Annotated in this window: 43 protein-coding genes (1 of these 43 cut by a window edge); 15 read left to right on the top strand and 28 right to left on the bottom strand. The window is 75.6% G+C overall.

The genetic code is table 11. The features are described from left to right. The coding region (locus tag ABTW95_RS15555; RefSeq protein ID WP_500226611.1) for a thiamine pyrophosphate-binding protein at positions 1-569 on the bottom strand (569 nt) is incomplete at its 3' end. After that, positions 566-1,339, bottom strand: coding sequence for a cyclase family protein (locus ABTW95_RS15550; protein ID WP_500226610.1), 774 nt, complete (start codon positions 1,337-1,339; stop codon positions 566-568). The genes ABTW95_RS15550 and ABTW95_RS15555, both read right to left, overlap by 4 nt. Before the next feature lie 217 nt (positions 1,340-1,556). On the opposite strand from ABTW95_RS15550, the gene ABTW95_RS15545 reads away from it, so the two are divergent. Next, positions 1,557-2,696, top strand: coding sequence for a serine hydrolase domain-containing protein (locus ABTW95_RS15545; protein ID WP_396446207.1), 1,140 nt, complete (start codon positions 1,557-1,559; stop codon positions 2,694-2,696). Between the two features lie 89 nt (positions 2,697-2,785). After that, on the top strand, positions 2,786-3,634 hold the full coding sequence (locus ABTW95_RS15540) for a siderophore-interacting protein (protein WP_500226609.1): 849 nt from the start codon (positions 2,786-2,788) through the stop codon (positions 3,632-3,634). Between the two features lie 32 nt (positions 3,635-3,666). Here the strand turns inward: ABTW95_RS15540 and ABTW95_RS15535 are convergent, their stop codons facing one another. Both ABTW95_RS15535 and ABTW95_RS15530 read right to left on the bottom strand, forming a co-directional pair. Beyond that, complete coding sequence (locus ABTW95_RS15535) at positions 3,667-5,028, bottom strand: ABC1 kinase family protein (RefSeq protein ID WP_500226608.1); 1,362 nt, start codon at positions 5,026-5,028, stop codon at positions 3,667-3,669. A gap of 91 nt (positions 5,029-5,119) precedes the next feature. After that, positions 5,120-5,746 (bottom strand): QsdR family transcriptional regulator, encoded by a 627-nt coding sequence (locus ABTW95_RS15530; RefSeq protein ID WP_396446210.1) that lies wholly within the window; start codon positions 5,744-5,746, stop codon positions 5,120-5,122. 93 nt (positions 5,747-5,839) lie between these two features. Here ABTW95_RS15530 and ABTW95_RS15525 point away from each other — a divergent pair, with 93 nt between their 5' ends. Together ABTW95_RS15525 and cphA are read left to right on the top strand one after the other, a co-directional pair. After that, the gene (locus ABTW95_RS15525) at positions 5,840-6,676 is read left to right on the top strand and encodes a cyanophycinase (RefSeq protein WP_396446211.1); all 837 of its coding nucleotides are present in this window, start codon (positions 5,840-5,842) and stop codon (positions 6,674-6,676) included. Between the two features lie 3 nt (positions 6,677-6,679). Then, positions 6,680-9,319 carry a cyanophycin synthetase gene (gene cphA, locus ABTW95_RS15520; RefSeq protein ID WP_500226607.1) on the top strand — a complete coding sequence of 880 codons (2,640 nt, stop codon included), beginning with the start codon at positions 6,680-6,682 and terminating at the stop codon, positions 9,317-9,319. Here the strand turns inward: cphA and ABTW95_RS15515 are convergent. The 10 genes from ABTW95_RS15515 to ABTW95_RS15470 form a co-directional block, all read right to left on the bottom strand. Continuing rightward, positions 9,316-10,119 carry a phosphatase PAP2 family protein gene (locus tag ABTW95_RS15515; RefSeq protein WP_396446213.1) on the bottom strand — a complete coding sequence of 268 codons (804 nt, stop codon included), beginning with the start codon at positions 10,117-10,119 and terminating at the stop codon, positions 9,316-9,318. The two genes, cphA and ABTW95_RS15515, sit on opposite strands and share 4 nt — an antisense overlap. A gap of 428 nt (positions 10,120-10,547) precedes the next feature. Continuing rightward, a complete protein-coding gene (locus tag ABTW95_RS15510; RefSeq protein ID WP_396446215.1) occupies positions 10,548-11,705 on the bottom strand; it encodes a 4-hydroxybenzoate 3-monooxygenase in 1,158 nt (385 codons plus the stop codon). A gap of 54 nt (positions 11,706-11,759) precedes the next feature. Continuing rightward, positions 11,760-12,560 carry an IclR family transcriptional regulator gene (locus tag ABTW95_RS15505; protein WP_500226606.1) on the bottom strand — a complete coding sequence of 267 codons (801 nt, stop codon included), beginning with the start codon at positions 12,558-12,560 and terminating at the stop codon, positions 11,760-11,762. Position 12,561: 1 nt separating this feature from the next. Beyond that, a complete protein-coding gene (gene pcaC / locus ABTW95_RS15500) occupies positions 12,562-12,972 on the bottom strand; it encodes a 4-carboxymuconolactone decarboxylase (RefSeq protein ID WP_396446217.1) in 411 nt (136 codons plus the stop codon). Beyond that, a complete protein-coding gene (pcaD, locus tag ABTW95_RS15495; protein WP_500226605.1) occupies positions 12,969-13,751 on the bottom strand; it encodes a 3-oxoadipate enol-lactonase in 783 nt (260 codons plus the stop codon). The genes pcaC and pcaD overlap by 4 nt, the downstream gene beginning before the upstream one ends. Then, a complete protein-coding gene (gene pcaB, locus ABTW95_RS15490) occupies positions 13,748-14,935 on the bottom strand; it encodes a 3-carboxy-cis,cis-muconate cycloisomerase (protein WP_500226604.1) in 1,188 nt (395 codons plus the stop codon). The genes pcaD and pcaB overlap by 4 nt, the downstream gene beginning before the upstream one ends. Then, positions 14,925-15,488 (bottom strand): protocatechuate 3,4-dioxygenase subunit alpha, encoded by a 564-nt coding sequence (gene pcaG / locus ABTW95_RS15485; RefSeq protein ID WP_396446220.1) that lies wholly within the window; start codon positions 15,486-15,488, stop codon positions 14,925-14,927. Before pcaG ends, pcaB begins: the two co-directional genes overlap by 11 nt. Then, entirely contained in the window at positions 15,488-16,153 is a 666-nt protein-coding gene (gene pcaH, locus ABTW95_RS15480; RefSeq protein WP_396446221.1) for a protocatechuate 3,4-dioxygenase subunit beta, read from the bottom strand. The genes pcaG and pcaH overlap by 1 nt, the downstream gene beginning before the upstream one ends. Before the next feature lie 106 nt (positions 16,154-16,259). Beyond that, a complete protein-coding gene (locus tag ABTW95_RS15475; protein WP_500226603.1) occupies positions 16,260-17,237 on the bottom strand; it encodes a sigma-70 family RNA polymerase sigma factor in 978 nt (325 codons plus the stop codon). A gap of 161 nt (positions 17,238-17,398) precedes the next feature. Next, positions 17,399-21,889 (bottom strand): tetratricopeptide repeat protein, encoded by a 4,491-nt coding sequence (locus ABTW95_RS15470; RefSeq protein WP_500226602.1) that lies wholly within the window; start codon positions 21,887-21,889, stop codon positions 17,399-17,401. Positions 21,890-22,172: 283 nt separating this feature from the next. Between ABTW95_RS15470 and ABTW95_RS15465 the strand changes: the two genes are divergently transcribed. After that, complete coding sequence (locus tag ABTW95_RS15465) at positions 22,173-25,886, top strand: WD40 repeat domain-containing protein (protein WP_500226601.1); 3,714 nt, start codon at positions 22,173-22,175, stop codon at positions 25,884-25,886. 35 nt (positions 25,887-25,921) lie between these two features. Here ABTW95_RS15465 and ABTW95_RS15460 read toward each other — a convergent pair whose 3' ends face one another. Both ABTW95_RS15460 and ABTW95_RS15455 read right to left on the bottom strand, forming a co-directional pair. Next, entirely contained in the window at positions 25,922-26,959 is a 1,038-nt protein-coding gene (locus ABTW95_RS15460; protein ID WP_500226600.1) for a zinc-dependent alcohol dehydrogenase family protein, read from the bottom strand. A 16-nt stretch (positions 26,960-26,975) separates the two neighbouring features. After that, complete coding sequence (locus ABTW95_RS15455; RefSeq protein ID WP_396446226.1) at positions 26,976-27,473, bottom strand: XdhC family protein; 498 nt, start codon at positions 27,471-27,473, stop codon at positions 26,976-26,978. Between the two features lie 153 nt (positions 27,474-27,626). Between ABTW95_RS15455 and ABTW95_RS15450 the strand changes: the two genes are divergently transcribed. The 3 genes from ABTW95_RS15450 to ABTW95_RS15440 are packed head-to-tail and all read left to right on the top strand — an operon-like array spanning position 27,627 to position 29,700. Next, positions 27,627-28,181 carry a universal stress protein gene (locus tag ABTW95_RS15450; protein WP_396446227.1) on the top strand — a complete coding sequence of 185 codons (555 nt, stop codon included), beginning with the start codon at positions 27,627-27,629 and terminating at the stop codon, positions 28,179-28,181. A gap of 24 nt (positions 28,182-28,205) precedes the next feature. Beyond that, positions 28,206-28,850, top strand: a complete 645-nt coding sequence (locus ABTW95_RS15445; RefSeq protein ID WP_500226599.1) for an adenylate kinase family protein — start codon at positions 28,206-28,208, stop codon at positions 28,848-28,850. Positions 28,851-28,860: 10 nt separating this feature from the next. Beyond that, positions 28,861-29,700 carry a 1-aminocyclopropane-1-carboxylate deaminase/D-cysteine desulfhydrase gene (locus ABTW95_RS15440; protein ID WP_500226598.1) on the top strand — a complete coding sequence of 280 codons (840 nt, stop codon included), beginning with the start codon at positions 28,861-28,863 and terminating at the stop codon, positions 29,698-29,700. Positions 29,701-29,738: 38 nt separating this feature from the next. Here the strand turns inward: ABTW95_RS15440 and ABTW95_RS15435 are convergent, their stop codons facing one another. The 4 genes from ABTW95_RS15435 to ABTW95_RS15420 form a co-directional block, all read right to left on the bottom strand. Next, positions 29,739-30,809: an acyl-CoA dehydrogenase family protein gene (locus ABTW95_RS15435; RefSeq protein WP_500226597.1), complete on the bottom strand. Its 1,071-nt coding sequence runs from the start codon at positions 30,807-30,809 to the stop codon at positions 29,739-29,741. Next, positions 30,806-31,999: an acyl-CoA dehydrogenase family protein gene (locus ABTW95_RS15430; protein WP_500226596.1), complete on the bottom strand. Its 1,194-nt coding sequence runs from the start codon at positions 31,997-31,999 to the stop codon at positions 30,806-30,808. Before ABTW95_RS15430 ends, ABTW95_RS15435 begins: the two co-directional genes overlap by 4 nt. 142 nt (positions 32,000-32,141) lie before the next feature. After that, positions 32,142-32,561 carry a nuclear transport factor 2 family protein gene (locus ABTW95_RS15425; RefSeq protein ID WP_500226595.1) on the bottom strand — a complete coding sequence of 140 codons (420 nt, stop codon included), beginning with the start codon at positions 32,559-32,561 and terminating at the stop codon, positions 32,142-32,144. Further along, positions 32,558-32,956, bottom strand: a complete 399-nt coding sequence (locus tag ABTW95_RS15420) for a nuclear transport factor 2 family protein (protein ID WP_396446233.1) — start codon at positions 32,954-32,956, stop codon at positions 32,558-32,560. Before ABTW95_RS15420 ends, ABTW95_RS15425 begins: the two co-directional genes overlap by 4 nt. A gap of 81 nt (positions 32,957-33,037) precedes the next feature. On the opposite strand from ABTW95_RS15420, the gene ABTW95_RS15415 reads away from it, so the two are divergent. The 3 genes from ABTW95_RS15415 to ABTW95_RS15405 all read left to right on the top strand — a co-directional run bounded on the left by ABTW95_RS15415 (position 33,038) and on the right by ABTW95_RS15405 (position 35,675). After that, entirely contained in the window at positions 33,038-33,682 is a 645-nt protein-coding gene (locus ABTW95_RS15415; protein WP_500226594.1) for a TetR/AcrR family transcriptional regulator, read from the top strand. A gap of 263 nt (positions 33,683-33,945) precedes the next feature. Beyond that, positions 33,946-34,740, top strand: a complete 795-nt coding sequence (locus tag ABTW95_RS15410; protein WP_396446235.1) for an SDR family NAD(P)-dependent oxidoreductase — start codon at positions 33,946-33,948, stop codon at positions 34,738-34,740. Between the two features lie 80 nt (positions 34,741-34,820). Continuing rightward, positions 34,821-35,675 carry an ATP-binding cassette domain-containing protein gene (locus tag ABTW95_RS15405; protein WP_500226593.1) on the top strand — a complete coding sequence of 285 codons (855 nt, stop codon included), beginning with the start codon at positions 34,821-34,823 and terminating at the stop codon, positions 35,673-35,675. Here the strand turns inward: ABTW95_RS15405 and ABTW95_RS15400 are convergent. The 5 genes from ABTW95_RS15400 to ABTW95_RS15380 form a co-directional block, all read right to left on the bottom strand. Then, positions 35,608-38,820, bottom strand: a complete 3,213-nt coding sequence (locus ABTW95_RS15400) for an acetyl-CoA carboxylase family protein (protein ID WP_500226592.1) — start codon at positions 38,818-38,820, stop codon at positions 35,608-35,610. The two genes, ABTW95_RS15405 and ABTW95_RS15400, sit on opposite strands and share 68 nt — an antisense overlap. A 78-nt stretch (positions 38,821-38,898) precedes the next feature. Further along, positions 38,899-40,272, bottom strand: coding sequence for a GH1 family beta-glucosidase (locus tag ABTW95_RS15395; protein ID WP_500226591.1), 1,374 nt, complete (start codon positions 40,270-40,272; stop codon positions 38,899-38,901). Between the two features lie 28 nt (positions 40,273-40,300). Beyond that, positions 40,301-41,173: a carbohydrate ABC transporter permease gene (locus ABTW95_RS15390; protein WP_396446239.1), complete on the bottom strand. Its 873-nt coding sequence runs from the start codon at positions 41,171-41,173 to the stop codon at positions 40,301-40,303. After that, positions 41,166-42,170 (bottom strand): carbohydrate ABC transporter permease, encoded by a 1,005-nt coding sequence (locus ABTW95_RS15385; protein WP_500226590.1) that lies wholly within the window; start codon positions 42,168-42,170, stop codon positions 41,166-41,168. The genes ABTW95_RS15390 and ABTW95_RS15385 overlap by 8 nt, the downstream gene beginning before the upstream one ends. 4 nt (positions 42,171-42,174) lie before the next feature. Continuing rightward, a complete protein-coding gene (locus ABTW95_RS15380; RefSeq protein ID WP_500226589.1) occupies positions 42,175-43,491 on the bottom strand; it encodes an ABC transporter substrate-binding protein in 1,317 nt (438 codons plus the stop codon). A 157-nt stretch (positions 43,492-43,648) separates the two neighbouring features. On the opposite strand from ABTW95_RS15380, the gene ABTW95_RS15375 reads away from it, so the two are divergent. Together ABTW95_RS15375 and ABTW95_RS15370 are read left to right on the top strand one after the other, a co-directional pair. Further along, positions 43,649-44,839, top strand: coding sequence for an ROK family transcriptional regulator (locus tag ABTW95_RS15375; RefSeq protein ID WP_500226588.1), 1,191 nt, complete (start codon positions 43,649-43,651; stop codon positions 44,837-44,839). A gap of 86 nt (positions 44,840-44,925) precedes the next feature. After that, a complete protein-coding gene (locus ABTW95_RS15370; RefSeq protein WP_396446243.1) occupies positions 44,926-45,495 on the top strand; it encodes a TetR/AcrR family transcriptional regulator in 570 nt (189 codons plus the stop codon). Between the two features lie 57 nt (positions 45,496-45,552). Here the strand turns inward: ABTW95_RS15370 and ABTW95_RS15365 are convergent, their stop codons facing one another. After that, entirely contained in the window at positions 45,553-46,986 is a 1,434-nt protein-coding gene (locus ABTW95_RS15365) for an aldehyde dehydrogenase family protein (RefSeq protein WP_500226587.1), read from the bottom strand. Positions 46,987-47,118: 132 nt separating this feature from the next. On the opposite strand from ABTW95_RS15365, the gene ABTW95_RS15360 reads away from it, so the two are divergent. Both ABTW95_RS15360 and ABTW95_RS15355 read left to right on the top strand, forming a co-directional pair. Continuing rightward, on the top strand, positions 47,119-48,300 hold the full coding sequence (locus ABTW95_RS15360; RefSeq protein ID WP_396446245.1) for an acyl-CoA dehydrogenase family protein: 1,182 nt from the start codon (positions 47,119-47,121) through the stop codon (positions 48,298-48,300). Positions 48,301-48,464: 164 nt separating this feature from the next. Next, a complete protein-coding gene (locus tag ABTW95_RS15355; protein ID WP_500226586.1) occupies positions 48,465-48,899 on the top strand; it encodes an SRPBCC family protein in 435 nt (144 codons plus the stop codon). A gap of 7 nt (positions 48,900-48,906) precedes the next feature. Here ABTW95_RS15355 and ABTW95_RS15350 read toward each other — a convergent pair whose 3' ends face one another. Both ABTW95_RS15350 and ABTW95_RS15345 read right to left on the bottom strand, forming a co-directional pair. Further along, complete coding sequence (locus ABTW95_RS15350) at positions 48,907-49,863, bottom strand: alpha/beta hydrolase (RefSeq protein WP_396446247.1); 957 nt, start codon at positions 49,861-49,863, stop codon at positions 48,907-48,909. A 72-nt stretch (positions 49,864-49,935) separates the two neighbouring features. After that, on the bottom strand, positions 49,936-50,001 hold the final stretch of the coding sequence (locus ABTW95_RS15345) for a gamma-glutamyl-gamma-aminobutyrate hydrolase family protein (RefSeq protein ID WP_396446248.1). 684 nt of this gene lie beyond the right edge of the window; the window shows 66 of its 750 coding nt (coding positions 685-750); the start codon falls outside the window, past its right edge; it ends in the stop codon at positions 49,936-49,938.

Below are 50,001 nucleotides of genomic sequence, written 5' to 3'. Positions count from 1 at the left end.
GCCGCCGGCGGCACCGGCAGCGGCGGGATCTCGGACCGGCCCCGCCGCGGCGCGGCGGACCGGCGCTCGGCCTCGTCCGGCAGCGCGGCGCCCTGCACGTCCAGCGGCAGCCCGAGCAGCACCGTGCGGCGCTCGGCGACCGCGGTCCTGCAGGCGCGCGCCACGTCGTCGAGCGCGGTCTGCGGCGAGTGGACCCGCTCGGGGACGGCGCCGACCGCCGCGGCGATCGCCGCCTGGTCGATCCGGAAGTTGGAGCGGACCGCGGCGGCGGCCACCTCGCCCGCGACGACCAGCAGCGGCGTGCGGCTCTTGGCGGCCTCGGCGATGCCGGTGACGGCGTTGGTGAGGCCGGGCCCCTGGTGGACGGTGAGGACGCCGAGGCCGCCGCTCACCCGCGCGTAGGCGTCCGCCATCGTCGCGGCGCCGCCCTCGTGCCGGGCGGCGACGAACCGGGCGCCGTTGGCGATCATCGCGTTCGTGACGTGGAAGTTGCCGCTGCCGACGACCCCGAAGACGGTGCCGGCGCCGAGCCGGGCGAGGGCCTCCCCCACGGCCTCCGCGACGTTCATCGCTCGATCAGCGCGAGGACGCGGGCGGGGCTGCCGGATCCGCCGACGATCGGCAGCGGCGAGGCGAGCAGCACGGCGCCGCGGACCGGCAGCCGCTCCAGGTTCTGCAGCTGGGTGAGGCCGTACTTGCCGGCGCCGAGGAAGTAGGAGTGGCAGGGGAACGGCGGGTCGAACGCGTGCGCGCCGCCCGCGTCGGTGCCGACGGTCTCCACGCCGAGGCCGATGACGGGGGTCTCCTCGGCGAGCCACCGGGCGCACTCGGCGGAGATCCCCGGCGTGTGGGGGCCGTTCTCGTCGGCGTTGAGGAAGCTCTCCTGGTCGCCGGACCGGGCGTCCCAGCCCGTCCGGTAGAGCAGCCAGCCGCCGTCCGGGAGCGGGCCGTGCCTGTTCTCCCATGCCCGGACGTGGTCGATCTCCAGCAGGAAGTCGGGATCGCCGGCGGCGCGCTCGGACGCGTCCAGCACCACCGCCGGGGCGAGGAGCCGGCCGGGCGGGACCTGCGAGACGTCCTCGCCGTCGCGGCCGGTGGCCCAGTGCACGGGCGCGTCGAAGTGCGTGCCGACGTGCTCGCCGGTCTCGATGTCGTTCCAGTACCACGCGGGGCCGCGGTCGTCGTACCGGCTGATCTCCTTGAGCCGGAACGGCACGGTGTTGGCGAACGGCTCCGGCAGCCGCAGGATCGGAGTCCGCTCCGAGAGGGGCGCGGTCAGGTCGACGATCTCCACCGAGCCGTCGGCGACGGCGGTGAGCAACTGGGCGAGAACGGACATCGTTCCTCCGGGCGCGGGCTGCTGTGGGGGTCGCGGGGGCTCCCCGAACGTACCGCAGATGCCCCTGTTCGGAGGGTCACCCGCCCCAGGCCGCCGGACCGTTCACCCATCCGCACGCCCGGCCGCGGATTTTCGTCGCCGGGCCCATGGACGAGCGCCGGAGGCGCGCTCACCATCGGGGCGGAACCCCGGCCGCCCCGCCCCCCACGGAGGTCCGATGCGCCGCCGACGCTGGACGCTCACCCTCGCACTCGCCACCGCCGCCGCCCTCACCGCTCCCCCGGCGCTCGCCGCCTCCCCGGCGCGGACCCCGGCGGAGGCCCCGCCGCCCGCGCCGCCGACCGCGCCGCCGACCGCGGTCACCGGGAACGCCGCCGGCTTCGACCCGCTGCTCCCCTCGTCGCACCCGGTGGAACTGCGCGAGGCGCCCCGGCCGCTGTCGGTCACCTACACCTACGAAGGGCAGAAGCACACGCTCGACGACTACCTCGCCCGGACGGGGACGCAGGGCTTCGTCGTCCTGGACGGGAACGACATCGTCCTCGAGCGCTACGTCACCGCCGACCGCGACACGCTGTTCCAGTCCTGGTCGATGGCGAAGTCGTTCACCTCGGCCGCGGTCGGCATCGCCCTCGGCGAGGGCTTCATCGACTCGATGGACGACCCGGTCACGAAGTACGTCCCGGAGCTCAGGGGATCGGGATACGACGGCGTCTCCCTGCGGGACCTGCTGCGGATGTCGTCGGGCATCGAGTGGACGGAGACCCGCGACGTCCCGTTCGTGCACGTCGCCGCCAGCCTCGGATACCCGCTGACCGAACTGGCGAAGCAGCGGAGGCGCGGCTGGGAGCCCGGGACGAGGTTCGAGTACACCAGCATGAACTCGTTCGTGCTCTCCTGGGTGGTGGCCGAGGCGACCGGGACGCCCTACCACTCCTACGTCCAGAAGAAGATCTGGGGGCCGGCGGGGATGGCGTCCAAGGCGTACCTCGGCAACGACTCCAACGGCAACAGCATGGGCTACTGCTGCTACTACGCCACCGACCGCGACTTCGCGCGGTTCGGCCTGCTCTACCTGAACGGCGGGAAGGCGAACGGGCGCCGGGTCGTCCCCGCCTCGTGGGTGGCCGAGTCCACGCGCCCGTCCGCCCCCTTCAACCAGGGCTACGGCCTGCAGTGGTGGCTCGGCGCGGACGGCGCGTTCTCCGCCAACGGGCTCGGCGGACAGCTCATCTGGGCGTCGCCCCGCCACCGCGTCGTCATCGTCAAGTCGACGCTCGCCACCCTGTTCGCCGGCGAGGAGACCGACGCCGCGTTCGAGGCGGTCGCCGCCGAGGTCGCCCGGACGCGCGGCTGACCGGCGGATCCCCCGGGCCTGGAACAAATCCGGCGTCCCCGAAGGTTAGGGTCCCCTAAGTACTGTGATCCGCATCATCGGAGGACCGCATGGCGACGGGACCGGCCCGCAGGGGACGCACGCTCCACCGGGGGACGGTGCTGCGCACCGAGCGCCTCACCCCGCACATGATCCGCGTGGTCCTCGGCGGCGCCGGGCTCGCGCAGTTCCGCGCGGGCGAGTTCACCGACCACTACGTGAAGCTGCTGTTCCCGCGGCCGGGCGTCGCCTACCCCGAGCCGTTCGACATGGAGCGGGTGCGCGCCGAGATGCCGCGCGACCAGTGGCCCGGCACCCGCACCTACACCGTCCGGGCGTGGGACGCGGAGGCGCGCGAGCTGACGATCGACTTCGTCCACCACGGCGACAAGGGGCTCGCGGGCCCCTGGGCGGCCGGCGCCCGGCCGGGCGATGAGATCCACTTCAACGGCCCCGGCGGCGCCTACGCGCCGAGCGCGGGCGCCGGCTGGCACCTGCTGGCCGGCGACGAGAGCGCCCTCCCCGCGATCGCCGCGTCCCTGGAGCGCATCCCGGACGGCGCCGCCGCCCGGGTCTTCATCGAGGTCGCGGGTCCCGAGGAGGAGCAGAATCTCCGGGCGCCCGCCGGCGCGCAGATCACCTGGCTGCACCGCGGGGCCGGCCAGGTCGGCGACCTGGTCGCCGAGGCCGTCCGGAAGCTGGACTTCCCGGACGGCGAGGTGCACGCCTTCGTCCACGGCGAGGCGGACTTCGTCAAGGTGCTCCGCCGCCATCTCCGCGTCGAGCGCGGCCTGCCCATGGCGCAGCTGTCCATCTCCGGCTACTGGCGCCGGGGCCGCGACGAGGACGGCTGGCAGTCGAGCAAGCGGGAGTGGAACCGCCGGGTCGAGCAGGAGGAGGCCGCGGCCCTCCAGAACTAGCCGGTGCCCCTCGCCCAGGCGCCGGCCCCGTACTAGGCGGTGGCCTGCGCCTGGTCGTCGAGGTCCTCGGGGCCGTCGTCGTCGGCGAAGCCGGGGAGCCAGCGTTCGGCCTCGGCGCGGAAGGGGCCCTCGGTCTCCAGCTGGCAGAGGACGCCGCCGCAGCCGGACAGGGCGCGGCTGACCGCGAGGTACTGCGGCGGGAGGCGGAAGGCGCGGGCGAGCGCGCCGGGCCGCATGTCGGAGGCGAGGCCGAGGCCGCGGGCGGTCTGCTCGCGGAGCCATTCGCGGGAGTAACGGAAGCGCTCCACGGCGAACGGGGCCGCGTGCGGGGCGACCAGGGCGGCGATCTCGTCCGGGTCGACCTCGGCCTCGGGGACGAGGAAGCCCTCCTCGCAGAGGGCGTCGACGATCTCGTCGGGGTCGCCGAGGGTGCCGATGCGCAGCAGCCGGCCGATCGACCACTGGAGTTCCGCGGGGACGCGGGCGGCGCCGCCGAAGTCCAGGACGCCGAGGCGGCCGTCGTCCAGCAGGCGGAAGTTGCCCGGGTGCGGATCGATGTGGATCATCTCGCAGCGGGCCGGGCCGGACAGCAGGAAGCGGAACAGCAGGAGCCCCGCCCGGTCGCGGGCCTCCTGGCCGCCCTCGGCGATGACCTTGGCGAGCGGGGTGCCGTCCAGCCACTCGGTGACCAGCACGTTGCCGGACTGGGCGACGACGGCGGGGACGGCGAAGTCGGGGTCGCCGGCGTAGGCGTCGTGGAAGGCGGTCTGGGCGCGGGCCTCGTCGACGTAGTCGAGCTCCTTCTCCAGGCGGCGCTTGAGGTCGGCGACGACCGGCTTGACCTCGACGCCGGGGAACAGCGGCGTGAACAGCCGGCTGAGCCGGGAGATCTGGTTGAAGTCGCTCATCAGGGCCTGCGCGGCGCCGGGGTACTGGACCTTGACCGCGACGGTGCGCCCGTCGTGCCAGACGGCCTTGTGGACCTGCCCGATGGACGCGGCCGCGGCCGGGCGGTCGTCGAACTCGGCGAAGAGGCCGCGCCAGTCGCCGCCGAGGCCCTCGGCGAGGACCTGGTGGGTCGTTGCGGCGGGCATCGGGGGCGCCGCCTCCTGGAGGCGGGTGAGGCTGGCGCGGAACGGCCCGGCGATCTCCTCGGGCAGCCCGGCCTCGAAGATCGACAGCAGCTGGCCGACCTTCATCGCGCCGCCCTTCAGCTCGCCGAGCACGGCGAACAGCTGCTCGGCGGTGCGGCGCTGGACCTCCAGCGCGACGGCCTCGGCGGGGCGGCCGAGGGTCCGCTTGCCGAACCCGAGGGCGGTGCGCCCGGCGAAGCCCAGCGGGAGGGTCGCCAGCTTGGCGGTGCGCGTCACCGCGCGGCGGGGGATGTCACTCACGGCCCTGCCGTCCCTCTTTCGACGATGCGTCCAATGACTAAGCCTCTCATGGCGAGCGCATGCCACAAAGCGGTCATCACTCGTCCAATGTTCAGCGTCCGGCCGGGGCGGAAGATTCCCCCGCGCCGGGCCCGCAGGGGCGCAGCAGCAGCTCGACGACCTCCATGGCCTGCTCGATCTCCGGCCGGTTCCCGCCCAGGTAGTGGGCGTACATGAACGAGTCGGCGACCCGGACGATCGCCTGCGCCAGCGTCCGGGTCGGCAGCGGGAGGCGCAGCGCGCCGCGGTCGATCTCCGCCTGCAGCTCGCGGGTCAGCAGCTCGGTCGCGCGGTCCTCGATGGTGCCGGGCATGGTGGCCAGCCGGATGAACAGCCGCGGCTCGCGCTCGGTGAACGCCTTCAGCGGGGCCGCGTTCACGACCGCGCGCATGAAGCGCTCCAGGACGGTGAGGATCCGCTCCGCGCCGCTGCCGCCCACGCCCTTGACCGCCACCTCGTAGGTGCGCTCGGTCATCTCCGCCAGGACCCAGCCGAGGAGCTGCTCGCGGCTGCCGACCCACCGGTAGAGGGTCGCGCGGCCGACGCCGAGCTCGGCGGCCAGCGCGGACATGTCGATCGGCTCGCCCCGCAGGTAGTGCTCGGACGCGGCGGCGAGCGCGGCGGACGGCCCGGTCGGTGGCCGGCCCGGGACGTCCGGGGGAACGGGGCTGCCGCTCATCCGCACAGCATGGCACAGCGCCGGGACCGGACCGGACGGGAGCTCCTCGCGATCGCGCGACTACCCGGGGTGATCAAGGGGTAGTTCGCTGGTGTGAAGGACAAACATGGGAGTGCCGGACGCAAGGGCCGGCTGCTGATCATCGGTGGGGCGGAGAACCGGACCTGCGGGTCGGGCCCGCTGGAGACGTTCGTCGAGCTGTCCGGGGCCGAGGACGCGCGGATCGTGGTCGTGACGACGGCGACGGAGGTGCCCGAGGAGGTCGCCGAGGAGTACACGGCGGTTTTCGGGCGGCTCGGCGTGCCGTCGGTCCGGGAGCTGCGGCTGCTCGGCCGGGCCGCGGCCGACGACCCGGCGACGCTGCGGGCGCTGGAGGCGGCGACGGGCGTGCTGTTCAGCGGCGGCGACCAGTCGCGGATCCGGACCCTGGTCGGATCGAGGACCAACGAGCTGCTGAAACGCCGGCTGGACCAGGAGGGCCTGGTCATCGCCGGGACGAGCGCGGGCGCGACCGCGATGGGCCACTGGATGATCCTGGGCGGGCACGGCCACGAGGTCGCCGCGTCCAGCGTGAAGGTGGGCCCGGGGCTGGGGCTGCTCGACAACGTGCTGATCGACATGCATTTCAACGAGCGCGGCCGGCTGCCGCGGCTGATGAGCGGCATAGCGCTGGACACCCGCCTGCTCGGCGTGGGGATCGACGAGGACACCGCGATCGTGGTGGGCGACGGCCAGTTCGAGGTCGTCGGGACGGGCGTGGTCACGGTCGTGGACGCCGGGCAGTCCACCATCGCCTACGCCGCCTCCGACGACGAGCCGATGGCGATGTTCGACGTGTCGCTGCACCTGCTGCCGGCCGGCTGCACGTTCCAGATGAACGACAAGCTGCCGGCCATCGGCAACATGCGCGGCCCGGACGAGGAGGACTGAACCGTGCGGCTCGACCATGTGCGCCGCCTGAGCGGCCCGAACGTCTACCTGTCCCGTCCCGTCGCGATCGCGCGCCTCGACCTGCAGGGCCTGGCCGGGCACGAGACGACCGACCATCCCGGCTTCGCCGAGCGGCTGGTGGCGGCGCTGCCCGGCCTGGCGGAGCACCACTGCTCGGCGGGCCGGCCCGGCGGGCTGCTGGACGCGATGGCGCGCGGCACCTATTTCGGCCATGTCACCGAGCACGTCACGCTGGAGCTGTCCGGGCTGATCGGCCGGGAGGTGTTCTTCGGGCGCACCGTCCGGGCGGGCGGCCCCGCCGAGTACGACGTGATCCTGGAGTGCCCCCGGGACGAGCCCGCGAGCAGCGCGGTGGTGGAGCGGCTGATCGCGCTCGCCCTGCGGATCGTGACCGGCGCGCTCGCCGGCGCGGTGCCCGACGCGTCCGGCGACCTCGCCGAGGTGGCCGCCGCGCACGAGGGCGAGCGCCTCGGGGTGAGCACGGCGGCGCTGGCGCGGGCGGCGCGGGAGCGGGGCGTGCCGGTCCGCCGCGTCGGCGACCTCAACCTGCTGCGGCTCGGGTACGGGCGGTACCGGCGGACGGTGTGGGCGGCGATGACGGACGCCACGTCCGCGATCGGGATGGAGGTCGCGGGCGACAAGCGGCTCGCGCACCGGGTGCTCGCCGACGCGGGCCTGCCCGTCCCGGAGGGCCGGGTCGCGGCGTCGGCGGCGGAGGCCCTGGAGGCGCTGCGCGACATCGGCGGGCCGGTGGTGGTCAAGCCGCTCGCCGGGCACCAGGGCGAGAACGTCCACATCGAGCTGACCGAGCCGCCCGAGGTGGTGGCCGCGTACGCGGCCGCGGCCGGCGACGAGGGCGAGGTGCTCGTCGAGTCCTACATCCCGGGCAAGGACTACCGGGTCCTCGTGGTCGGCGGCCGGGTCTCGGCGGCGGCCGAGCTGACCGCCGCGTGCGTCACCGGCGACGGGGAGGCGACGGTCGAGGCGCTGGTGGAGCGGGTCAACGCCGACCCGGCGCGCGGCGAGGGCCACGACCGGCCGCTGACCCGGCTGGCGCTCGGCCCGACCGAGCTGGCGCTGCTGGCCCGGCAGGGGCACGGCCCCGGCTCGGTGCCCGGCGGCGGGGAGCGGGTGTGGCTGCGCCGGAACGCGAACCTGTCCACGGGCGGCACCAGCCGGGACGTGACCGAAGAGGTGCACCCCGACCTCGCCGCCATGTGCGTGCGGGCCGCGGCGGCCGTCGGCATGGACGTGTGCGGCATCGACCTGCGGCTCCCCGACATCGGCTCGCCGCCGCCCGCCGAGCGCGGCGCCGCCGGGATCCTGGAGGTCAACGCCGCGCCGGGGCTGCGCATGCACCTGGCGCCGCACGAGGGGGCGGGCCGCGACGTCGCCGGCGACGTCCTCGACCTGATGTACCCGGCGGGCACGCCGTCCCGGGTCCCGGTCGTGTCGGTGACGGGCACCAACGGCAAGACGACGACCGTCCGGATGATCGCGCACATGCTGGAGCTGGACGGTCGGCGCACCGGCATGACCAGCACCGAGGGCGTGCACGTGGGCGGGCGGCTCGTCCACCTGTCGGACGCGTCCGGGCCGCGGTCCGCGGAGATGGTGCTCGGCGACCGGTCGGTGGAGGCGGCCGTGCTGGAGACCGCGCGGGGCGGCATCGTCCGGCGCGGCCTCGGCTACGAGCGCGCCGACGTCGCGGTGGTCACCAACGTCACCCGCGACCACCTCGGCACGGACGACACCGAGTCGGTGGACGACCTGCTCGACATCAAGGCGCTGGTCGCCGAGGAGATCCGGCGCGGCGGGCACCTCGTGCTGAACGCCGAGGACGAGGCGTCGGCGAGCCTGGCGGTGCGGCCCGCGGTCCGGCGCCGCGACCCGGTGCTCCGCCTCTTCTCGCTGTCGCCGGACGCGCCCGCCCTCGCGGCGCACCTGCGCGGCGGCGGCCTCGGCTACTGCGTGGCGGACGGCTGGCTGACCGAGGCGCGCGGCGACCGCCGCACCCGGATCCTGCCGGCGGGCGAGGTGGCCGGCGCGTTCGGCGGGCACGCCGCGCACGTCCTCGCCAACGCGCTGGCCGCGTCCGCCGCCGCCCGCGCCCTCGGCGTCCCGGTGGACGTGCTGGCGCGCGCGCTGCGCTCGTTCGACCCGCACACCCGCAACCCCGGCCGGGGCTGCGTGTACCAGGTCGGCGCCAACCCCGTCCTGGTCGACTACGCGCACAACCCGGCGGCGGTCGGGGCGATGGGCGCGTTCGTCGAGCGGCGCTGGGGCGCCGGCGGGGTCGCCGCGGTCACGCTGCCGGGCGACCGGTCCGACGAGCTCGTCGGCGAGACGGCGCGCGCCCTGGCCGGGACGTTCGGCCGCGTCGTCGTCTACGAGGACGAGGACCTGCGCGGCCGCCGCTCGGGCGAGATGACCCGGCTGATCGTCCAGGGGCTGCGGGAGGCGCGCCCGGACGTGCGCCACCACCCGGCGGGCGACCTGAAGGGGGCGCTGACCTCGGCGCTGGACCTGGCCGAGCCGGGCGAGCCGGTGCTGCTGCTGTACGAGAAGCTGGAGCCGGTGACCGAGCTGCTGGAGACCCTGGGCGCCGAGCCGGCCGGCTAGCCGGGCGGGGCCGGCTCCGCGGCGGGCGGGCGCAGCAGGAGGACGCCGGCGGCCAGCAGCACGAGCACCACGATGCCGTCCAGCCAGTAGTGGTTGGCGGTGCCGACCACGACCGCGATCGTCACCGCCGGGTGCAGCAGCCACAGCCAGCGCCACCGCGTCCGGGACGTGACGATGAGCCCGAGCGCGATGACCGCCGCCCAGCCGATGTGCAGGGACGGCATGGCCGCGTACTGGTTGGCGACCGTGTCGGTCTGCGGCGGCCCGTACACGGCCGGGCCGAACTGCGCCGCGGTGTCGATCAGCCCGGTCGCGGGCAGCATCCGCGGCGGGGCGAGCGGCACGAGCAGGTGCAGGACGAGCGCGACGGCGGTCAGGGCCACCATGACGCGGCGGACCCACCGATAGTGCAGGGGCCGCCGCAGGTAGATCCATAGCAGGAACGCGATCGCCGCCGGGAAGTGCACGTACGCGTAGTAGGAGTTGGCCGCGTGCACGAGGAGCGGGCTCTGCAGCAGGCCGTGCTGGACGCCGGTCTCGCTCGGCAGGAGGACGAGGCGCTCCAGGTGCCACACGCGGTGGGCGTTGTCGAACGCCTCCGCGACCCGGCCGTTCGCCAGCAGCCGGCCGAGCTTGTAGACCGTGAACAGCACGGTGATCAGCAGCAGCTCCCCGACGGCGTGCGGGCGCCCGCCGGGCCGCCCGCCGCCGGGCGGGTCCGCGGCGGCGGGCCGGAGCGCGGGCCGGCGCAGCCGCGCGAGCGCGCCGGCCGGCCGGGACGGGCGGTCGAGGAGGCTCACGTCGGTGTCCTTCTGTGGGTGGCCGGGCCGGTTCCGGGCCGGGGCGGGTTCCGGCCGGGCGGCCGCCCGCCGGAGTCGGCGAGCGGACTCCGTAGCCTCTCACCTTCCACGTCCGCGGTGGGAACCGCCGCCCGTTCCGGAGGCCACCGCGCGGCGCGGCCGCCTAGCGCCGTCACCGCGCCGGCCGGAAGGACGGCCGTCATGCCGGGAGCCCGGTGCACGGCAGGGCGACGAGTACACGCCGGCGGAACGAGAACCGGCCCGGCCGGTACGGCGGCGTGGCCAACGGGACCCCCAGTCGGTCGTGAAACGCGGACATCTCACCCGTGATCGTCCACGCTAGACCGAACTTGCCCAGACGGTAAAAGTTCAGACGCTGCCAAATCGCGTGACGTACGTCTCACCGCACCGCCGGGACGGGACGGCCCCTAGAAGATCGGAAGGCCGGTGTAGTTCTCCGCCAGGGACGCCTTGGCCGCCTCCGACGAGGCCACGTAGTCCAGGTGGGACCGCTGGAGGCGCCGCTCGAACTCGCTCGCGGCCGGGTCCACGTGCAGCAGCGTCGTCATCCAGTAGGAGAAGTGCTCGGCCCGCCAGACCCGCCGCAGGCACAGGTCGGAGTAGCCGTCCAGCAGGGTCTCCGAGCCCGAGGCGTACCGCTCGGTGAGCGCCCGCGCCAGGATGATCACGTCGGACACGGCGAGGTTGAGGCCCTTCGCCCCCGTCGGGGGGACGATGTGCCCGGCGTCCCCGGCGAGGAACAGCCGGTCGTGGCGCAGCGGCTCGGCCACGAAGCTGCGCATCGGCGTGACCGACTTGTCGGTGATGGGCCCCTCGTGGAGCTTCCAGCCGTCGTCGGTGGCGAACCGCGTCGCCAGCTCGTCCCAGATCCTGGCGTCGGACCACTCCGCGAGGTCCTCGTCCGGCGAGACCTGCAGGTACAGGCGGCTGACGTACGGGGAGCGCAGGCTGTGCAGCGCGAAGCCGCGGTCGTGGTTGGCGTAGATGAGCTCCTCGGTGGACGGCGGGACGTCGGCGAGGATGCCGAGCCAGGCGAACGGGTACTCCCGCTCGAACGTCCGCAGGCCGGGCACCGCCGGGCGGCTGACGCCGTGGAACCCGTCGCAGCCGGCGATGTAGTCACAGTCGAGGGTGTGCGTCGCCCCGCCGCTGCGGAACGTGACGCTCGGCGCGGACGGGTCCAGGCTCACGGCCTCGGCCTCGAAGCGCACGTCGCCGCCGTCCGCGAGCCGCCGCGCGACGAGGTCCTTGACGATCTCGGTCTGCGCGTAGACGGTGACCGTCCGGCCGGTCAGGTCGGTCAGCGGCACGCGGTGCCCCGCGCCGCCGAACCGCAGCTCCAGCCCGTGGTGGACGAGGCCCTCGCGGTCGAGCCGCTCGCCGACGCCGCTCTCGCGCAGGATGTCGGTCGTGCCCTGCTCCAGCATCCCGGCCCGCTGCCGATGCTCCACGTAGTCGCGGTCCCGGCTCTCCAGGACCACCGAGTCGATCCCCTGCAGGTGCAGCAGGTGGGACAGCAGCAGTCCGGCGGGGCCGCCGCCGATGATCGCGACCTGGGTACGCATCGAGCCTCCTCGTCGTCGGTTCACCCGGCGATGCTGGCGTGCATCGCCGCAGGTTCAAGCACCGGTCTTCCGCTCACCGGAAAAGAAGTCCGGATCGCCGCGCCAGTGCGCGGCGACGTCCCGGGACAGGGCGCGCGCCGCCGTCTTCAGCGGCGGCAGCAGCCGCCGCAGGTCCGCGCCGCGCGTGCCCGCGACCAGCGAGAGCGCCGCGACCACCTCGCCCGCGCCGTCCCGCACCGGCGCGCCGACCGACGAGGCGCCCAGCGTCATCTCGTCCCGGGTGAGCGCGTAGCCGGTGCGGCGGACCTGCTCCAGGTCGCGGCGCAGGTTCTCCGGGTCGGTGATGGACCGCACCGCGTACCGGGCCAGCTCCCCGGCCAGGACCTGCTCCCGCACGTCCGGCGGCGCGTACGCCAGCAGCACCTTGCCGACGCCGGTGGTGTGCAGCGGCAGCATCGCGCCGACCTGCGTGACGACCGGCACCGAGCGGGTCCCGCGCAGCCGCTCGACGATCAGCACGCGGTCCTCGCGCAGCACGCCGAGCTGCACGTTGTCGTGCGTGGCCTCGTACAGGTCCTCCATGTGCGGCAGCGCCAGCTCCCGCAGCCCGGTGACGGCCGGGGCCTGGCTGCCGATGCGCCACAGCCGGGTGCCGATGCGGTACGTGCCGTCCGGGACCCGCTCCAGGAACCCGCCCGCGGCCAGCTCGCCGACGAGCCGGTGCCCGGTCGCCAGCGGCAGCCCGGAGCGGCGGCAGATCTCGCTGAGGTTGAGGCGGACGCCGCCCTGAGCGAAGGCGTTCAAGATGGCCATCACCTTGCCCGCCACGCTCACCGGCCGCGCGCGCTCCGCCATGTCACTCTGTCACTCCGGGTCCGTCCAGCTCGCCTAGTACCCGCTGGGCGACGGCGAAGGCCGAGTTCGCCGCGGGGACTCCACAATAGATCGCCGTCTGCAGGAGCACCTCTTTGATCTCCTCGTGCGTCAGCCCGTTGCGGACGGCGGCGCGCACGTGCATCGCGAGCTCCTCCAGGTGGCCGCCGGCGACCATCGCGGTGAGCGTGATGCAGCTGCGGGTCCTGCGGTCGAGGCCGGGCCGGCTCCAGATCTCGCCCCACGCGTACCGGGTGATCATGTCCTGGAAGTCGGCGGTGAAGCCGTCCTTGCGGGCCTCGGCGCGGTCGACGTGGGCGTCGCCGAGCACCTCGCGGCGCGTCCGCATGCCCTGCGCGTGCCGCTCCCCGTCGGTCATGCGCTCGGCGCTCATCTGCCGTGTCCCTTCCACGTGCGGTCGAGGTGCGCGGTGATCTCCCTGGTCACCGCGACGGGCCGCTCGACGTTGGCCAGGTGCCCGGCGCCCTCGACGACGGTCAGCCGGGCGCCGGGGATGCCTTCGGCCAGCCGGTCGGCGTGGCCCCGCGGCGGCGTGGGACCGTCCTGCGCCCCGGCGATCACCAGGGTCGGCGCGGAGATCGCGCCGAGCCGCGCGGTGGCGTCGAATCCGGCGAGGGCGTCGCAGCAGGCCGCGTAGCCCTCCGGGTCGGTCGCGCGGAGCATCGCGGTGTAGGTCTCCGCGCGGGTGAAGGCGGGGGTGAACCAGCGGCCCGCGGCCGAGTCGGCCACCGGGCCGACGCCCTCGCGGCGGACGAGCGCGGCGCGCTCCCGCCACGCCCCCGGGTCGCCGAAGCGGGGGGACGTGCAGCACAGGACCAGGCTGGCGACGCGGTCCGGGGCGCGCAGGGCGAGCGCGGTGCCGATCGCGCCGCCGAGCGACACTCCGGCGTAGGCGGCGCGCTCGGCGCCGAGGCCGTCCAGCAGGGCGGCGACGCCGCCGGCGAGGTCGTCGACGGTGAACGGGCCGTCGGGCACCGGCGCGCCGCCGTGGCCGGGCAGGTCGAAGCGCAGGACGCGCCAGGCGCGGGTCAGCGCGGGCAGCTGCGGCAGCCACAGGTCCGCGGACGTGCCGAGGGACGGGCCGAGGACGACGAGCGGCGCGTCCTCGGGGCCGTCGAGCCGGTACCGCGGCGTGATGTCCGTCCGTGTCACCGCCGGCTCCTCCGGTAGGCGTCCAGGGCCCGGTCCACCAGGACGGCGGCGTTGCCCGGCCCCGGGTCGCCGCCGAGCACGTCCAGCAGGTCGCCGAGGCCGGCGCGCATCGACTCGGTGGAGACCTCCAGGCCCTCCAGCAGCTCGGCGGCCGTCTCGGCGGCGCCGCCGGTGAGGCGCAGGCACTCGCGCAGCGGCTGCCACTCGGCGTGCCACTCCCCCGCCGGCCGCTCCTGCGGCGCGGCCTGCGCGGCGAGGATCACCTGCGTCTGCGCCGGGACCTGCAGCGCGGCCGAGCGGATCAGGGCGGACAGCGCCGGGTTGCGCTTGTGCGGCATCGACGACGAGCCGCCCCGGCCGGGGCCCGCGGCCTCGGCGGCCTCGCCCACCTCGCTCTGCGACAGCAGCCACACGTCCGTGGCGATCTTGCCCAGCGCGCCGGCGGTGACGGCCAGCGCCGCCGCGAGGCCGGCGACGGGCGCCCGGCGGGTGTGCCAGGGCAGGACCGGGCGGTCCAGGCCCGTCTCCTCGGCGTAGGCGGCGACGAGGTCGAGGGCCCGGTCGCCGAAGGCGTCCAGCGTCCCGGCGGGGCCGCCGAGCTGCACCGGCAGCGGCACGGCGGCCAGGCCCGCGCGGGCGTCCAGGCAGCCCATCAGCCAGTTCGCGGCCTTGGCGCCGAACGTCGTCGGCAGCGCCTGCCGGCCGAGCGTGCGGGCCGCCGTGGGGGTGTCGCGGTACCGCTCCGCGAGCCCGGCCAGGGCGTCCAGCGCCCGGTCGAGGTGGGCGAGCACGACGCGCCTGGCCCGCGCCGCGACGAGCATCGCGCCGGTGTCGGCGATGTCCTGGCTGGTGGCGCCCCTGTGCACGTGCTCACCGGCGGCTCCGGCGAGGGCGCGCAGGTCGGCCACCAGCGGCACGACCGGAGTGCCGGAGCCGCGGGCCCGGCGGGCGACCGCGACGAGGTCGAACCGGCCGGGGACGGCGGCGGCCGTGATCGCCTCGGCCGCCGCCGCCGGGATGATCCCCAGGCGGGCCTGCGCGCGGGCGAGCGCCGCCTCGGCGTCCAGCATCGCGGTCAGGTAGGCGGGGTCGCCCGTGGCGGCCTCCGCCTCCGTCCCGGCCCGGACCGGCGACAGCAGGCCCGCGTCGGGGCCCGGCCCGCCGCAGGGCTCGTCAGTAGGCAAGGAAGACCGTCTCTCCTTCCCCTTGCAGCCGGATGTCGAAACGGTACTCGCGCTCGCCCGCCCGCTCGGCGACCAGGGTCGCGCGGCGGCCCTCCGGGACCTCCGCGAGCAGCGGGTCGGCGGCGTGCACCGCCTCGTCCTCGGGGAAGTACAGCCGGGTGAAGACGGGCTTGAGCAGGCCGCGGGCGAAGACGAGCACGGCGATGTAGGGGGCGCCGGCGCCGGACGCGCCCGGCTTGACGGTGCTGAACCAGTAGCCGCCGTCGGCGTCGGTGCCGCACCGGCCGAAGCCGGAGAACCCGTGCCCGGCCCGGACCAGGCCGCCCGGGCGCCGCGGGATCGCGCCGTCCCCGTCGGGCTGCCAGATCTCCAGGAGCGCGTCGGGCACCGGCTCGCCCGCGCCGTCGAGGACCCGCCCGCGCACCTGGATCGCGTCCGGCCGCCAGGGCGGCACGACCTCCGGGCCCGCCGCGTAGGGCAGCGCGAAGCCGAAGAACGGGCCGACCGTCTGGGACGGCGTGGCGGGTGACGGGGTGAGTGAGGGAGTGCTCATCAGGTCTCCATCGGGGTGTCGCCGAGAACGATGTCCCACTGGTATCCGAGCGCCCATTCCGGCTTGGTGATCTCCATGTCGAACCGGGAGATCAGCTTCTGCCGGTCCTTCTCGTCCGGGATCGACTGGAAGATCGGGTCGTAGGCGAACAGCGGGTCGTCGGGGAAGTACATCTGCGTGACGAGCCGCTGGGTGAACGCGGTGCCGAACACCGAGAAGTGGATGTGCGCGGGCCGCCACGCGTTGTGGTGGTTGCCCCACGGGTAGGCGCCCGGCTTGATCGTGATGAACCGGTAGCGGCCGTCGTCGTCGGTGAGGCAGCGCCCGGCGCCGGTGAAGTTCGGGTCGAGCGGCGCCGGGTGGATGTCGCCGAGGTGGTTGTACCGGCCGGCCGCGTTGGCCTGCCAGATCTCCACGAGCGCGCCCCGCACCGGCCGGCCGCCGCTGTCCAGCACCCGCCCGGTCACGATGATCCGCTGCCCCTGGGGCTCCCCGGAGTGCTGGACGGTGAGGTCCTCGTCCAGCCGGCCGAGCTCCTGGTGCCCGAAGACCGGCGAGGTCAGCTCGACGCTGTCCGGGCCGAGTTTCGGCATGATCAGTTCCTGCTTCGGGGCTCTGAGCACGGTGCTCTTGTAGCCCGGGTACAGGTACGGGGGGTGGGTCATGCGCTCATCCCTCATTCCCACGTCGCGGACACTCCCCACCACCCTGGCAGGCCATGCCGGAGGAGCCGCAGGCGGGTTTCCGCTCACTGGAAGAGCGGGAGGCCGATCAGAGGTGTTCGGCCAGCCCGAACAGCGGGAACAGGCTGGTGTCGAAGAACACCGAGACGTGCGAGACGCCCTCCGGGGTGACGCTCAGGACCTGCAGCTGGAACGCGCGGAGCACGCCCTCCTCGTCGCGCTTGTAGAGCCCGAACGCCGGCTGCCCGTTGGCGGCCGCCGGGACCATCCGGATGTCGCCCGGGCCGGGCCGGCACTGGGCGATGATGAGCCGCACGACGTGCTCGGCGCCGACGAACCACTCGGGGAACGGCGGCATCTCCCAGACGACGTCCTTCTTGAACAGCTCGATGAGGCCGGTGATGTCGGCGTCCTCGAACGCCTTGGCGTACCGCTCCAGGAGGTCGCGCTGCTCGGGGTCGGTGGGCTCGACCAGCTCGTCCCGCATGGGGGCGTCCTGCTCCAGCTGCGCCCGCGCCCGCTGCAGCGCGCTGTTGACCGCCGCCGTCGAGGTGCCGAGCAGCTCGGCGACCTCGGCGGCGCGCCACTTGAGGACGTCCCGCAGGATCAGCACCACGCGCTGCTTGGCGGGCAGGTGCTGCAGCGCCGCGACGAACGCCAGCCGGGTGCTCTCCCGGGCGGCGACGATCGTGGCGGGGTCGGCGGCGTCGGCGCCGAGGACGGCGTCGGGCGCCGGCTCCAGCCACGGCACCTCCGGCGAGGCCACCACGGGCCGCTCCGGGTCGTCGCTCGGCGCGCCCAGCCCGGACGGCATCGGCCGCCTGCCGCGCTGGTCGATCGCGGTCAGGCACACGTTCGTGGCGATCCGGTACAGCCACGTCCGCAGCGACGACCGGCCCTCGAAGTCGCCGTAGGAGCGCCACGCCCGCAGGTAGGTCTCCTGCACCAGGTCCTCGGCGTCGTGGATGGACCCGAGCATCCGGTAGCAGTGCGCCAGCAGCTCCCGACGGTAGGGATCGGCGAGTTCCTGGAAGTCGCGGTCTGAATCGATCGTGGTGTTCGCCATGGTGATCGTCACCTTCGTTCGGCGGCATCGCTCCGTCGGCGCGGCCGGCGGGCCCCGTCGCCCCCGACCGTAGGAGACCCCACCGACAGAACGCGTGCATTCCGGATCCTACGCGCCCGCCTCACCGGTGTCCCCGCTCGCGGCCCCGCCGCGGGCGGGGCTCACCCGAGCAGGGAGGCGAGCAGGCCGCGGGCGTCGTCCGCGGACTCCCGGTCCCCGGTCCTGGCGCAGACGGCGGCCGCCCGCGCCAGGTGCGCGCGCGCCTCGCCGGGGCGGCCGAGCGCGAGCTGGATCCGGCCGGCCAGCAGCAGGCTGCGGCCGCGCCCCCACCGGTCGCCGATGGCGACCTGGATCTCCAGCGCGTCGAGCGCGTGCCGCAGGGCCTGCTCGTGCTCACCCGCCTGGGCGTGGACGCGGGCGATGTTGTCGAGGGTGTCGGCGGTGCCGCGGCGGTCGTCGATCTCATACCGGATGGCCAGCGCCCGGCGGCCCTGGTCGAGCGCCTCGGCGGTATCGCCGAGCCGCCGCATGAGGCGCGACAGGGTGTTCAGGCTGTCGCCCTCGCCGCGCCGGTCGCCGATCTCCCGGCGCAGCGCGAGGGCCTGCGTGACGAGCTCCAGCGCGTCGGCGAAGCGCCCGGCGTTGCGGTGCACGCGGGCGAGCAGGTCGAGGATCTCGCCCTCCCCGTGCCGGTCGGCGTTCTCCCGGTGGAGCCGCAGCGCGTCCAGCCCGGCGGCGAGCGCGGCGGCCTCGTCGCCGAGCCGCCACCGCGCGTGCGCGAGGGTGCCGAGGCTGTCGGCCTCGCCGCGCCGGTCGCCGATCTCCCGGTACAGGGCCAGCGCCCGCTCGGCGAGGCCCACGGCGACCTCGTTGCGGCCGAGCCTGCGGTGGTTGCGCGACAGGGTGGCCAGGCTCTCGGCCTGGCCGTGCCGGTCGTCGGTCTCGGTGCGGATGCGCAGCGCGGCGCCGGCGTGCCGCAGCGCCTTGCGGTAGCGGGCCATGCAGTAGCAGACGCGCGCGAGGCCGTCGCGGGCCGCGCTCTCGCCGTCGAGGTCGCCGATCTCCCGCAGGATCGCGATGGCCTTGCGGGAGTGCCGGACGGCGGCGCGGAACGCGGCCTGGTGGCAGCACACGTCCGCGAGCAGCGTCCGGGTCCGGCCCTCCGCGGCGAGGTCGCCGATCTCCCGCTCGATGCGCAGCGCCTCCTTGAGGACGCGCCGGGCCGCCGGGTACTGCGCCAGCCGGCGGCGGACCCGGCCGATCGCCTCCAGCGTCTCCGCCTCCCCGTAGCGGTCGCCGGTCGCCCGCTGCAGCCGCAGGGCCTCGGCGAGGTGCGCGAGCGCCGCGTCGTGCCGGCCCAGCTCGCCCTGCAGCCGGCCGATGAGCGTGAGCGCCTCCGCCTCGCCCGTCCGGTCGTCCATCTCCCGCTTGGCCTCCAGGACCTCCAGGGCGGTCCGCAGCGCCCGGCCGTACCGCGCCTGCCTGCGGTCGATGTGCGCGAGGGTGAGCAGGTCGTCGGTCTCTCCGTGCCGGTCCCCGGTGCGCCGGCAGATCTCCAGTGACTCCTGGGCGCACTCCCGGGCCCGCGCGTAGCGGGCGGTGCGCGCGTGGATGCGGGCGAGGACGTACAGCGCGCCGCTGGCCCCGGCGAGGTCGCCGATCTCCCGCTGGATCGCCAGGGCCTCCCGCGCGCGGCAGAGGGCCTCGTCGTAGCGGCTCTGGTGCCAGCGGACGAGCGCCAGCTTGGCGATGCTCTCGGCGACGCCGCGCCGGTCGCCGATCTCGCGGCGGATCCGCAGCGACTCCTCGGCGTGCCGGGCGGCCTCCGGGTACCGGCTCGTGCGGATGCCGAGGCGGGCGAGGACGTCCAGCGTCACGCTCTGGCCCGGCCGGTCGCCGGTCTCGCACTGGAGGCGCATCGCGGCGGTGGCGTGCCGCAGCGCGGCCCCGTGGTCGCCCATCCGGCACTGGATCCTGGCGATGGTGGCGAGGCTCGCGCCCTGGGCGATCCGCTCGCCGCCGCCGACGCCGGCCCGGGCGTGGTTGGCGAGGGCGGCGAAGGCGTGGCCGAGGGCCTCGCCGTACCGGCCGGCGCTGCGCTCGATCTCGGCGAGGTTGGTCAGCGTCTTGCCGAGGCCGTACCCGGCCTTCATCCTGCGCTGGAGGGCGAGGGCCCGCTCCACGTCGCGGCGGGCGTCGGCGTGCCGGCCGAGCCGCCGCTCCACCAGGGCGACGAGGTTGAGCGCCGACGCGACGCCGTGCTCGTCCCGGATCCGCCTCCGGATGGCCAGGGCGGCCCGCGCGTGCCGGATGGCCAGCTCGTACCGCCCGGAGTCGTGGTGGAACTGGGCGATGGTGCACAGCGCCTCGGCCTCCCCGTACTGGTCGCCGACGTCCCGGCAGATGCGCAGCGCGCGGGTCGCGTCCTCGAAGGCGGCCGGGCGGTCCCCCAGGTTCTCGCGGACGCGCGCCCGGCTGATCAGGCTGGCGGCGACGCCGGTGAGGTCGCCGACGTCCTCCCGGATGCGCACCGCGTCGTCGGCGCGGGCGAGCGCCTCGGCGAGCCGGCCGCTGCGCCGCAGCGTGCGGGACATGCCGTCCAGGACCTCGCCCTGGCCGCGCCGGTCGCCGAGCCGCTCGCGGACGGCGAGCGCCCGCCGGGCGTAGCGCAGGGCCAGGTCGACGCGGCCGAGGCGGCGCAGGATCCGGGAGATCAGCTCCAGCGCCTCGGACTCGCCGGCGCCGGCCCGCAGCTCCCGGTGCAGGCGCAGCGACTCGCGGGCGTGGCGCAGCGCGGTGCGGTAGTGCGCGAGCCTCCAGTGCACCTGCGCGATCTGCGCCAGCGCCTGCCCGGCGCCGTGCCGGTCGCCCTCCCGGGTCAGGATCTCCAGCGCGCGCTCGCCGAAGCCGAGGGCCTCCTCGTTGCGGCAGCACAGCCGCTCCGCGCGCGAGCGCGTGTTGAGCGCCCAGCCCGCCCGGCGGTGGTCGCCGAGCTCGGTGAAGATCTCGTACGCCGCCTTGGCGTCCGCACCGGCCTCGGCGTGGTTGCCGCGGTCGCAGTGCACGACGGCGAGCTGGTCGAGCATCAGCGCCTCGGAGTGCCGGTCCCCGGCGGCCCGCGCCGCGGCGAGGCCGAGCCGGTGCACCTCCAGGTTGTCGGCGCCGTGCTTGTCCCGGCGCAGCAGGTGGAACAGCGCGTCGGCGAACCGCCAGGCGAGCGCGGGCTCGCCGCGCTCGGCCGCCCGCCGCGCCATCGCCACGACGGCGGCCCGCTCCGCCTCGAACCAGGCGAGGGCCCGCTCGGCGGCGGCCGGGGACAGCGGCTCCGCCGCGCACGCGGGGCCGGTCGCCGACGGCGCGATCGCCGCCGCGGCCTCGCGGACGCGGGTCAGGTACCAGCCGAGCAGCCGCCGGGCCGCGGGGCCGGCCGCCGCGCCGTCCTCGCGGGCGAGCCGCTCGGCCGCGTACTCGCTGAGCAGCTCGTGCAGGCGGAACCGGCCGACGGTCCCGGGCTCGACGAGGTGGCGGCGGACGAGGCCGCGCAGCAGCCGGCGGGCCTCCGGGACGGGCACGCCGAGCAGCGCGGCGAGGCTCTCGGCGCCGAAGTCGTAGCCGTGCAGGAGGCCGAGCATCCGGAAGACGCCCTGCTCGCGGGGGGTCAGGCCGTCGTAGGACAGGTCGAAGGCGGGCCGGATGGCGAGGCCCGCGTCGCCGTCGAGGGCGAGCACGTCGAGCCGGCCGCCGCAGGTCAGCTCGTCCACCACGGCGGCGACCGAGTCGAACGGCCCGGCGGCGAGCCCGACCACCGCGATGCGGATGGCGAGCGGCAGCCGGCCGCACGAGTCGGCGAGGTCGGCGACCGCGTCCGGCTCCCGCTCCCCGCGGTCGCCGCCGAGCAGCCGGGCGACGAGCTCGCACGACTCGTCCGTGGTGAGCGGGGCGACCGGGACCGACACGGCGCCGAACCGGGCGTCGAGGCCCTCCAGCCGGGTGCGGCCGGTCACCACGACCAGGCAGCCGGGGCCGCCCGGCACCAGCGGGACGATCTGGCCGGCGTCCGCGGCGTTGTCGAGCACCACGAGGACGCGGCGCTCGGCGACCAGGGAGCGGAACAGCGCGGCCCGGCGCGCCTCGTCCGCCGGGATGTCGCCGGCCGCGACGCCGAGGTCGCAGAGCAGCCGGAACAGCGCCCGGGCGGGCGTCGCCGCGGTCCGCCGGGACAGCCCGTGCAGGTCGAGGAAGATGTGCTCGTCGAAGCGGCCCGCGTTGCGGTGCGCCCAGTGCAGCACCAGCGACGTCTTGCCGACGCCGGCCATGCCGTGGATGTGCACCACGGTCGCCGAGCCGCGGCCGCCGGACGAGGCGAGCGCCTCGTCCATCGCGGCGAGCTCCCGCTCGCGGCCGACGAAGTCGCGGGGCGCCGCGGGCAGCTGCCGGACGGGCGGCGCGAACCGGGGCGCCGCCTGGTGGACGATCTTGTCTCCGGCGACGATGTCGCCGTCGGCGTGCACGGTGTCGTGGAAGTGCGCCGCCGCCCCGTCCGCCGGGGGGCGCCGGCGCCGCGCGAGGCCCGCCGCGCCGCCGCCCCCGTCCGGGCCGCCGGACGCTCCCCCGCCGAACCCCTCGCCGTCGAATGCGTGCTCTCTCGTCATGGCCGGGTGCCGCCTTCACCTGTCATGATCGGGGTCGTTTCCAGGAGAACCCCCGGGCGCGGCCCGCACAACGCCTCGTCCAATGCCCGTACAAGGCCGTACGCGGCCGGGCACGGCGCCCGGTCCCGCTGCGGCGCGGCGCCGCGACGGACGGTGAGGAACCCCGGGAAAACCCGGAAATCGAACTAAATGTCCGCATTTATGTCATTTGACCTTTTCTGCGGCGGCGCCGGGTGTCTGACTCGGAGCGTCAGACGGACCCGGACCCGCCGCGGAGGTTCAGATGGCCCACAGCGCACCGTCCGGCGACGGCGCGGAGGCGCCGGACCCGCGCCGGATCGTCACGCGGCAGGACTTCGCGCGGGAGCTGACGCTGCTGCGGGAGCGCGCGGGCCTGACCGTGCGGCAGGTCGCGCGGAACGCCGGGATGCCGGACGCGAGCGCCGGCGGCTACTTCTCCGGCCGGCATCTGCCGCCGCTGCGGCCGCCGCGGCTGCCCCAGCTGCTGCGCGCGTGCGGGGTCGCCGACGCCGGGACGGTCGGGCTGTGGCTGGACGCGCTGCGCCGGGTCCGCCGGAGCCCGGGGCGCCGCCCGGCCGTCGTCCCGTACCGGGGGCTGGCCCGCTTCGAGCAGGAGGACGCCGCCTGGTACTTCGGCCGGGAGGAGCTGACCGCGACGCTGGCCGCCCGCGTGCGGGCCCTCGGGGGCCGCGGCGCGCTGGTGGTCGCGGGGCCGTCCGGGGCGGGCAAGTCGTCGCTGCTGCGCGCCGGCCTCGTCCCCGCGCTGCGCGGGGAGGCCGCGATCGTGCTCCGCACGGCCGGCGAGCTGAAGGCCGCCGAGGTCCCCGGGCTCTGCGGCGCGGGGCCCGCGGTCGTGCTCGTCGACCAGTTCGAGGAGGTCTTCACGGGCCGGTCCGAGGCGGACGCCGAGGAGCTCATCGGCGCGCTGCTGGACCTGCCCGCCGCCGTGGTCCTGGCCCTGCGCGCCGACTTCTACGCGCGGGCGCTGCGGCATCCGGGGCTCGCCGGGGTGCTGCAGGCGGGCCAGGTCGTCGTCACCCCCATGAACGAGGACGAGCTGCGCCGCGCGATCGTCGCGCCCGCGCAGCGGGCGGGGCTGGAGCTGGAGCCCGGCCTGGCCGACCTGCTGCTGCGGGAGATGAGCCCGGCGCCGGGCGCGCGGGCCGGCGCCGCCCACGAGACGGGCACGCTGCCGCTGCTGTCGCACGCGCTGCTGTCGACGTGGGAGCGGCAGCGGCAGGGGATGCTCACCATCGCCGGCTACCGGGAGAGCGGCGGGATCGAGGGCGCGGTGCGCGCCACCGCCGAGGAGGTCTACCGCGGGCTGGACGAGGAGGAGCGCCTCGTCGCGCGGCGGCTGTTCGGGCGGCTCGTGCACATCGCCGACGACACCGGCGTGACCCGGCGCCGGGTGGCGGAGCGCGAGCTCGGCGACGAGGTACGGGAGGTGCTCGACCTGTTCGTCGCGCAGCGCCTCGTCACGGCCCGCGCCGACGGCGTGGAGATCGCCCACGAGGCGCTGCTGTTCGCCTGGCCGCGGCTGCGCGCGTGGCTGGACGCCGACCGGGCGGACCTGCGCACCCACCGGCGGCTCACCGCGGGCGCCGAGGCGTGGGAGGAGTCGGGCCGCGACCCGGGGACCCTGCTGCGCGGCGGGTGGCTGGCCGAGGCCGAGGAGCTGGCCGCCGACCCGCGGCGCGGCGCCGCCCTCAACGAGCGGGAGCGGCGGTTCCTGGACGCGTCGGTGCGCCAGCGGGACGCGGAGGCGCGGGCGACGCGGCGGCTGGTCCGGCGCGGCCGGCGGCTGATCGCCGTCCTGTCGGCGGTGTCCCTGCTGGCGCTCGGCCTGGCGGCGGTCACGCTGCGCCAGCGGCACGCCGCCGACGCGCAGCGCGACATCGCGGTGTCGCGGCAGGTGGCGATCGAGTCGGGCAGGCTGCGCGGCAAGGACCCCGCGCTCGCCGGGCAGACCGCGCTGGCCGCGTACCGGGTGGCGCGCACCCCCGAGGCCCGCGCCGGCCTGCTGGAGGCCTACTCCGGCCCCGCCGCGACCCGCGTCGTGAGCGGCCCGCGTCTGCTGCAGTCGGTCGCCGTGAGCCGGGACGGCCGCATGCTCGCGACCGGCGGCGCAGACCGGGCCGTGCGGCTCTGGAACGTCGCCGACCGCGGCCGCCCCGCGCCGGCCGGGGAACCGGTGCGCGGCTTCCCCGACACCGTGTACAGCGTGGCGTTCGGCCCGGACGGGCGGACGCTCGCGGCCGGGAGCGGCGGGGGCACGGTGCTCACGTGGCGGCCGGGCGGGGCGCCGCGCGCGCTCACCGGGCCGGAGAGCACCGTCTACGCGGTGGCGTTCAGCCCCGACGGCCGGACGCTCGTCGCGGCGAGCGCCGACCGCACGGTCCGGTACTGGGACACCGCCTCCCCGCGACCGGACGGCCGGGTGCTGTTCGAGGGCGAGGCCCCCGCGCACAGCGTCGCGTTCAGCCCGGACGGCTCGACGCTGGCCGCGGGCTTCGCCGATGGAACGGTCCAGTTCGTGGACGTCCCCCGCCGCGCGCGGCTCGGCCGCCCCCTCGCGGCCGGGACGCGCACCGTCTTCTCGGTGGCGTTCAGCCCGGACGGCCGGATGCTCGCGGCGGGCAGCGCCGACGGAAGCGTCCGGCTCTTCCGGACCTCCGACCGGTCCCCGGCCGGCAAGCCGCTGACCGGGCCGAAGAGCTGGGTGAACGGGACGGCCTTCGCGCCCGGCGGCGAGTCGGTCGCGGCGGCGAGCTCCGACGGCAGGGCCTGGGTGTGGGACACCCGGACGCGCGCGCTCATCGCGACCCTGCCGCATCCGGGGCCGGTCACGTCGGTGGCGTTCCCCCGCCCGGGGACGGTGGCGACCGCCGCGTCCGACGGCGCCGCGCGGCTGTGGGACCTCCCGGGGCCGGTCATCGAGGGTCCGGGCGGCGACGTGTTCGCCGTGGGGCTGAGCCGCGACGGCCGGGTCCTCGCGCTGGCGGGCAACGGCGGCGCCGCGCGGCTGTGGTCGGTGGCCGACCCGCGCCGCCCGTACCCGCTCGGCCCGGTGATCGAGCGGGCGGCGGGCCCCGCCGCGGCGTCGGGGGCCGCCGCGCTCAGCCCGGACGCCGCGACGCTGGCGATCGGCGCCACCGACGGCTCGACGCAGCTGTGGGACGTCCGCTCCCCCGGCCGTCCCGCCGCGATCCCCGCCAGGCTCACCGGCCCCGGCGACATCGTGCAGGGCCTCACGTTCAGCCCGGACGGCCGCCTTCTCGCCGTGGCGGGCAACGACACGAAGGTCTGGCTGTGGGACGTGAGCGACCCGTACCGGCCGGAGCGCCTCGCCGAGCTCGCGGGCGCGGGCAACTACACCTACCAGGCCGCGTTCAGCCCCGACGGCCGGACGCTCGCCTACGGCACCGCGGACCGGACCGTCCTGCTGTGGGACGTCGCCGATCCCCGGCACCCGGTCAGGCTCGGCGGCGCCCTGACCGCCCACGGCGGCTACGTCTTCGCCGCGGTGTTCAGCGCGGACGGCGGGACGCTGGCCACCGCGGGCGCCGACAACACGGTGATCCTGTGGGACGTCCGGGACCGGGCGCGCCCGCGCCCGCTCCCCCGCCGCCTGCGGGGCCCGGCCAACTACATCTACTCGCTCGCCTACGGCCCCGGCGGCGTCCTCGCGGCGACCGGGGGCGACGGGACCGTCTGGCTGTGGGACGCGTCCGAACCGTCCGATCCGCGCCATCTGGCGACCCTCACGGCGTCCACCGAGGCCCTCTACATCGACATGGCGGTCCCGAGCCGCCCCCTTCTGGTCACCGCCGGGGCCGGCCGCGAGGTCAGGCTGTGGAACCTGGACCCGGAGGAGGTGGCCGCGCACATCTGCGCCACGGCGGGCACCGCGATCACGCGGGCCGAATGGCGGCGCTACCTGCCGTCCGCCCCGTTCGCCCCGCCCTGCCGGTGAGGCTCCCGCCGGGGAGCCTGCGGCGGGCGGGGCTCCTACCGGTGGGGTTCGATCATGGTGATGCCGGGGCCGGTCATCTCCGTGAGGGCGGCGGGCGCGTCGTCCAGGGCGAGGACGCGGCTCACCAGCAGCTCGGGGCGCAGCGTGCCGGCGCGGACGAGCTCCATCATCGGGCCGTAGGCGTGCGCGGCCATCCCGTGGCTGCCGGCGATCTCCAGCTCCCACGCGATGACCCGGTCCATCGGGAGGGAGGCGCGGCCCGCGCCGGGCGGCAGCAGGCCGACCTGGACGTGCCGGCCGCGGCGGCGCAGCGACTCGATGGACGCGCGGGCGGTCGCCGGGCTGCCGAGCGCGTCGAGGGAGACGTGCGCGCCGCCGCCCGCGGCGTCGCGGACGGCCGCGGCGGGGTCGTCGCGGCCGGAGGCGTCGACGACCGCGGACGCGCCGCAGCGGCGCGCCAGCTCCAGGGCCCCCGGCGAGACGTCGACGGCGACGACGCGGGCGCCCGCCGCCGCGGCGATCATGACGGCGGACAGGCCGACGCCGCCGCAGCCGTGCACGGCGACCCACTGCCCGGCGGCCACGCCGCCCTGCGCCGTGACGGCCCGGAACGCGGTGGCGAACCGGCAGCCCAGCCCGGCGGCGGTCGTGTACGACATCTCATCGGGTATCGGGACGAGGTTCACGTCCGCGTTCTCGATCGCGACGTAGTGGGCGAACGAGCCCCAATGCGTGAAGCCCGGCTGGGTCTGGGCCTCGCACACCTGCTGGTCCCCCGCCGCGCAGGACGGGCAGCGGCCGCAGGCGCACACGAACGGGACGGTCACCCGGTCGCCGGGGCGGTGCCGGGCGACGCCGGCGCCGGTCTCGGCGACCGTGCCGGCCAGCTCGTGGCCGGGGACGTGCGGGAAGGCGCGGATGTCGGGGTCGTGGCCCCGCCAGCCGTGCCAGTCGCTGCGGCACACGCCGGTGGCCTCGACGCGGATGACCGCGCCGCCCGCCGGGACGGGCGGGTCGGGCAGCTCGCGGACGGACGGCGGCGCGGCGAAGGCGTCGTAGGCGACCGCCCGCACTAGGAGCCGGACCGCACTAGAACTCGAAGCCGCCGGGGCGGCCGTTGCGGTCGGCGATCAGCCCGGCGAGGGTGGCGATGGCGATCTCCGCCGGGGACCTGGAGCCGATGTTCAGCCCGATCGGGCGGTGCACCCGGGCGATGTCGCTCGCGGGGACGCCGAGTTCGGTGAGCGCCGGGATGTGCGGCGCCGGGTGCCGCGGGTTGCCCATGACGCCGACCCACCGGACGGGCTGGGTCAGCACGTCGCGCAGGACCGGCCCCAGCTCGGGGCGGTGGTGGTCGGTGACGACGACGTCGGCGGTGCCGTCGAGGGGCGGCAGGTCGGCGGCGCCCTCGCGGTCCTTGTCGGGGTCGACGAGGAACGTCCGGTAGCCGAGGTCGGCGCCGTAGCGCAGCAGGTGGTCGGCGACCTGGCCGGCGAACACCGCGACCAGCGTGCGCTCCGCCGCGGGCGGCGGGGCGTCGCCGTGCGCGACGGCGCAGGCCGGGTCGGTCTCGTGCGGTGTGCCCATACCCGAAGTGTGCCGCGTGCGGCGGCGGCCGGTCCAGGGGGCGCGCCTTCATCGGAGACCCGTTCATCGGAAACCCGCGTTTCCCGAACGTGGCACTCCCCCCTCGGAGCGGGTACGCCTAAACTACCTGGCACCCGGCGCACAGGAGGGATCGTGATCGCGAGACCGGAGGGCGGCCCCCGTGTCGTGGTGGGGGTGGACGACTCCGCGGGCGCCCGCTGCGCGCTCTCCTGGGCGATCGGCGCGGCGCGGCTGCGCAGGCTCCCGCTGCTGGTCGTGCACGCGGCGCCGCTGCCGCCGCACGTGTCGGCGGCCGGGCAGCTCGGCTGCGGCATCACCGAGGCGCTGCGCGGCTCCGGCGCCGAGCTCATCGCGCGGCTGCTCACCGAGGTGTCGGGCGGGCCGCCGGAGGGCGTGGAGCTGACCGCGCTGGCGCTGGTCGGGGAGCCGGGCGCCACGCTGGTGCGGCTGGCGGGCGACGACGACATCCTGGTCGTGGGGCACGGGTCCCGCGGCCCGGTCTCCCGGCTGCTGCGGCCGTCGGTGCGGCTGCACTGCGCGCGGCGCGCCCGCGCGACGCTGGTGTGCGTCCGGCAGCCCTCGTTCGAGACCCTGATGGAGGGGCTGGCCGTGTCGGACGAGTCGCCCGAGCACGTCCAGGATTCGCGTTTCCGCAGGCTGGGGCGGCGGCTGCGGCTGCCGCTCTGACCGCCCCGCCCTAGGCTGGAGCCCATGCGCAAGTACGTCATCATCGGGGCCATCGGCAGCGGCAAGGGTACCCAGTCGGGACTGCTCGCGCGGGATCTGGACATCGTGCACATCAGCGTCGGGGACATCTTCCGCTGGCACGTCAAGAACCACACCAAGCTGGGCGCGCAGGTGCGCCGGATCATGGCGGCCGGCGAGCTGGTCGGCGACGACCTGGCGGAGAACGTCGTCCGGGAGCGGCTCGGCCAGCACGACTGGAACTACGGGTTCGTGATCGACGGCTTCCCGCGCAGCCGGCGGCAGACCGAGTTCTTCCTGGAGAGCTACGACATCGACGGGGTGATCCACCTCGACCTGCCGGACGCGGAGGTGCGCCGCCGGGTCCTGGCGCGGCGGCTGTGCTCCCGGTGCGGGATGGACTACAACCTGATCGCGGACCGCCCCACCGAGGAGGGGCGCTGCGACGTGTGCGGCGGCGAGCTGGTGACCCGCGAGGACGACACCGAGGAGGCGCTCGCCGAGCGGCTGCGCCAGTACCACGAGAAGACCGACCCCATCCTGGAGCTGTTCGGCCGCAAGGAGTACGTCGTCACCGTGGACGCCCGGCCGGGCATCGACGAGGTGCAGCGGACGCTCCGCGAGAGGCTCCGGCTGCCGATGCCGGGATGACGCCGCCGCGATGACCTCCCCCGTCGCCGAACTGGCCGACGACCGCGCGGAGCGGCGGGGCCTGCGGCTGTTCCTCAAACGGGACGACCTGGTCCATCCGGAGCTGCCCGGCAACAAGTGGCGCAAGCTCAAGCACAACCTCGGACCGGCCCGCGCGCACGGGACGCTCCTGACGTTCGGCGGCGCCTACTCCAACCACATCCGCGCGGCGGCGGCCGCCGGGAGGCTGTACGGGTTCCGGACGATCGGCGTGATCAGGGGCGAGGAGCACCTGCCGCTGAACGACTCGCTGGCCTGCGCCGAGCGGATGGGCATGCGCCTCGCCTACATGGACCGCACCACCTACCGGCGCAAGCACGAGCCGGACGTCGTCGCCGCGCTGCGCGAGCGGTGGGGCGACTTCTACCTGCTCCCGGAGGGCGGCAGCAACGCGCCGGCCGTCCGGGGGTGCGCGGAACTCGGCGCGGAGGTGCCGGGCTTCGACGTGGTGTGCTGCCCCTGCGGGACGGGCGGGACGCTCGCCGGCCTGGCGGCGGGCCTGGCCACGCACCAGCGGGCCATCGGTTTCTCCGTGCTCAAGGGCGGCTTCATGGACGGCGAGGTGGAGCGACTCCAGCGCGAGACCTACGGCGAGCGACGGGGGAACTGGCGCGTTGAGCACGGCTTCCATTTCGGCGGCTACGCCAAGCGCACCCCCGAGCTGGACGCCTTCGTCGACGACTTCGCCGACCGGCACGGCCTGGTCCTCGACCGCGTCTACACGGCCAAGATGATGTTCGGCGTCCTCGCCCTGGCCGAGCGCGGCGCCTTCCCTCGCGGGACGCGGATATTGGCCGTCATCACCGGCTGACCCGGGCGGCCCCGCGTCCGGGGCCGCCCGGGCGGGCGTCAGGCCGGGGGCAGGTCGACCAGGGCCGCGAGCGCCGCCCGGTGCCGGTCGGGCGTGCCGAGCGCGATCGAGTCGGCCTTGGCCCGCTTCAGGAACAGGTGCGCGGGGTGCTCCCAGGTGAAGCCGATCCCGCCGTGCATCTGCACGCACTCCTCGGCGGCCTTGACCGCGACGGCCGAGCAGTGCGCCTGGGCGACGGCCGCCGCGACCGGCGCGTCGCCGTCGCCGGCGGCCGCGCAGGACGCGGCGTGCCTGGCCACCGCGCGGGCCTGGGTGATCGACGTCCACAGGTCGGCGAGGCGGTGCTTGAGCCCCTGGTAGGAGCCGACCGGCCGGCCGAACTGGTAGCGCGTCTTCACGTAGGCGACGGTGTCGTCGAGGCAGCGCTGAGCGAGCCCGAGCTGCTCGGACGCCAGCATCGCCGCGCCGGTCAGCAGCGCGGCGCGCACGGCGCCGACGTCCCCGACGCGCCGGGCGGGCGCCGCGGAGAAGGCCGCGTCGGCGAGCCGCCGGGTCATGTCGAGCGAGGTCACCGCGGTCCGGCGGGCGTCGGCGGCGTCCACCGCGTACAGGGCGCCGGACGCCGGGACGAGGAACACGTCCGCGGCCATGCCGTCGGCGACGCTGGTGACCTCGCCGGTCAGCGTCCCGTCCGCCGCCTGCACGGCGGGGACCCCGTCCCCGGGGGCGGTGCTGAACGGCACGGCCAGGACCGCGATCCTGCTCCCGGCGGCCAGCTCGGCGAGCAGGTCGCGCTCCCCGGCGGCCAGCAGCGCGGCCGTCGCGATGACCGAGCTGGTCAGGAACGGGACGGGCGCGGCGGTCCGGCCCAGCTCCTCCATGACCACGGCGGTCTCCCGCCAGGTGGCGCCGGCGCCGCCGAGGTCCTCGGGCACGGGCAGGCCCGCGCAGCCGAGCTGGGCGGCGAGGGCGCGCCACAGCCCGGCGTCGTAGGGCTCGTCCTTCTCGGTGCCCGCCAGCACCGAGCTCCAGGGCGCCTTGTCGTCGAGCAGCTCGCGGACGCCGGCGCGCAGGTCGTTCTCGATCTCGGAGTACAGCAGGTCGCTCACTTGGGCAGGTCCTTCCACGCCACGTCCTTGTCGACGCGGATCTCGCCGGGCAGGCCGAGGACGCGCTCGGCGATGATGTTGCGCAGGATCTCCGAGGTGCCGCCCTCGATGGAGTTGCCCTTGGCGCGCAGGTAGCGGTAGCCGGGCGAGCGGCGGGTGAAGTCGACCCCGGTGGGGCGGCGCATCGTCCAGTCGTCGTAGCGCAGGCCGTCCTCGCCGAGCATCTCCAGCTCCAGGCCGGAGACCTCCTGGTTGAGCTTGGCGAAGGCCAGCTTGGCGCCCGAGCCCTCGGGGCCGGGCTGCCCGGCGGCGAGCTGCTGGCGCAGCCGCGCCCCGGTGAGCCGGGCCGCCTCGGTCTCCACCCAGGCGCGCATGAGCGCGTCGTGCAGGCCGGGGGTGCGCAGCTCGGGCCGGTCCCGCCACAGCGCGGCGACCACGCCGATCATGCCGCTCTCGCGCGGGGCGGCGTTGCCGCCGATCGCGACCCGCTCGTTCATCAGCGTCGTGGTGGCGACCCGCCAGCCCTCCCCGACCTCGCCGAGCCGGTGCTCGTCGGGGATGCGCACGTCGGTGAGGAACACCTCGTTGAACTCGGCTTCGCCGGTGATCTGCCGCAGCGGCCTGACCTCGACGCCGGGCGCGGTCATGTCGCACACGAAGTAGGTCATCCCGCGGTGCTTGGGGACGTCGGGGTCGGTGCGGGTGACGAGGATCGCCCAGCGCGCCTCGTGGGCCAAGGACGTCCAGACCTTCTGGCCGTTGACCGTCCAGGCATCGCCGTCGCGGACGGCGCGGGTGGCGAGCGCGGCGAGGTCGGAGCCGGCGCCGGGCTCGCTGAACAGCTGGCACCACACCTCCTCGCCGGTCCACAGCGGGCGCAGGAAGCGGCGCTTCTGCTCCTCGGTGCCGAACGCGAGGATCGTCGGCGCGGCCATGCCGAGTCCGATGCTGTTGCGCTCGGGATGGTTGGCCGGCGCACCGGCCTCGGCGAACGCCCGGTCGACGGCGGGCTGCAGGTGCCGCGGGGCGCCGAGCCCGCCGAGCCCCTCGGGGTAGTGGACCCAGGCGAGCCCGGCGTCGAAGCGGGCGCGCAGGAACTCCAGGGGTTCCATGGCCAAGGGGTCGTGTGCGGCGAGGAACTCGCCGACCCGCCTGCTCAGCTCGTCGGCGTCGGGCGGTGCTGTGCTCACAGGGCGGACCTCCGCGAGGGGTCGGCGGACGGCGGCCGGGCCGCCCGCTCCGGACATACCAACCGGTCGGTATGGCAGGTCCACCCTAGAAACCCGAGGGACGCCGAGTCAACCGGGACGCCGAGTCAACCGGGACGCCGAGTCAACCGCCCCGCACCGCGCGCGCCAGCCTCCGGTGGTCGTGGTAGTCGCGCGTCTCCACGATCAGGCCGTCCCGGACCCGCAGCACCTGGATGTTCGCGACGCGGAACGTCCGCCCCGTGGCGGTGACGCGGCCGTCGTAGTCGAACTCGGCGACGACGACCTCCGGGTCGGCGGTGTCGTGCACCACCGCGTTGCGGGCCCGCAGTTCGAGGGGGCCCCGGGCGGCGGCGCGGAAGTGCCGGTCGATCGCGGCGCGGCCCTCCAGGCGCGAGGGCGCCGGCGGCGGCGCGAACGGCTGGTCGACCACCGCGTCCTCGGCGTACAGGGCGCCGAGCTCGTCCCAGCGGCCGGCCGAGATGCCCGCGCTGAGCCGCCCGAACACCTCGCGCGGCGTGCCGCCGCCCGGGGCGGACGTCATGCCATCGCCTCGTCGAAGGCGCGGTGGTGGGCGTAGTCGCGGGACTCCACGATGTGCCCGTCGCGGACGCGCAGCACGAAGATGTTGGGCACGACGAACTCGCGCCCGGTCTCGGTGTTGCGGCCCTCGTACTCGAACTCCGCGATGATCACCTCCGGGTCGGCGGTCTGGTGGACGACGACGTTGCGGGCCTTCAGCTCCATCGGAAGGGTCCGCAACCGGGCGAAGTGCCCGCGCAGCGCCTCGCGGCCCTCCAGGCGCGAGGCGGGATCGGCGAACGGGTGCACGACCACGGCGTCCGCGGCGTACAGCCGCGGCAGGTCGTCGGGCCGCCGCGCGGTGATCCCGTCGATGAGCCGCTGGAAGACGGCCCGGGGGCTGGCGAACTCGGACATGACTCTCCCCTACAATCGGAGTCCGTGCTCCGTATGAGAAAATACGGAGTCAAGACTCCGTATGTCAACGGAAAGGCCGCGATGACCTCACCCGCGTCCGGCAGGCCCCTGCGCGCCGACGCCCTCCGCAACCGCGCCAGGGTCCTCGCCGCGGCCGAGGAGGTCTTCGCCGTCCAGGGGACCGCCGCCTCCACCGAGGAGGTCGCGCGGAAGGCGGGCGTCGGCATCGGCACGGTGTTCCGGCACTTCCCGACCAAGGAGTCGCTGCTGGAGGCCGTCCTCGTCACCCTGCTGGAGCGGCTGGCCGGCGAGGCGGAGGAGCTGCGGTCGGCCGCGGACCCGGGCCGGGCGTTCTTCGGGTTCTTCGCCCGGGTGGTCGCGCAGGCGGCGACGAAGCACGCCGTCACCGAGGCGCTGGCCGAGGCCGGCGTCGACGCCCGCGAGGCCACGGGGAGGGCCGGGCCGGGCCTGCGGGCCGCCCTCGGCGTCCTGCTGGAACGGGCGCAGCAGGCCGGAGCCGTCCGCGCGGACGTCGGCGCGGCCGAGGTCATGGCGCTGCTGGCCGGCATGTCCTACGCGGCCGGACGCGCCGGAGCCCGCGAGGACGTCCTGCGCATCGCCTTCGACGGCCTGCGCCCGCAGCCGTGCCGCGACGAGCCGGCCGCGGGCCGGCCACGGCTCCGCCAGTCCGGCGGGGAGGCCGGACCGGTGCAGGACGGTCAGTGACGTGACGGCGCGGGTCGGCGCGACGTAGAGGCGGGCGAGGCCGCGCGCCGGCGCAGGGCGGCGCGGGACTCGGCGAGGTGGGCGCGTTCGGCGGCGAGTGTCTCCGGTCCGCCGGTGCCGGCGGGCATGCGTGCGGACCTCCGTGGTGAGAGGGGCGGTGAGCGGCGGGGTGTGAGCGGAACCCGCCGTGTTACCCGCCGATGCGGAGGGTCGGCGGCGCTTCGCCTTGCCCGGCCGGAGGGGCGTGTGTGACGTTGTGCGGCATGGTGTCTTTGACGGGACGGTCCGCGTTGGTCACGGGAGCATCGTCCGGCATCGGCGCGGTCGTGGCGGAGGCGCTCGCCGCGGCCGGCGCCCGCGTCGGGCTGGTGGCGCGGCGCAAGGACAGGCTGGAGCAGGTCCTCGCCCGGTGCCGCGAGCACTCCCCCGGCTCGGCGATGTGGACGGCCGACCTCGGCGACCTCGACGGGATCGGCGAGCTGGCGGCGGCGGTGGAGCGCGAGTTCGGCGGCGTGGACGTGCTGGTCAACAACGCGGGGGCGCCGAAGCGCCGCCGCGTGCAGGACCTGTCCCCCGCCGAGGCCGAGGACGTGATGCGGCTGAACTACGCCTCCCCGGTGCGGCTCACGCTCGCGCTGCTGCCCGGCATGATCGCGCGCGGGCGCGGCCACCTGGTGGCGATCGGGTCGGTCGCGGCGCGGCTCGGCCCGCCGCACGAGGGCGCCTACGGCGCGTCCAAGGCGGCGCTGACGGCGTTCTGGGAGAGCATGGCCGTCGACCTGGACGGCACCGGCGTGCAGGCCCACGTCGTCCAGCCCGCGCTCATCGCGGGCACCGAGCTGTTCACGCTGCCCGGCAACGAGCCGCCGCTGAGCGACCTGTCCGACGCGCTGCCGCCGCGGGAGGTCGCCGACGCCGTCCTGGAGGTGCTGGACAGCGGGAGGTTCGAGCGGTACGTGCCGGCCTGGTTCGACGAGATGGCCTCCGGCAAGGCCGCCGACGTGGACGCGTTCATCGCCGGCGTCAAGGAGTGGACCCGCGACCGCCTGGCCCCCTGACGGGAGGCGTTGCCGCCGCCCCGGCGCGTCTATAGGGTGTGGGTCCACAGTGATCCACATCACAGTGAGCCGAGGTGCGGATGACCGCCGCAGAAGGTCTTCGGGTCCGCGACGTGACGGTCCGGTTCGGCCGGCTGACGGCCGTCGACGGGGCCGCGCTCACCGCGCCGCCCGGCACGGTGACCGGGCTGGTCGGCCCGGACGGCGCGGGCAAGACGACGCTGTGCGACGTGATCGCCGGGCTGCGCCGCCCCGCGGCGGGCACCGTCCACCTCGGCGGCGCCGACCTGACCGGCAGCGCGGCGCGCGAGCGGGCCCGGCGCGGCATCGCCCGCGCGGCCCCCGCGCCGGCCGGTTCCCGCACCGTGCGGGAGGCGGTGCGGGCCGCCGCCGCGCGGCACGCGCTCACCCGCGAGCAGCCGGGCCGGACGGCCCGCGACCGGTGGCGGCGCCGCCTGGACGCCCGGCGGGACGCCGGGCCGCGCGCCGACGAGATCATCGCCCGGCTCGGCATGGAGGAGTACGCGGACCGCTGCGCGCGCACCGCGCCGCCGGGCATCGCGCTGCTGACCGGCCTGGCGCGGGCCCTCGCCGCCGACCCGGCCGTGCTGCTGCTGGACGAGCCGTGGGCGGGCCTCCCGGAGCGGCGCGCCCGCGCCCTGGAGGTGCTGCTGCGCGACCTGGCCGCCGGCGGGCTCGCGGTGCTGGTCGTCGAGCGGGAGCTGGAGCCGGTGCTCGGGGTGTGCGACGTCCTGCACGTGCTGGACGGCGGCCGGATGATCGCGGCCGGCGCGCCCGCGGAGGTCCGCGCCGACCCCCGGGTACGGGACGCCTACCGGGACGCCTACCGGGACGCCGGCCGGGGCGTCACCACGTGTCGATCCACCGCCGGGGCCGGTCCTGCGCGGGCGGGGCTCCGGCGAACACCGTCGTGATCCAGCGGCGCGTGTCGGCGGGGTCGATGACGTCGTCCAGCTCGAACACCGTGGCCGCGTTCAGCGCCTTGCCGTACTCGTAGGCGGCGGCGACCATCTGCTCGAACAGCGCCTCCGGGTCCTCGGCGGCGGCCAGCTCCTTGCGGTACCCGAGCCGCACGGCGCCCTCCAGCCCCATCCCGCCGATCTCTCCGGTCGGCCACGCGACGGTCGCGAGCGGCGCCTTGAACCCGCCGCCCGCCATGGCCTGCGCGCCGAGCCCGTAGCCCTTGCGCAGCACGATCGCGGCGATCGGGACGCGCAGGTTCGCGCCGATGACGAACAGCCGGCTGAAATGCCGGACGGTCGCGGTGCGCTCGGCGTCGGGGCCGACCATGAAGCCCGGGGTGTCGCACAGGGACACGACGGGCAGGCCGTGGGCGTCGCACAGCTGCAGGAACCGGGCGGCCTTGTCGGCGGCGTCGCGGTCGATGGCGCCGCCGAGGTGCGCGGGGTTGCTGGCGATGAGGCCCATCGGGCGGCCCTCGATCCGCACCAGCGCGGTGATGATCCCGACGCCGAACGCGCGGCGCAGCTCCAGCACCGACCCGGTGTCGGCGAGGTGGCGGACGGCGCGGCGGACGTCGTAGGCGCGCTTGCGGTTCTCCGGGACGACGTGCCGCAGGACGCGCTGGTCGTCGCACGCCCACTCGTCCCGCGGCCCCTGGAAGTAGGAGAGGTAGCGGCGGGCGGCGGCGACGGCCTCCGCCTCGTCGTCCACGACGATGTCGACGACGCCGTTGGGCTCCTGGTCGGCGATCGGGCCGATCTCCTCGGGGGCGAACACGCCGAGGCCGCCGCCCTCGATCATCGCGGGGCCGCCCATGCCGATGTTGGCGTCGCGGGTGGCGATGATGGCGTCGCAGCAGCCGAGCAGGGCCGCGTTCCCGGCGAAGCAGCGCCCCGACGCGATCCCGACGGACGGGACGAGGCCGCTGAGCCGCCCCATGGCGTGGAAGGTCGTGACGTCCAGGCCGGAGACCGCGGAGGTGTCGGTGTCGCCGGGCCGTCCCCCGCCGCCCTCGGCGAACAGGACGAGCGGCAGGCGGCGGCGGCGGGCGATGTCGAGCATCCGGTCGGTCTTGCGGTGGTTCTGGTGGCCCTGCGTCCCGGCCAGGACCGTGTAGTCGTAGGACATGACGACGGCCTTCTCGCCGTTGACGTCCCCGATCCCGCACACCATGCCGTCGGCGGGGGTGCGCTCGATGAGGTCGTCCAGGGAGCGGCGCCGCCGCTGCGCCGCGATCGCGAGGGCGCCGTACTCGACGAACGTCCCCGGGTCGCACAGGTCGGCGATGTTCTCGCGGGCGGTGCGGTGCCCGCGCGCGTGCCGCTCGGCGACCGCCTCGGGGCGGGCCGCGTCCAGGCCGATCTCGTGCCGCCGCAGCGTCTCGGCGAGGTCGGCGCGGATCGCGTCGAGGTCGGCCTCGTCCTCCTCGGCGGCGTGGTCCCCGCCGACGTCGGCGGGCTCGACGAACAGCAGCGGCGCGCCCTCGGCGACGGTGTCCCCGGGCGCGGCCGCCAGCGCGCGGACGACGCCCGCCTCCCCCGCGCGGACGACGTGCTCCATCTTCATCGCCTCCAGGACCAGCACCGGCGCACCGGCCCGCACCGCGTCCCCCTCGGCCGCCTCGACGCTCACGACCGTCCCCTGCATGGGCGCGGGGACGGCGACCGTGCCGGGCGGCGCGTCCACCGCGGCCGCGGCCTCCGGTTCGGGCTCGCGCGCGGTCTCGGGGTGGTAGCGGCGGTGCTCGCTCTCCAGCAGCTCGGCCAGATGGTCCGCGACGAAGGAGGTGCCGGCGCCGCCGGCGGTGAACCGCGGATGCCGCAGGATCCCCTGGAGCAGCGGGATGCTCGTGGCCACGCCCGCGATCTCGAACTCGCCGAGCGCGCCGTGCGCCCGCGCGGCGGCGGCCGGGAGGTCCTCCGCGCGGGCGATCACCTTGGCGAGCAGCGGGTCGTAGCGCAGGCTGGTGCGGTACCCGGCGTATCCGCAGGTGTCGACGCGGACGCCCGGTCCGGACGGCGGCGCGAACGCGGTCAGCGTCCCGGCGCGGGGCCGCGGCGCGCCGTCGGCGTCGATCGTCTCGGCGTTGACCCGCACCTGGACGGCGCAGCCGGAGGCGGCCGGCGGCCCCGCCAGCCCCACGTCGGCGAGGCCCTCCCCCAGCGCGAGCCTGATCTGCGCCTTCACCAGGTCGACGCCGGTGATCTCCTCGGTCACGGTGTGCTCGACCTGGAGCCGGGGGTTCGCCTCCAGGAACCAGAACTCCTCGCCCGCGACGAGGAACTCGAACGTGCCGAGGCCGTCGTAGCGGACGCGGGCGGCCATGCGGAGCGCCGCGTCCAGCAGCGCGTCCCTGACCCGGCCGGGCAGCGCGGGCGCGGGCGCGACCTCGATGAGCTTCTGGTGGCGCCGCTGGACGCTGCAGTCGCGCTCCCACAGGTGGGTGACGGCGCCGGTCCCGTCGCCGGCGACCTGGACCTCGATGTGGCGGGCGCGCGGCACGTACTTCTCGGCGTACAGGTCGCCGGCGCCGAACGAGGCGAGCGCCTCGGACCGGCACCGCTCGTAGGCGGCGGCCATCTCGTCCGGGCCGGCGACGACGCGCATGCCGCGTCCGCCGCCGCCGGCGAGCGCCTTCAGCATCACGGTGCCGTGCTCGCGGGCGAACGCCTCGGCGCCGGCCAGGCTCACCGCGCCGCCCGTGCCCGGCGCCACGGGTACGCCCGCCTCGCGGGCCAGGTCCCGCGACCGCGCCTTGTCGCCGAACAGCTCCAGCAGCTCGGGGCGCGGGCCGACGAACGCCAGCCCGGCGGCGGCGCAGCGCGCGGCGAACGCGGCGTTCTCGCTGAGGAAGCCGTAGCCGGGGTGGACGGCGGCGGCGCCGGCGTCCTTCGCGGCGGCCAGCAGCGCGTCGGCGTCGAGGTAGCCGGCGACGCCCTCGCCGGGCAGCGCGCGCACCTCGTCGGCGCGGCGGACGTGCGCCGAGGCGGCGTCGTCGCGGGTGCGGACGGCGACCGTCCGCAGGCCCAGCTCGGCCGCGGCCCGCACGATCCGCAGCGCGATCTCCCCGCGGTTGGCCACCAGGATCCCGCCCACCCGGCCCTCCTCACGTCGCTCTGGCCGACACTCTAGAGAGCCGGGCGGGCGGGGCGGGGCGCAGGCCCGCCCGCCGGCCTACCCGCCGGCCGCGACCGCGCCCGTCGCCAGGTCGCGGTGCGCGCGGATGATCTCGGCGTAGCGGTGCCCGCTGTCCTTGACGACGCGCCGCTGGGTGGCGAAGTCGACGTGGACGAGCCCGAACCGCTGCGCGTACCCGTACGCCCATTCGAAGTTGTCCAGCAGCGACCAGGCGAAGTAGCCGTCCAGCGGGACGCCCGCGCGGATCGCGGACGCGCACGCCGCCAGGTGCGCCTCCAGGTAGGCGGTGCGCTCGGCGTCGTGGACGGCGCCGTCCGGGGTCACGGTGTCGGCGTAGGCGGAGCCGTTCTCGGTCACCATGACGCTGGGCGGCGCGTACTCCCGCGCGACCCGGACGAGGATCTTCTCCAGCCGGTCCGGGTGGATCTCCCAGTCCATGCCCGTGCGGGGCGTCCCCGGCGGGGTGATCTGCCGGGTGCGCGGGGGCGGCCCGCCGGGGTCGGCGACGATCACCGACCGGCGGTAGTAGTTGACGCCGAGCCAGTCGAGCGGCGCGGCGATCGCCTCCAGGTCGCCGGCCCGCACCGGCGGCTCCACCCCGTACGCCTCGATCATGTCGGCGGGCAGGCCGCGCCCGAAGACCGGGTCGAGCCACCAGCGGTTGTGGTGGCCGTCCTCGCGGTGCGCCGCGGCGGCGTCCTCGTCCCGGTCGCTGCCCGGCTCGCAGTCGGTGAGCAGGTGGACGATGCCGACGCGGGCGTCGGGGGCGGCGGCGCGGACGGCCTGCGCGCCGAGCCCGTGGGCGAGCATCAGGTGGTACGAGGCGGGCACCGCCGCGCGGATGTCGGCGATGCCGGGGGCCATGGCCCCCTGCAGGTGCCCGATCCACGCCGCGCAGATCGGCTCGTTCAGCGTCGCCCACGACGCGACGCGGTCGCCGAGCGCCCCCGCGGCGACGGCGGCGTACTCGGCGAACCGCTCGGCGGTGTCGCGGGACGGCCAGCCGCCGCGGTCCTGGAGCGCCTGGGGCAGGTCCCAGTGGTAGAGGGTGGCGTGCGGTTCGATGCCCGCCTCCAGCAGCGCGTCCACGAGCCGGTCGTAGAACGCGAGCCCGGCGGGGTTGACCGGGCCGTCCCCGGCGGGCAGGACCCGGGGCCAGGCGATCGAGAACCGGTAGGCGCGCAGCCCGAGGGCCTTCATCAGGGCGACGTCCTCGGGCCAGCGGTGGTAGTGGTCGCAGGCGACGTCGCCGGTGTCGCCCCCGGCGATCGCGCCCGGGACGCGGCAGAACGCGTCCCAGATGGAGGGCGCGCGGCCGTCCTCCGCGACGGCTCCTTCGACCTGGTAGGCGGAGGTCGCCGCCCCCCAGGCGAAGCCGGGTCCGAACGCGGTCAGGTCGTCGATGGGCACGGGTCTCCCTCTGGTCGTTCGGGACGGGTCATTTCACGGAGCCGGCGGTCAGGCCGGCCACCAGGAAGCGCTGGAGCAGCAGGAACCCGGCGACGACGGGGACGCTCACCACCAGGGAGGCGGCCATCACCTGGTTCCAGTACACCTCGTGCTGGGTGGAGTAGCCCTGGAGCCCGATGGCCAGGGTCCGGGTCTGCTCGTTGGTCATGACGGAGGCGAACAGCACCTCGCCCCAGGCGGTCATGAACGCGTAGACGGTGACCGCGACGATGCCGGGCAGCGCCGCCGGGACGATCACCCGCAGCAGCGCGCCCATCGGGCCGCAGCCGTCCACGCGGGCCGCCTCGTCCAGCTCGCGCGGGATCGAGGCGAAGTAGCCGGCGAGCATCCAGATCGAGAACGGCAGCGAGAACGTCAGGTAGGTCAGGATGAGGGCGCCGCGGCTGCCGTACAGGGCGATGCCGGTCGCGTTCCCCGCGTTCACGAAGATCAGGAAGAGCGGGAGCAGGAACAGGATCCCCGGGAACATCTGCGTGGACAGCACCGTCACCGTGAAGACGCGGCGCCCGGCGAACCGGTACCGGCTCACCGCGTACGCGGCGCCGATCGCGATCGCGACGGACGCGAGCGTGGCGCCGCCCGCGACGATCACGCTGTTCGCGAAGTACCGCGCCAGCGGGACGGTCGACCACATGTCGATGTAGGGGCGGACCGTCGGCTCGGACGGGATCCAGCGGAACGCGCCCTGCACGTCCCGCAGCGGCTTCAGCGACGAGCTGACCATCGCGTAGACGGGCAGGAGGGTGAACACCGCCAGCAGCGTCAGCACGATCCGCCGCGTCCACGCGAACGACGCGGGCGGGTCGGTCGGCGCCCTGCGGGATCTGCGGGTCTCAGCCATGCGCGGGCCTCCGCCTGGAGGTGGCGAGCAGGTACGCCGCCGTGACCAGCAGCAGGAACAGCAGCAGGAGCACCGACATCGCCGAGCCCGTCCCGAAGTTCCAGGTGACGAAGGACGCGTGGTAGATGTGCACCGAGATCAGGTCGCCGCCGTCCGGCGCGGCCTTGCCGAACAGGACGAACGGCGTGTTGAAGTCGTTGAACGTCCACAGGAACAGCACCAGCACGAGCACCTGGTTGATCGGCCGCAGCGCGGGCAGCGTGATGTGCCGGATCTGCCGCCACACGCCGGCGCCGTCCAGCGCGGACGCCTCGTACAGGTCGCGGGAGATGTTCTGCAGCCCGGCCATCAGCACCAGGAACGCGAACGGCCACGACCGCCACACGATGACGGTGACCAGCGCCCAGAAGCTGTTGTCGCCGATCAGCCAGAACGGCCGGCCGCCGCCGGTGGCGTGCAGCTGGTCGGCGAGGATGTGGTTGACCATGCCGGTGTCGCGCTGGAACATGAACGCCCACGTCATCACCGCGGTGTAGACGGGCAGCGCGTAGGGGACGAGGAAGATCGCGCGCAGCGGCCCGCGGCCGCGGAACCGCTCCTGCATGAGGATCGCGGCGGCGGCGCCGAGCAGCCACGACGTCCCGACCGCCAGCACCGTGACGGCGACGGTGACGAGGAACGACCGGAGCAGGCCCGCGCCGATGGAGCCGTCGACGTCGACCGCGACCCGGTAGTTCCCGAGGCCGGTCCAGGGCGCCCGCGACCAGTCGCGGATGTAGAAGAGCGTCAGCTCCTTGAAGCTCATCCAGATCCCGACGGCGATCGGCACCAGGTGCACGATCAGCTCGGCGGCGACCGCCGGCGCGAGCAGCAGGTAGGGCAGCGCCTTCGGCGGCAGCCGCAGCCGCCGCCTCCTCCCCGGCCGGGCCGCGCCGGGCCCGGGCCGGGGATCCCCGGTGCCGCCCGTGCGGGCGGCCGAGACGTCCGCTGTCGTCATCCGGCTACTTGCCCATCTGTTCCTGGGCCGCGGCGAGCTTCTCCCGCACTCGCTCCTCGGTGATCGGCTTGCCGGCGGCGGCGTCGGCGAACAGGTCCTTCATGGCGGTGCCGACGGCCGTCTCGAACTGGCTCTCCTCCGGGACCTGCGGCAGCGGCGCCGCGCTGGTGGCGAGGATGTCCTTGAAGACCTTGAGGTCGGGGGTGTCGAACGCCGGGTCGTTCTGCGCGGAGGTGACGGCCGGCAGCGACCCGTAGGCCTTGTTGAGGATCTTCTGCTCGGCGTCGCCGGTCATGAACTTCACGAACTGCAGCGCGCCGTCGCGGTTGTCGGTGTTCTTGAAGACCGCGATGTTGATGCCGGCGACCATCGAGGTGATGTCGCGCCCGCCGGGCGGCGCGGGGGACGGCTTCGGCAGCGGCACGACGCCCCAGTCGCCCTGCTTCATGCCGAGGTTGGTGAGCCCGCTGGTGGTGGCCTGCCACATGAGCATCGCGGCCTTGCCGGTGGCGAAGTCGTTGATCGATTGGTTGGCCGAGTACTCGGCGTTGCCCGGCGCGGCGATCTTCTCCTTGGCGAGCAGGTCGATGTAGGACTTGACCGCCTTGACGGCCTGCGGCGTCGCGAACTGCGGCTTGCCGTCGGCGGTGAAGAAGTCGGCCCCGTACATCTGGCCGATGTTGAAGGCGGCGTGGACGTTCTCCGGGATGCTGGCGCCCTCGATGGCGATGCCGTGCTTGCCGTCCTTGGTGAGCTTGCGCCCGGCCTCGACCATCTCCTGCCAGGTCTTGGGCGGTTCCAGGTTCGCGTCCGCGAACATCTTCTTGTTGTAGTAGAGGCCGTAGGCCAGGGAGTAGAGCGGCACGGCGGCCGGGGGCCTGCCCTTGGCGCCGGCGGAGGCGAGCGCGGCGGGCACGAACCGGCCGGCCCCGCCGACCTCGGCCATCGTCGCGTCGTCGAACGGCAGCAGCCCGCCGGTCGCCTGCAGCGACGCCGACCAGGTGTTGCCGATGTTGAGGACGTCCGGCCCCTGGCCGGAGGTGGTGGCGGCGAGGATGCGGTTGAGCAGGTCGGTCCAGGGGACGACCTCCAGCTCGACCTTGATGCCGGTCTGCTTCTCGAACTTGGCCAGCTCGGGGCCCAGCACCTTCTTGTCGGCGGCGATGTCGGCGCCCTGGTTGCTGGCCCAGTAGGTCAGCGTCTTCGGGTCGCCGTTCCCGCCGCCGGACGCGGTTCCGCCGCCGCACGCCGCCGCGGTGGCGACCAGCAGTCCTGCCGTGAGGACGGCCGCGGCCCGTCCTGCGAATGGGGTATGACGCATCGGCTCGGCCTTCCGATCCGGAGTGAGGCGGGATCACTCGGAGAGTTAGATCACACCTTATTTCACGTCGTGATCTAAGCAGTGACATAATGGTCCGGTCAAGACCTGAGAACTCGGGGGACGCGGCCGCGCGGCGGCCGCGGGAGAAGGGGGCCCGATGCCGGAACGGCGCCGGAGGACCGTGCGCGACCTGCGCCGCACCAACCGGTCGGTGCTGCTGCGGCGGCTGTACTTCGACGGGCCGCTCAGCCGCCAGGACCTGGCCAGGGAGACCGGCCTCAGCCCCGCCTCGGTCAGCAACGTCGTCACCGAGCTGATCGACGCCGGGCTCGTCGTGGAGGCGGGCAGCGTCGAGTCCGACGGGGGCCGCCCGCGGGTGCTGCTGAAGACGGCGGCCGGTTACGGCCATCTCATCGGCGTGGACGTCGGCGAGACACGGGTGATGGTCGAGCTGTTCGACCTGGAGCTGACCCAGCTCGCCAAGGCCGACTTCCCGCTCGGGGACGGCGGGCACGACGAGCGCGCCGTCGTCCGGCACATCCTGGCCGGGCTGCCCGCCGTCATCGAGGGCGCGTCGGTCGACCCGGCGTCCATCATCGGCGTCGGGGTGGGGGTCCCCGGGGTCATCGAGCACGGCCCGGAGGCGGTCGTGCACTGCCAGACCGTCGGCTGGGAGGCCGTGCCGCTGGAGCGGATGCTGCGCGCGGGCACCGACCTGCCGCTGTTCATCGACAACGGCGCCACCTCGCTCGGGCAGGCCGAGATGTGGTTCGGCGCCGGCCGCGGCAACCGCAACGCCGTCGTCGCCCTCATCGGCTCCGGCGTCGGCGCCGCCGTCATGATCGACGGCTCGCCGTACCGGGGCGCGGCCGGCAGCGCCGGCGAGTGGGGCCACACGACCGTGCGGGTCGGCGGCGCGCGGTGCCGCTGCGGGTCGCGCGGCTGCCTGGAGTCCTACGTCGGCGCGACCGCGCTGCTGGAGCGCTACCGGGCGGCGGGCGGCCCGGCCGGGACCGACGAGGAGGAGGCCCTCGCCGCGCTGCTCGCCGACCCGTCCGAGGCCGCCGCGGCCCTGCGCGACGACATCGCCGAGTACCTGGGCGCGGGCATCGCCGACCTGGTCAACCTGTTCAGCCCCGAGAAGATCATCATCGGCGGCTGGGCGGGGCTGCTGATCGGCGGCCGGATGCTGGACCGCGTCATCGAGTCCACCGCCGCGTACGCGCTGCGCCAGCCGTTCGCGCAGACCGTGATCGAGCCGTGCCACCTCGGCCCCGAGGCCGTCGCCGTCGGCGCGGCCACGCTCCCGCTCGCCCACCTGCTCGACCGCGGCGGCGCCGCGGTGTGATGGCCGCGCCGCCGGGCGGCGGGCGATAATGGGAGCCCCGACCAGCCCCGGAGGAACGACGACTGATGGGCACCGCCGGACGTTCCGTGCGCGAGTCACTGCTGGACGCCGCCGCCGACCTGCTGGTGGAGCGCGGCTACCGGGCCGTCCGCATGCGGGACGTGGCGGAGGCCGCCGGGGTGAGCCGGCAGACCGTCTACAACGAGTTCGGCGACAAGTGGGGCCTGGCGCAGGCGGTCGTGGTCCGCGACAACGAGCGCTACCTCGACGGCATCGACGCGGTGCTGTCCGAGCACGAGGACGTGTACTCCGCCGTGGTCGCCGCGGTCACGTACACGCTGGAGACGTCGGCGGACGACCAGCTGAAGAAGGCGGTGCTCACCGGCGCGGGCGGCGACGAGATGCTGCCGCTGCTCACCACGCAGGCCGAGCCGGTGCTGTTCACCGCCAGCGCCCGCATCGCCGAGCACGCGCTGCGGCAGTGGCCGCACCTGGACCGCGACGCGCTCACCGAGGTCGCCGACGCGGCGGTGCGGCTCACGATGAGCCACATCATGCTGCCCTCCGGCCCGCCGGAGGCGTTCGCGCACTTCGTGGCCCGCCTGGTGACCCGCTACCTGTCGGTCCCCGCGAAGACCACCGGCCCGGACGTCTGACCCCGGGCGCGGTCGTCGCGATGGGTGCACCGCGGCTCGCTGCCGCCGCGGCGGCGGTCAGGGGATCGCGGTCTGCAGATGGACGACCTTCACGCACGTCATCTCGTCCAGGAGCTCGGGCCCGTGGCCGAAGCCGTGGCCGCTGGCGCGGCGCGGGGCGGCGGCGCCGCCGGGGGCGCCGCCGAACACCGCGTTGATCTTCACGGTGCCGGTGTTCAGGGTGCGCCAGGCCGCCTGCGCGTGCGCCATGTCGCGGGTGAGGACGGTCGCGGCGAGGCCGTAGCGGGAGCGCCGCGCGGCGTCCAGGGCCTGGTCGAACGACGGCACGGTGCGCACGGCCGCGACCGGCCCGAAGACCTCCTCGGCCATGATCGGCATGTGGTCGGCGCAGCCGGCCAGGACCGTGGCCGGGTAGAACGCGCCGGGGCCCTCGGGGACCCGCGCGCCGGCGAGGGGGCGGGCGCCGTCCGCGATCGCCTTCTCGACCTGCTGGTGGACGTGCGCGCGGTGGCGCTCGTCGACGAGCGGGCCGAGTTCGGTGGACACGTCGGCGCCCGGCCCCATGCGCATGCCGCGGGCGCGGTCCACGAGGGCGTCGAGGAACGGCTCGGCCACGTCCTCGTGGACGTACACCCGTTCCACCGAGGTGCAGATCTGCCCGGCGTCGGCGAAGCAGCCGATCGCCGCCTGCCCGGCCGCCCAGGAGGGGTCGACGCCGGCGTCCACGATCAGCGGGTCGGAGCCGCCGTTCTCCAGCAGGGTCTTCGCGCCGGTGCGCAGGGCGAGTTCGGCGACGCGCCGCCCCGCGGCCGTGGAGCCGACGTGCGCGACGACGTCGGCGCCGGGGTGGCCGGCGAGGACCTCGCCCACCTCGCCGCCGCCGGTGACCATGTTCAGGACGCCGTCGGGCAGGCGCCCGGCGAGCAGCTCGGTGAGCATCGCGCCGGTGTGCGGGGTCCGCTCGGACGGCTTGTGCACGACGGTGTTGCCGGTGACCACGGCCGCGCCGATCAGGCCGCAGGCGATCGCGACCGGGTCGTTCCACGGCGTGATCACGGCGACGACGCCGCGCGGCTCGCGGACCATGAAGTCGCAGGCGTCCCGGCCGCCCTGCAGGCTGCGGCACCCGTGCAGGGCGCCCAGCTCGGCGTACTGGCGCAGCGTCCCGATCCCGGCCTCGACGCCGCCGAGCGCGTCGCCGGACGGCTTGCCCATCTCCGCGGTCACCAGCGCGGCCAGCTCGTCCACCCGCTCCTCGACCGCCCGGGCCGCGGCGCGCAGGGCCGCGCTCCGCTCGGCCGCCGGGGCGGCCGCCCAGCCGGGCGCCGCGCCGCGCGCCGCCGCCATCGCCGCGGCCGCGTCCGCCGGCGTGGACACGGCCGCCACCCCCAGCGGCTCGCCGGTCGCCGGGTCGGCCACCGAGAACACGTCCTGCCCGGTGCCCTGGCTCCACCGTCCGCCGGCCAGCATCCACCTGTCGCGGGGCCGCATGGCCACCCCCTCCCGTGTCGCGGTACGTCCGCTCGCCTACCCGGCAGGGCGGCCTTCAATGACGGCACCCGCGTCAGTGGACACTTACTGAAATCGGCTACGGTGGTGCGCACGCGGATTGAGGGAGGCGCGGTGGACTTCGACCTGCCGGAGAGCGCGGCGGCGGTGCGCGAGGGCGTGCTGGCGATCGCCGGGAAGTACGACCAGGAGTACTGGAGCCGGTGCGACGCGGACAAGCGCTGGCCGGAGGAGGTCTGGCGGGAGCTGGTCCAGGGCGGCTGGCACGCGCTGGCGATCCCGGAGGAGCACGGCGGCGGGGGCCAGGGCCTGCTGGAGCTGGCGGTCGCCCTGGAGGCGCTGGCCGAGGGCGGCGCGGGCGGCGCCGCGTCGTTCATGTACCTGCTCACGCCCGCGTTCGGCGGGCTCACCATCACCCGGCACGGGACCGCGGAGCAGCGGCGCGAGTTCCTGCCGAAGATCGCGTCCGGGGAGATCGAGACCTGCTTCGCGATCACCGAGCCGGACGCCGGCAGCAACGCCATCGAAATCTCCACCCACGCGCGCCGCGACGGCGACCACTTCCTGGTCAGCGGGCAGAAGATCTGGATCTCCGGCGTCGAGCGGGCCGACTTCCTGGTGCTGGTGACCCGGACGATCCCGGCGGCCGAGGCGCGGCCCCGCACGTCCGGCTTCACCGTCCTGCTGGTGGACGTCGCGGAGGCCGTCGCCGAGGGGACGCTCACCTACCGGCCGATCCCGAAGCTCGGCACGAACACCGTCGCGTCCAGCATGGTGTTCCTGGACGAGGTGCGCGTCCCGGCCGACCGCGTCCTCGGCGAGGCCGACCAGGGCTTCCTCGTCCTGTGGGACATCCTGAACCCCGAGCGGATCCTGGCCGCGGCGGGCGGCGTCGGCTCCGGCGGCCTCGTGCTGAGGCTCGCCCGCGAGTACGCCGCCGGCCGGGCGCCGTTCGGCAAGCCGATCGGGGCGAACCAGGCCATCGCGTTCCCGCTCGCCAAGGCCAAGGCGCAGCTGGAGCTGGCCCGGCTGATGACCTACAAGGCCGCCTGGCTGTGGGACCGGGGCCGCCCCTGCGGCTCGGAGGCCAACATCGCCAAGCTGACCGCGGCGGACGCGGCCTGGCAGGCGGCCGACCGCGCCTTCCAGACCTACGGCGGCATGGCGTACTCGATGGAGTACCCGATCGCCCGGATGTTCCGCGACGCCCGCATCGGCAAGAACATCCCGGTCGCCGAAGAGCTGGTCCTCGCGCACATCGCGCAGCACGAGCTGGGGCTGCCCAAGTCGTACTAGCCCGCTCTCCGGCCGACCTCCGGCGGCCGGTCTCCGGGAGCCGGAGGCCGCGGGCGGCATGCCCCGATCATTCCGAATCGGATTCCGGGCGGTCGACCCGTTGCCCCGGCCGCACCGGGCGCGCGAGCATGAGGGGTCACCGGCCCCCGCAGCGAGGAGTGTCCATGCCCCGGTCGTACGCCAGCGCCGTGCTCGATGCCACCGCCGACGAGGTGTGGTCCTACCTGCGGGACTTCGGCAACCTCGCCGAGTGGATGCCGGGCGTGCAGACCGGCGTGATCGAGGACGGCGGGCCCGGCGACCGCGTGGGCTGCGTCCGCCGGCTGATCGGCCCCGGCGACTCGGTGTTCCGCGAGCGCCTCATCTCGCTGGACGACGCCGGCCGCGGCTACTCCTACGAGATCGTGGAGAGCCCGCTGCCGGTGCGCGGCGCCCGCGGCCGCCTGCGCGTCGCGCCGGTCACCGCGACCGGCCAGGCGTTCGTCGAGTGGTGGGCCGACTTCTCCGCCGACGCCGGCGACGAGGAGGCGATGACCAAGACCCTCGCGGAGGGCATCTACGCCACCGGCCTGAGCGCCCTCGCCGAGCGCTTCGGCTGACCGCGCCTCACGCGACCTCGGGCGGGCGCTCCCGGCCGCCGAACGCCGAGCGCAGCCGCCGGGCGGCGAACTCCATCGCCTCGGCGCCGGCGTCGAAGATCTCCGGCAGCAGGAAGAAGGAGTGCACGACGCCGTCGTAGCGGCGCAGCTCCACCGGCACCCCCGCCTCGGCGAGCCGGTGCGCGTACGCCTCGGCCTCGTCGCGCAGGATGTCGTACTCGGCGGTGATGACGGTGGCGGGCGCGACGCCCGCCAGGCCGGGGGCGCGCAGCGGCGCGAGCCGGAAGTCCGACGGGTCGGCGCCGCCCCGGTACAGGTCCATGAACTGCGCGAGCGTGCCCGCGTCCAGCCCGTACCCGGTGCCGTACTCCCGCCAGCTCGGGGTGTCCATCGCCGTGTCGGTCACCGGGTAGACGAGCAGCTGGTGGGCGAGCGGCAGCCCGCGGTCCCGGGCCAGCAGCGCGGCGGCCGCGGCGAGGTTCCCGCCGGCGCTGTCCCCGGCCACCGCCACGGCGCCGGGGTCGACGCCGTAGCGGTCCGGCTCCCGCACCGCGGACGCGACGGCGGCCCACGCGTCGTCCACGGCGGCCGGGAACGGGTGCTCCGGGGCCAGCCGGTACCCCACGTTCAGGACCGCGCATCCGGCGGCGGCCGCCAGGTCGCGGCACGCGGCGTCCACGTTCTCGATGCCGCCGAGCACCCACCCGCCGCCGTGCAGGTAGACGACCGCGGGCAGCGGCCCCCGCTCGGGCCGCTGCGGGCGGTACAGCCGCACCGGCACCGGGCCGCCGGGGCCGCGCACCTCCAGGTCGCGCACCACCGGAAGCTCCCGCCGCACGACCGGGAACGCCGCGCCGATCCGCGCCCGCATCTCCGCGATCGAGGGCCGCGCCGCCTCCCCCGGCGGCGCCGTCCAGGCGGCGAGCAGCTCCAGGAAGCGCGCGGTCTGCGGGTGGAGGGGCATGCGGGCGGCTCCGGGGGCGGGCGGCGGGTTCCAGCAGACCGCCTTCCCCGGATCCGGCCCGTCAATCCAGGCTCAGCGGCCCGCGGCCTCCGCGACCAGGGCCTCGAACAGGCGCGGGTCGTCGCCCTCCTCGGGATG

Source organism: Spirillospora sp. NPDC127506 (genome assembly GCF_040302145.1).
Classification (GTDB): Bacteria; Actinomycetota; Actinomycetes; order Streptosporangiales; family Streptosporangiaceae; genus Spirillospora.
Note: the sequence above shows the minus strand (reverse complement) of the source record. Positions and strands in the feature narration are given on the sequence as shown.

Excerpts from the sequence above, each read along its gene's own strand:
- ABTW95_RS15385 (WP_500226590.1), bottom strand. The coding sequence starts at position 42,170 with ATGACGACAGCGGACGTCTCGGCCGCCCGCACGGGCGGCACCGGGGAT.
- ABTW95_RS15445 (WP_500226599.1), top strand. The coding sequence starts at position 28,206 with ATGCGCAAGTACGTCATCATCGGGGCCATCGGCAGCGGCAAGGGTACC.
- ABTW95_RS15470 (WP_500226602.1), bottom strand. The coding sequence starts at position 21,889 with ATGACGAGAGAGCACGCATTCGACGGCGAGGGGTTCGGCGGGGGAGCG.
- pcaC (WP_396446217.1), bottom strand. The coding sequence starts at position 12,972 with ATGAGCGCCGAGCGCATGACCGACGGGGAGCGGCACGCGCAGGGCATG.
- ABTW95_RS15350 (WP_396446247.1), bottom strand. The coding sequence starts at position 49,863 with ATGCCCCTCCACCCGCAGACCGCGCGCTTCCTGGAGCTGCTCGCCGCC.
- ABTW95_RS15415 (WP_500226594.1), top strand. The coding sequence starts at position 33,038 with ATGACCTCACCCGCGTCCGGCAGGCCCCTGCGCGCCGACGCCCTCCGC.
- ABTW95_RS15405 (WP_500226593.1), top strand. The coding sequence starts at position 34,821 with ATGACCGCCGCAGAAGGTCTTCGGGTCCGCGACGTGACGGTCCGGTTC.
- ABTW95_RS15510 (WP_396446215.1), bottom strand. The coding sequence starts at position 11,705 with ATGCGTACCCAGGTCGCGATCATCGGCGGCGGCCCCGCCGGACTGCTG.
- ABTW95_RS15440 (WP_500226598.1), top strand. The coding sequence starts at position 28,861 with ATGACCTCCCCCGTCGCCGAACTGGCCGACGACCGCGCGGAGCGGCGG.
- ABTW95_RS15545 (WP_396446207.1), top strand. The coding sequence starts at position 1,557 with ATGCGCCGCCGACGCTGGACGCTCACCCTCGCACTCGCCACCGCCGCC.
- ABTW95_RS15425 (WP_500226595.1), bottom strand. The coding sequence starts at position 32,561 with ATGACGTCCGCCCCGGGCGGCGGCACGCCGCGCGAGGTGTTCGGGCGG.
- ABTW95_RS15505 (WP_500226606.1), bottom strand. The coding sequence starts at position 12,560 with ATGGCGGAGCGCGCGCGGCCGGTGAGCGTGGCGGGCAAGGTGATGGCC.
- ABTW95_RS15475 (WP_500226603.1), bottom strand. The coding sequence starts at position 17,237 with ATGGCGAACACCACGATCGATTCAGACCGCGACTTCCAGGAACTCGCC.
- ABTW95_RS15540 (WP_500226609.1), top strand. The coding sequence starts at position 2,786 with ATGGCGACGGGACCGGCCCGCAGGGGACGCACGCTCCACCGGGGGACG.
- ABTW95_RS15455 (WP_396446226.1), bottom strand. The coding sequence starts at position 27,473 with ATGGGCACACCGCACGAGACCGACCCGGCCTGCGCCGTCGCGCACGGC.
- pcaG (WP_396446220.1), bottom strand. The coding sequence starts at position 15,488 with ATGAGCACTCCCTCACTCACCCCGTCACCCGCCACGCCGTCCCAGACG.
- ABTW95_RS15550 (WP_500226610.1), bottom strand. The coding sequence starts at position 1,339 with ATGTCCGTTCTCGCCCAGTTGCTCACCGCCGTCGCCGACGGCTCGGTG.
- ABTW95_RS15465 (WP_500226601.1), top strand. The coding sequence starts at position 22,173 with ATGGCCCACAGCGCACCGTCCGGCGACGGCGCGGAGGCGCCGGACCCG.
- ABTW95_RS15380 (WP_500226589.1), bottom strand. The coding sequence starts at position 43,491 with ATGCGTCATACCCCATTCGCAGGACGGGCCGCGGCCGTCCTCACGGCA.
- ABTW95_RS15355 (WP_500226586.1), top strand. The coding sequence starts at position 48,465 with ATGCCCCGGTCGTACGCCAGCGCCGTGCTCGATGCCACCGCCGACGAG.
- ABTW95_RS15390 (WP_396446239.1), bottom strand. The coding sequence starts at position 41,173 with ATGGCTGAGACCCGCAGATCCCGCAGGGCGCCGACCGACCCGCCCGCG.
- ABTW95_RS15410 (WP_396446235.1), top strand. The coding sequence starts at position 33,946 with ATGGTGTCTTTGACGGGACGGTCCGCGTTGGTCACGGGAGCATCGTCC.
- ABTW95_RS15420 (WP_396446233.1), bottom strand. The coding sequence starts at position 32,956 with ATGTCCGAGTTCGCCAGCCCCCGGGCCGTCTTCCAGCGGCTCATCGAC.
- pcaH (WP_396446221.1), bottom strand. The coding sequence starts at position 16,153 with ATGACCCACCCCCCGTACCTGTACCCGGGCTACAAGAGCACCGTGCTC.
- ABTW95_RS15375 (WP_500226588.1), top strand. The coding sequence starts at position 43,649 with ATGCCGGAACGGCGCCGGAGGACCGTGCGCGACCTGCGCCGCACCAAC.
- ABTW95_RS15530 (WP_396446210.1), bottom strand. The coding sequence starts at position 5,746 with ATGAGCGGCAGCCCCGTTCCCCCGGACGTCCCGGGCCGGCCACCGACC.
- ABTW95_RS15365 (WP_500226587.1), bottom strand. The coding sequence starts at position 46,986 with ATGCGGCCCCGCGACAGGTGGATGCTGGCCGGCGGACGGTGGAGCCAG.